A 57,671-nucleotide genomic window follows, 5' to 3' on the forward strand; every position below is an offset into this window, starting at 1 on the left:
TTGGGTGTTGTGTATGTTGCAGAAAAAGCTTTCGAAGTTTGCAACATGAGCATGAAAGGCGCTTCCATCGCGATCCAGGGCTTCGGTAACGTGGGCTCCTTCGCGGCGAAATTCGCACATGAGCGCGGTGCCCGTATCGTGGCAGTGAGCGACGTTTCCGGTGGTATCTTCAACGGCGACGGTCTGGACATCAACGAAGTGAACGAGTACGTGAAAGCGCACAAGTTCCTGAAGGGTTATCCAAAAGCTCAGCCGATCAGCAATGAAGAGCTGCTTGAAGTGAAATGTGATGCCTTGTTCCCGTGCGCTCTGGAAAACCAGATCGACACGCACAATGCTGAAAAAATCCAGGCAAAAATCATCGTGGAAGGCGCCAACGGTCCAATCACCAATGCTGCGACAAAAATCCTTCATAAACGCGGTGTCTTCATCGCTCCGGACGTTATCGCCAACGGCGGTGGTGTGATCGTTTCCTACTTCGAGTGGGTTCAAGACACCATGTCTTACTTCTGGGACGAGGAAGAAGTGAATGGTCGCCTGAAAGGCATCATCACGAAAGCCTTCGACAAAGGTTACGGTTTGGCCAAAGAAAAGAACATTGATATGAGATCTGCTGCAATGGCGGTTTCTGTTCAACGTCTTGAGCGCGCGATGCTGCTCAGAGGCTTGTACCCAAGATAATGCGTCCTTGGTTGCTTTTACCACCCCAGTGGGCTCACGATCTGAGCTCCCTGGGGCTTCCTTTCTACTCTCTGATTCACGGACGAAAAACTCCGCACTGGAAGAGTTTTACCTGGCGAGGCCTTGAATTCGCCAACCCCATGGGTATTGCCGGTGGTGTTGATAAAAATGCGGAACATCTGAAAGAATGGTGGGCACTGGGCTGCGGCTTTGTTGAAGTCGGCACCGTCACTCCCCGCGCGCAAACTCCGAATCCTGGAAAAATCATGGACCGCGACCTGGAACTTCAGGCCATGTGGAACAAGATGGGTTTTCCGTCTGATGGCGGCGATGAAGTTTTTCACAATCTGGCGTCCTATGCGCCGAACTACCGCACGCCGATTTTTGTGAACATCGGAAAAAACCGTCACACTCCGAACAACGGAGCTGTGGCTGATTACCTGACCTTGGTGGACCAGTTCCGCCCGTTTGCAGATGCCTTTGTTGTGAATATCTCAAGCCCCAATACGGCGGGCCTTCGAGATCTTCAGAAAAAAGACAATCTGCGTGCCCTGATCGGTCCGATCGTGGACCGCGTTTCCCACTTTGAACCCACTCCGGTGCTGGTGAAACTTTCCCCCGACATGGGGGAAGAAGGACTGGCTGAAGCCGTGTCCAACTGCCAGGAATTGGGTGTCGATGGTTTTGTTCTGACAAACACCACACTGTCCCGTCCCGCAGGATGCCATTTCCCAGCAGAAGGAGGCCTTTCGGGGGCTCCGCTAAAACAACTTTCGCAGCGCGCCCTTCAAGTTGCTGTTCAAACTTTGGGCAAAAAACGCGAGGGCCTGCTTTTAGTCAGTGTTGGGGGCATTATGAGCCCAGAAGATGTCTTTGAAAGATTGCAAATGGGCGCCGATCTTGTTCAAATTTATTCTGCACTTGTATTTCATGGACCTGGTTTCTTCCATGACGTTGCTAGAAGGTATAATGACGGACGATAGCGCAGTTGAATCAAAGCCAAAAAAATCTAAAATCCGCAAGGGTCATTGGATCCCGGTGGTGGCTGGTTTTCTGCGCAAAGACGGCAAGATTCTTGTCGGTCAGCGCCCTGAAAACAACTCTTTGGCCGGCCAGTGGGAATTCCCCGGCGGCAAGATTGAAAACGGCGAAACCCCGGAAGAAGCTTTGGCCCGCGAACTGAACGAAGAGCTCGGTATTGAGGCTGAAGTCGGTGAATTGAAGCTGGCCTGCACTCATTCCTACGGAGATGTAGGGATTCTCATATTGTTTTATGAAATCCTGTACTGGAAGGGCGAGCCTCGGGCCAAGCACCACATGATGCTGGAATGGATCCATCCGGAAGAGCTAAAACACCGTAATATCCCCGAAGCCAACCGCAAAATCCTTCACAAGATCTATAAAGCGTTGGGACTGGAATGGCGAAAATAATCCTGGTTAGCAAACATGTGAACGCGACTTCGTGGCAGCTGGCGCAAGCTTTAAAGGCCCAGCAGCACGAGGTGGTTCTGCTGACCAGTTATGGCGAAACTCCCCGCGACACCAGCGGCATCGAGTTCATGGGCTATTTCAAAAAATGGAGTTTCCTGGAAGGCGTTCGCATCATCCCAGGACTTTTCGGCCTGCAACCCCAGATTCTGCATGTGCTTTTGGATGATGATAAAATGAATGCCGCGCAAATGGTGCTTTCCACCTTTGCAAAATCCCATCCGACTTGTGTTCTGACGACTTCTTTATTGAATATCAAAAACGGTCTGTCGCGCCGAAACCCGGTTCGTTATCTGGTTGAGGAAAGTGACATCATCACCTGCCCGACGGTGGAAACCCTGGGACAACTTCGTGGGTTGGATGTCCGATCCAATCGCCAGGGCCGTGGCATTTTGCCGCCGGTGCTGGATTTGAAAACAGACCAAACCGACGAGGCCATCGACAGCAGTGAACTGCCGCTAATCGCGAACTTAAAAAAATCCCCTTACGTGGTGCTGCCGTTCAATGAAACCCGCTTTAATCCGGACTCGGATTATTTCCTGCGACTGCGGGCGGTGGCGCAAAAATACAAAGTGGCTTTGTGGGGAACTTACGCCCACTGGACCCTGCGTGATCGCAAGCGCTTCGCCGCATGGATGGCTGAATTCCAGTGTGCGGATCGTTGGGTTCTGACTGGACCTCTGTCTGCCCCGGTGACTCAGCAACTTCTTAGTGGCAGCACGGCTTTGATGCTGGCCGGACAAAACTTCACACCGGTTGAAATGACTGAATATTATCTGCGTGCGATTCAATCCCACGCGGTGCTGATTCTGGACACGCGCCAGACCAGTGTTCACTCCGATCTTTGGAAAAACACCATCAACTGCTGGGTGCTGAATCATTCTCAACTGCAAAAAGATCTGATCAAACTGCTGGCCAAAAGCCATCTGCGCCTGCCGGAATCCCTTTCGGAAAAACTGGCCGAAGACCGCCATCTGATCGACTCTTCGATGAATGAACTCAATCGTCTGTACAACAAGGCCTTGAATCATCTAAGATAGTTTCATGGCCAAAAAGTCCCGACTGCCGGAAACACTCAATATCTGTCTGACGTCCCAACGTTTTCCGATTCTCAGTCGTGCCACCGATCATGGGTTCTTGTGGCCGATCGCCCGTGGTCTGGCCCGCGAAGGTCACAAAGTCACAGTTCTTGCCGCCAGCTCTGCCTTAAAAAAACCGGAAGTCACCCGCGATGGCGTGAAGGTGTTTTATCTTCACGAAGGTGCAAAAAATCTTTCTCATCTGAACTTCCAAATGGCTGTTCGTCAGAAGTTTGCACAACTGCACAAGGAAGATCCGTTTCACATCGTTCACAGCATCGATAAATCCGGCTATCGCATCGCCACCCGCAAAGATGATTTCAAAGTGGCCGTGGCCTATGACGTTGAGGCAACTCAGATGTCCCAGCTTTTTGCCATTTTGGCGATGAAACAAGACACACTGGGAAGTATGCTGACCACGGCGGTCGCAACCGCCTACAAATTTTTGACCACTTACTATGGTGGGGATCGCCAGTTGCTTTCCACCGCCGACGGCATCTTTGTCACCAACCCGCAACAGCGCATTATTCTGGAAAGATATTATCTTTATCCGGACTTCCACACCTACACCGTGCCTTATGGGATTGAACTTGGAGATCTGACGCCGAAGGAAAAGTCCCTGGAATTGCGTAAGAAACTGGGAATCCCGGAAAATGCCCACGTCGCCGTTTCCATCACCGACATGACCGATGTGCAGGAAGTGATTCCTTTGCTGCGGGCCTTTGAAAAAGTCGCCATCAAAAAACCAGGCAGTTACCTGTTGTTGGTCGGCAACGGCCCGAAATTCAAAGACATTGAGTTCCAGGTTTTGAACCTGGCCCTGGGGAACCGCGTGATTCTGACCGGGGCGATCCCGGCCGGAGAACTGGAAGATTACATCGTTTTAGGCGATGCCTTTGTGAATATGGGCTCCCGAACCACGGGTTTTGAGCCCTCCACCCTAGAGGCCATGGCCCAAAAGAAGGTCGTTTTGGGCTCAGAAGTGTCCCCAATTGCCAATATCATCGAAGATGGTCGGGATGGATTCCTGCTTCGCCCGGCGGATGTCGACTCTATGTCGAACCTATTGGTTGAGATCTTCTCTGGCACCATGCCGGCGGATGAAATCGGCGATCGGGCCCGCCAGAAGGTCGTTGACCTGTTTGATACGGCCAAAATGGTCCAGTCCGTGCTTGATGCCTATCGTAAAATCCTGCTCAACACGGGTCTGTATAAGAAGCATTGAGTTAAATCATTGAAAAGTGGTAGTCAGCCCCCTTCTCTTCTGTATAATCGAGAGTGTTATCAATACTTTAAGTAGGTCCGAATGACAAAAGCAGATTTGATAAATTTGATTTCTGAAAAAGCGGGTATCACCCGTGTAAAAGCAGAAACTGTAGTAAACACTATTTTTGATTCTATGGTGGAAGCTTTGATGCGCGATGACCGTATTGAAATCCGTGGTTTTGGTTCATTTGTGAACCGTCAGTACGGTGCTTACAAAGGACGTAACCCACGCACTGGTGAGATCATCAATGTTGATGAAAAGAAACTTCCGTTCTTCAAAGTTGGTAAAGAGTTGAAAGAAGACATCAACGGCGGCCCGGAAGAAAAGGGCTAAATTCAAAAGACCTTTCGGGGTCTTTAAGAATGAAAAAAGGGGCTTTTCAGCCCCTTTTTTATTTTCCAAATATGCAGCGGAACCACTATTTGCAACGCAGATTTTTAACGTCGTAGAAGTGTTCAGTCTTTTTGAAAGTAGTCACGCAAGTGTAAACTGCGCGAGTGTAGTAAACACGAACAGTCGTTTGGACTGCCAGATCTTCACCTTCAACAGTCACGAATTTGTAGTCATCAATCTGAACTTGAGAATCATCGAAACCGAAGTTTTCAAGAATGCTATCCGTCGTCATGATATAGATTTCTTTCATTTTTCCAGCAAATGCAGGTGCGGAAACAAACATCAAAGCGGCGATCAACAAAGCCTTCATAAGAACCTCCGGTGGTTTATTTAATGCGGAAGTTCTAACGGATGAAGCCCCCTAAAGACAGTCAAGATTGCCTTTTCTGTCATTTTTTCCGGTTATTCATATCGAAGCGCTTCAATTGGGTGCAGTTTTGACGCCTTGCTGGCTGGATAACTGCCGAAAACGATCCCAATCAGGGCAGAAAATCCAAAAGAAAGTATCACGGAGCCCGCAGAAACCACCGTCGACCACCCCAGAACCTTGGAAATCAACAGCGAAAATCCAACCCCCAGGGCGATACCCAAAAGTCCACCGCACACACTGACAACGATGGATTCAGCCAGGAACTGCAAAAGAATATCCCGCCGGCGCGCGCCGATGGCTTTGCGCAAACCGATTTCTTTGGTTCGTTCCGTCACGGACACCAGCATGATGTTCATGATCCCGATACCGCCCACCACCAAAGAAATTGCCGCAATCGACGCCAGCAGCATCGACAAGGTCTGACTGGTGGAATTCAGCGCCTGCTGAATATCGGCCATATTGAAAACATTAAATGCGTCACCTTGTGATGACACCGGCACCCGATGGCGTTTGTTCATCAGCTCTTGCAGTGAATCCTGCACATCCGGAATATCCGCGGCATCGCGAACTTCGATATCCACCGAATCCACATAATTTTTTCCGAATAGACGATACATCGCCGTCACCACCGGAACCAGGATTCGGTCATCCTGATCCTGCGGGCCCGCCGCGCCCTTTTCCGGCAGAACTCCGATCACTCGAAAGTTCACTTTGTTGATTTTAATCATCTCGCCAATCGGGGATTTATCTCCGAAAAGTTCACGGGCCACCGTGGTGCCAATGACTGCCACAAGCATGCGGCGCTGATTTTCTTCCTCGGAAAAGAAACGGCCAAAGATCGGCGTGCTTGCACGCATTTGTTCGTACGCGGGCGCCACCCCCATGACCTGCGTGTTCCAGTTTTTATTCAGGTAAGTGATCTGCCCTCGCCCCGACGAGGATGGCGATACGTCTTTAATCCCGCTGATTTGATTTTTAATAGTGTTAACGTCATCCAAAGAAATCCGAATGCGCACTCCGGATTCCTGCATCACCCCGCCCACCCGCACATTGCCTGCGCGCAAAACCAGAAGATTCGAACCCAAAGAGGACAACTGCTTTTCGATGCTTTGCCGAGCGCCCGTCCCCAGCGCCAGCATTCCCACAACCGCAGCGACACCAATCAAGATCCCCAGCATGGAAAGACCCGAGCGGACTTTATTGGCCGCCAGGGTTTGGAATCCCTGATGAAGATGCTCAATCATTTCACGCACCGGCCATTTTGCCGGCTTTTCCCGTCGTTTTTCCTGCGCGATAGTGGGTGCTGCGGGCAAAGCCTGAAGGCGCTCATCAGATTGAATCACTCCGTCCCGCAGGCGGATCAAACGCTTAGCCTGCTGACCGATTTCTTCTTCGTGGGTGACGACGATGATCGTGATCCCCTGATCATTCAGCTTGTGCAGGATCTGCATGATTTCTTTTTCGCTTTTTGAATCCAGATTTCCCGTGGGTTCATCGGCAAAAATAATGCGGGGATTATTAATCAAAGACCTAGCAATGGCGATACGCTGTTGCTGTCCCCCGGACAGTTCATTGGATTTGTGATGGATTCTTTCAGCCAGACCGACCTTGTCCAAAAGCGTGTGAGCTTTGTCATAGCTAAACCCATCCTCGCTGTAAATCAGCGGCAGGGACACGTTTTGCCAGGCTTCCATGCGCGGAAGCAGATTGAACTGTTGAAAAATAAAACCGATTTCTTCCCGGCGAACAATGGCCAGCTCGTCTTCACTGAGATCCGCCACTTCACGGCCATTGAGGTTGTAACTGCCCTCGCTGGGAACATCCAATAACCCCAGAATGTGCATCAGGGTTGATTTGCCGGAACCTGAAGGCCCCATGATGGCCACGAAATCCCCGCGCTCAATCTTCAGACTGATGCCTTTAAGGACGTCCACTTTCGTGTCGCCCATCTGATAGGATTTGCGTATGCCCTTGATATCAATCATTGGCGACCCCGGCGCGGAGCTGACGGAGGACCAAATGGATTGGATCCTCCCGAGGATTTTTCTCCCAGCTTAAACTGCGTGACCAGAACTACGTCACCTTCACTTAAGCCTTCCACCACTTCGGTGTTGCGGCCATCGGTGATGCCCGTGCGCACTTCGCGCGGAGCGGGCTTGGAACCGGGCACCTTTACCAGAACTTCAGTGCGCCCCTGACTGACACGCAAGGCTTCACTTGGCACCAGCAGGACACCTTTTTTGGATGCGATCGTGAAGGTCACATTCGCCGTCATCCCGCTTCGCATGAAATCCGGAGTGTTATCAGGAATCACATCCACCAGATACGTGGTGACGTTATTGACCGTGGTCGCATCAAAGGCGATCTGATCCACCGTCGCTGGCAATGGGCTTTGCGGATAAGCATCCAATACGATGGTGGCTTTTTCTTTCAGTTTGATTTGGGCAATATCGGTTTCATCCACCTGGGCCTTCACAGTCAGGCGATCGGACATCACAAAAATCGCGTCGGTGTTCGTGAAGGTCTGTCCCGGTTCAACATTCTTCAGAATCAGAGTACCTGCAATCGGCGCAATCACCGGGGTTGCCAGATAAAGTTCAGACCATTTTTTGTATTCTTCAGCCCCTTGTGCGCGGGCGGCGTCCAACATCGCCGCTCTTTCAGTGGAACTCATCCAGGCCAGAATCTGACCTTTGCGGATCTGCTGGCCTTCTTTCGCCAGAATCTGTTCAATGCGGCCCGCCACCGGGGCTTTGATTTCAAGACGGTTTTTCGGCTGCACGGTGCCCGTTGAAAGAATCGTCACGTCCAAATCACCTGCGATGACAGGGATTTCACGAAAGACCGGAGCATTTCCGTCTTCCTTTTTCCAAAGGTAAAAGCCCGCTGCGACAACGACGACAAGGCACCCCAGGATCCAGCTTAGTTTCTTTGATGATTTCATGGCAGCACTCCTACACCTTGTGTTTTTTCCCAGTTGGCTTCCGCCACCACCCTATCACGACGTTTCAGGGTCTGATCCTTTTGATAGGAAATCAGATCATTTTCAATCTTGTCCCAATCATCAAAGGTCGTAAGCCCGTTGTTGTATTTACTGCGCCCGATTTCGGCACGCACGCTGCCCGCTTCGACGAAGGCATCACTGACTTTGACCTGCTCTACCGCTTCCGTGAATTCCGCAAAGGCCTGACGAAGCTTCACGATGATTTCAAGTTCTGAGTTTTTCCAGGTGTTTTCGGCAACCAGCTTTTGCGCGAAGGCGCTCTTATTGGTGAAATAGTCTTTGCCACCCGAAAACAGAGACCAGGACAAGGTGGCTCCAACACTCCAGCGATCACGCTCCGGATACCAGCTTTCCCCCGTGTTACCCACAGAGCCGCTTAAATCCAATGATGGTAAAAATTCAGACCTGGAATTGCTTAATCCCGCCTCGGCACTTTGAATCTGCCCTTGGGCCTGTTGGTGTTCCGGAGTTTGTTCTGCAAGCTTTGTAAAGGATGGAGTCACAGATGAAGGATTGCTTTCCGGGGCTTTGCCTTGAACTTCAAATTCTGCGTCAGGGCTTAAACCCGTCACACGAATCAGAGAGCTGCGAGAAGTGTTAAAGAAGTTTTCGGCTTTCAGCACATCCAACTGGGCTTGTTTCAGGTAGGCTTTGGACAGCAGCACTGAACCTTTGTTCTCGCGCCCGCTTTGAAAGCGCAGTTCGACCATGTTCAGGTTGTCTGCCCGTCGTTTTTGAATACTTCGGGTCAGCTTTAAAGACTCCTGGGCATAAATGACATTGGCGAAGGCGGATTTTAAATCGTAGCTGATCTTGGCCTTCACGGTGCGCAGACTGGCCTCCGCCACCTTCAGCTTGCCCTCGTTTTCAGAGACCTTCGCCATATCGGAAAATCCGTTAAAAACATTTTGAGTGGCATTCAAAGTTGCCGAATAACCTTCGCTTTCCACTTGATCCGTTTCACCCTTTTGGTATCCCAGGTTCGCCGAGATTTGGGGCAGATAGTTGCTGTAAGAAGCATTCAGATTGTACCGGGCTGATTCCAGACTTTGTTCGGCGGCGATGAGCTCGGCGTTGTTCTTTTTCACCAGTTCCAGACAGTCTGCAAACGTGTAAACATTTGCGGCCAAGGCGGGTGTGCAGGTCAGAGTCAGAAGTAAAATTAGAGCCTGTGGTTTTATCATTCTAAATCTCATCAGCTTTATTGCATCGTTCACTCACAAGCGAGTCAACACCGTAAGGATAAGGAAAGACTGATGGGAGATTGTGGAATGCCAGACTCTCAATTTAAGACTTAGGTTCAGGGCTTATAGGATTGATTTGGAAAAATATACAAGTCCTACGCCGTCCCAACTATTTCATGTGATGTCCAAGCAAGACTCGAATATGACATGACACATGTTCCGGTTTCATCCTTATTTCACCATTCTATTTTTAAGCCTGGCTCTGGTTTCTTGCCAGCCGGTGCAGCAATCATGGACGCTCGCGACGGACGGCGAAAATGCCATCATTGGCGGTGAGTTTGCGTCGGCGGGTGAATTCCCGTTTATGGTCAATATCTGGTTTAATGATCCCAAGGAAAACTATGTTTCACATCACTGTGGTGGCAGCTTGATTGCCCCCCGCTGGGTGCTGACGGCCGCACACTGTGTGCTGGAAGAAGAATCAGAAACCCGCCAGCGGGTGGTCGCTCCCGCCAAATTGATGCTGTTTATTGGTGGCATCACCCAATCCGGCCAGGATGCTCGTTCGTTGAAGATTCGCTCTATCAAAGTTCATCCTGATTTTAACTGGCCAAAATCTGATATCGCGCTGATTGAACTTTCTGAAACGGTCACCGATATCCGGCCCGTTGACTTGAATACTGTGGACTTGGGTGATTCAACCCAAAAAGTTGTGATCACGGGATGGGGTCTAACAGATAACGAGGGACTGAAAGAGAGCGCCCAGCTTAAAAAACTGGAAGCCCCGTTGCTTCCCCGGGCTCAGTGCGCCCTGGATGATTTCCCCAAAAAACGCAGCTATGAGCTGGGACCGGAAACACTTTGCATTGACACCTTCAAGCATCAACAGTCGTCCTGTCCCGGCGACAGCGGGGGCCCCGTGTTCCTGCAGCAGAACGGCCGGGCCATTCAAGTCGGCGTCGTCAGTTGGGGTTCAGCCTGTTCAGGATTCCGCGCCAAAGGGTCTTCGGTCGGTGGATACGCTGCCGTTTCCCACGCCCTTCCGTGGATTCAGAAAGTTCTGGGCGGCAGCAAGTAGCAAACTTACTTTGAGCAGAAATCCAGGGAAGCGTCCTTGGAACAAAGTGCTTTCTTCATCACGTCGACTTGATTCACGCGCGACTTAAGCGCTTTATTTTCTTCTTTCAGCGCATTGATTTCCTGCTCCTGCTGATTCACTTTTGCGTGCAACGCCTGAGAGTCCGTCTGCCACTGAGAATAGAACTCTTTGATCGCCTGAATGATCGGAGACACCAGATTCTGATAGGCCACGGATTTCATGCCTTTTGAATCTGTCTTGACGACTTCGGGGAAGACTTTTTCGACCTCTTGGGCAATCAGACCGATATCTCGTTTGTCTCCCCTGGACGGATCAATCCAGTTATAAGTCACCCCGTTGATTTGCAGGATGGAATCCAAAGCATGATCGATGTTTGCGATATCACGTTTCAGCCGACGGTCAGACCCTTGAGTCAACGTCCCCGCCAAAGTCGCGGTCCCATCGGTTCTCAAGGTGAACAGACAAGTTCCAATACCGAAACACATGGCATTGGCACCCAGTGGAGCCCCCGTGGAAGAAGAGTACCATCGCCAAGCCTGCCCTCCAGCCGCGGTGCTTTGATTGGTGATGATCGAGTAGGGATCGCCGGAATTCACATGCAGGTGAGTCGATGGAACCGAAGTTCCCACCCCGACACGCCCTGTTTGATCGACCGTCATGCGAACCAGACCTTGAGTGGTCCCGTTGGCCACAGTCGTAAAGTTAATCTTATTTCCACGCGCAGTTGCTGACCAGTCTTCCGTTGCCAGCACCGTCATCGAGTCCGTTGAACCATTGCTGTTCACCCAGTTCGTGCCATCATAGGCCGCTGGAACCAAAGCCAGCAGGCCCATACCATTGGTCACCGCAGTTGGGGCCGCCTTTGTTCCTTTGGCTTTATAGGCGATAAACATCGGAACTTCCGTCGGACCGTAATGGCGGGCCGCAAACCTTGCGCCGACATCAGCACCTTCAGCCTCAGCAATAATCCCGGCACGCTGGGGATGCAAGGCCCCGCTGTTACCTCCACTATAAACGTGAAGATCCGTCTCTGGCGCAGATGTTCCGATACCCACATACCCCGTGCTTCCCAGGAACATATGGAAGGCGTTCCCTGCTCTGAAGGACATCTGATCATTCGTGTGCGAATAAGAAATCCCCCCCGGATCACGACTGTCAGGATCAGAGAAATACAAAGCTGAAGCCGCCGTGTTCGGAGCCGTCACTTGCAACACGGTGTTCGAGTTCCCGATCACCGCCAGCTTGTCCACCGACACATAAGGTGCCGCCGTTCCACCGTCGGTCACAACCAGATCCGCCGTAGGACTTGTGGTCCCGATCCCGACGTTGCCCGGTTCAGTGATATGGAAGTTCGGAGAATAACCTTTATGCCCCAGACTTAAGCGTCTTTGCGCTGAATCACTCGAGTTGTAGTTGTACTCGATGCTTCCCGCCTGATAGTTGCTGTGCGCTTTACCGACAATGATATTTGTTTTACTGTAGGTGTCGCCAATGTTCGGAGCCAGCGCCGCAAAAGTGGTCAGACCCGAAATCGTGGAATTGGTGTTTTCAAAAACGGCCAACGGATTTGTTCCATCCGGCAGACTGCGGCTGATGTGCAGCAGTGTTGAAGGAGCTGCCGTACCAACACCCACATTTCCGGTTGTCAGCAACGTCATGCGAGCTGCACCCCCCGTTTCAAACTGGAGGTTTTGCGCATCGTTGGTACCCAGCACGGCTGTCGCCCCAAAAGAGTTCCCATTCTGAATAAAGGCATCCGTAATTCCGTAGCCGGCGGCCGTCGTGGGACTTGTCGCGGCCGTCACTCGTCCATAGATATCAACAGTCACTGAAGAATAAGTTCCGGCAGAAACTCCGCTGGTTGGCAAATCAGCAGCGGCCAGGGTTCTGAAGCTCGGAGCACCCGCTGCACCTGTTGGTGCCGCCCAGAATGTTTTTGCTGCCGGTGTGCCGAAATTCAATTTCGCAGAAGCAATTGTGCCCGAGATTCCGCTTTCGGTGATCGAAATGCTTTGGCAAGTGAAGGTGTCGGTCAGAACAGACCAGTTCAAAGTTTTATCTGCACCACACCCCGCTGCCGGGAAAATAGTGTTGGCCGGAGTCACGGTTGAACGGATGTCGGCAAGGCTCAGGAAATTAGGCACATAGTTGGTTCCATCATAGCGCAACAACTGTCCGGCCGCAGTTGGAGCCGTTGCCGAAATGGATTTACCTCGCAGTTTTACCACATCCGGATTCGGATAAGTCCCGCCTAAGTCTCCACCGGCTGTCCCTGCTGGGGTGACTCCAGAAACCGTGACTTCGGTCACCGAGGTCAGGCGGCCTTGAGCATCCACCACCACTTGCGGAACTTTGGTCGCAGTCCCATAAGTTCCGGCAGCTACGGTTGTGTTCGCCAGATTCAAAGTCACATTGCCCGAACTGCCGCCACCACTTAAGCCGGTCCCGGCAGTGACGCCCGTGATAGTGCCGCCAGTACCGGTGGCGCTGATCGTGATCCCACCAGCCCCGTTAGTGATACTGACACCGGATCCCGCCTGAATATTGGCAGCTTGCGGAGCATCTCCCGTTTTTCCAATCAGAATCTGTCCATCGGTCAAAGCGGCGGCTTCAACAATTTTGCCCGCTGACGAAACCATCAGACGGTTGTTGTTCAAGGTCACACCACTTCCGGTGCCGCCTTCACTGACCGGCAGCACGCCGTTAATGCCTGCGGCTTTACCGGAAATATTCCCAGAGATCTTCGCTCCTGAAATAGAACCCGTGATCTGGGATTCCGTGATCGAAATACTGTAACAATCAAATTTGTTCGCCGGGGTCACAAACACCAGGGACTGTCCCGCCGTACAGGATGTCGGGAACATCGTCGCATCAATTTTGTTATTCAAAGATGTCGTCAATCCGGAAATATCAGCAGAGGTCAAGGTCGCCGGCACCCAGGTGCTGGAACCATTCATCTTCAAAACCTGGCCGGAGGTTGCAAGAGTCGCACTGACATCCTGTCCCCGGATCTTTTCTGCGTTCAGAAAGCGCGCATCGTTCCCGGCAGCCAAAGTGCCTGCACCTGTTCCGACGTTGACAGAAATCACCGGGATGCTGGCGGTTCCGGACTTCGCCAAATACGGCGCGGTGACGTTTACATCCGACACCATGCCAGCTCCACCGGCATCGTTTTGACAGACAAAATCAGCGCCATCATAGGTCAGATACTGGCCGCTTGCACAAGTTGAAATGGAATTCTTAAGAACAAAATCCGTTGGCAGTTTGTCACCCAAAAGAGTCGCCGAGTGAGCATAGTTGGCAAAAGGAACAGAGCGAATGATATTGTTGGGAGTGATCGCCTTCCAACCGCTGCCGTCATGAAACTGCACTCGTAAGACTCTGAGCGCATCCACAGCGGGAGTGTAAGTGGCACCACCATCACAGGTATGAGTGATGGAATTGTTAAATACATCCTGCAGGGAATAGCCGATGGTGGAAGGGTAAAGTTTTGTGCCTTCTCCAATAGGAATATCGAACACCCCTTTGGATCCCTGCATATTGATGGTGTTTCTTTGTTCTCGGTAAAGTACGCATGTGCCCGTTTCGTTGGTGAACTCAAAAGCAAAACTGACGTTGTTGTACTCTAATGCAGTTCCATCACTGCGCAGGATTCGACCTTGATAGTTCAGGGTTTTAGGCGACGCAAAAAGGCTTTGAGATAACAAGATGACCCAAAGAAATATTCCGAGACGTGCCGTATTTTCCATACTTTCTTATCGGCAGTTATGTCTCGGAACGAAAGCCCCAACACTTGGGAATTACTCATATTTCGAACGTTTTGCGGTTGTTTTCCCAGATGTAAGTCTCAGAATAAGACCCTCGGCCCTATTTACAGATCGGAGCCTGAGGATCCTTCGCACACAGATAGGATTTGATTTCCTGATTTTCGTTTTTCAGGTTCTGATTTTCCTTCTCAAGCTGATCCATACGGTCGCTGACGCCAACGAGTTTCAGATAAAGTTCCTGCAAGGCCTTCACCACCGGAGCCAGCAACTCTGAATAGTTCACTCCATAATAGTCAGACTCCAACTCATGATGGATCAGACCCACCGGAGCATCACTCGCTGTGGATCGTTTCACTTCAGATTCCAGCTCCTGCGCCATGAAACCCCAATGAGTCTTGGCTTTCGCTTTGTCGCGGTCTGATTTCCATTTGTAGGACTTCGGCTGCAAAGACAGGATGAAATCCAGGCCCTGCGAAAGGTCCTGCACTTCGGTCTTCAAACGCTGATCTGAAGTCTGGATGGTTCCGTTCACCGCATAAACGGCCTTCCAGCGATACGTGGTGGTACCCAGATCAAAGGCGTTGTCCGTGCGAGGTCGCAGCAGACTACCCACCTGAACGCCCCCGGTAAAATCACCCTGATAGTTCAGATGCAAAGTCGCCCCCGTGTCTTTCACCAGCGCGCGAGAGCTGCCGGTGTTTCCACGATCCACCTGATTGTTGGTTCCCAGAACAAAATCAAATCCGCCATTGATCACTGTGGTGCCGCGCAGGGAACCCGCCACATCCAACGGGTAAGCCGGAGATATCGTTGCGATCCCGACATTCCCGGAGCTGGTGATGCGCATTTTTTCGGACATCGCCAAACCGGAACCTTTGTAGGCAAACCGCAAACTGTCCTGGATGTCGTCACCAAAATAAATCGTGGCATCCCCGTCGTTGATGGTCCCACTGTCCTCGTCGCGGTCCCAAATCGTGATCCCGGCAATGTCATTGGCCGCGCCCAGAACAGAAATTCCCAGACCCGTATTGTCCGTGCCCCCCAGATAAGCGTCCGCGACCGAGAATTTGGAAATTGGAGAGGTCGATCCAACCCCGACACTTCCAGTGGCAGTGACAGTCATACGGGGTATATCACTGGTCACCAAGTGCAACGGATGCGCACTGCCCGTCCCGACACCGAAGTTTGCCGCGGGATTGGTCGTGTAAGTACGAAGCATCACAGAATCCGCTTTGGGAATAGTGCCGCCCCCCCAGTTCCCAGTCACTCCCGTACCATAACTGATCAGCTGCGCTCCGTTGCCGTCAGACTCCAGATCCACAGCGGCCATGGCCAGATCCGCGGTGCTTGTATTTTTAATTAACAAGGCTGTGTCAGCGCCTTGATCCTTTTGCAGGTGCAATATTTTTGTTGGGGTCGCGACACCAATTCCCACATTCCCGTCAGAATTCACACGCATGTGTGGAGTCGTGCTTCCGTTGGCAGCAAAGTCAATAGGTGCCACGGTGTTGGTAGTCAAAAGCAAACCATTGGTAGCGGAACTGTTTGAAGCTAAAACCAAACGGTCCTGATATTGCGCCGAAGTGTGATCATTCGGATATACGGACAGCTGCCCGCTAACACCCGTTCCGACCAATTGCACGGTTGCCTGCGCCGAGGTGTTCCCGGCAGCCATGTTGTTTTCCACACGCAATTCGGTCGTGGCGTTCTGAGCTTTCAGAACATGCACCGTGCTTGCAGGACTGACAGTCCCTATCCCCACCGAAGAGTCGGACTTGAAAATAAACTGACCCGAACCACTCGTGGAAAAGTCTGCAAAGACCAAAGAACCAGCGCCCCCAGCACTGCCTGACCCCGTCGAAACCAAATTCCAGGTCTTGCCTCCAGCACTTGACGACGCCAATGCCAGACGCGAACCGCCGGTATCACTGGAGGTGAAGCGCCCCATGTTGATGGTGGAACCGCTCACATCCAAAACATGGACGGGAGTCATGCCGATCCCCACGTTTCCGGCAGAGCTCACCGTCATGCGAGTTGTACCATTGGTTTCAAATCCCAGGCTATTGGCGTCGTTGGTACCCAAAACAGCCGTTGCTCCAAAGCTGTTGCCACCTTGTTTGAAATAGGAACTGTCGTATGCCCCCGCCGGAAGATCCGTGGAAGCCAAAGCTCTGAATACAGGAGCCCCGGTCGCCCCTGCCGGTGCCGCAAAGAAAGTACCGGCCGACTGGGAACCAAAGTCCACTTTTGCTGCCGCAATCGTTCCGGAGATATTTGATTCCGTGATCGAAATCGACTGACAGGTGAAAGAATCCGTCAGCGAAGACCAAGTCAAAGTTTGCGCGGCCGTACAAGCGGTGGAAGGAAAGATGGTATTGGCCGGAGTCACCGTCGAACGAATGTCCGCCAGACTTAGGAAATTGGGAACATACCCGGTGCCATCATAGCGCAGCACTTGCCCAGCCGCAGTCGGCGCTGTCGCGGAAATAGTTTTGCCACGTAGTTTTACAACATCCGGGTTGGGATAAGTTCCCCCCAGATCGCCCCCCGCAGTACCCGCCGGAGCCACACCGGAAATAGTCACTTCTGACACCGAGGTCAGACGCCCTTGAGCATCCACTGCCAACTGCGGAACTTTCGTCGCCGTTCCATAGGTGCCCGCGCCCACGCCGGTGTTGGCCAGATTCAAAGTCACTCCACCTGAGTTGCCACCGCCAGAAAGTCCGGTGCCCGCCGTGACACTTGTGATTGTGCCCCCAGCACCCGTCGCACTGATTGTGATCCCGCCAGGATTATTGGCGATCGTCACACCCGAACCCGCCACCAGATTGGCCACTTGAGGGGCATCTCCGGTCTTACCGATTAACAGTTGACCGTCAGTCATCACTGGAGCTTCCACAATTTTACCCGCACTTGAAATCATGATGCGGTTGTCGTTCAATGCCGTGCTGCTGTTGGTTCCCCCTTGCGCCACCGGCAGAGTCGCGGTCAGACCGCTGGCCTTGCCACTGATATCGCCGGAAATCTTTGAACCGGCAATCGTGCCCGTGATCTGGGCCTCGGTGATGGAAATGCTATAACAATCAAACTTGTTTGCCGGAGTTACAAACACCAGTGATTGTCCCGCCGTACAGGACGCCGGGAACATTGTCGCATCGATTTTATTGTTCAAAGCAGCACTCAAGCCGGAAACATCACCTGTGCCCAACGTCGAAGGCACCCAGGTGTTGGCCCCATCCAACTTCAAAACCTGCCCCGTCGTCGGCGCCGTTGCACTGACATCCAGCCCGCGGATCTTTTCAGCATTCAAAAAACGGGCATCATTGCCAGCCGCGACAGTGCCCGCCGCCGTGCCCACGTTCAAGGAAATCACCGGGATGCTGGCTGTACCGCCCTTGACCAGTGGCGCGCTGACATTCACGTCAGAAACCATCCCGGCCCCACCCGCATCGTTCTGACAGACAAAGGCGGTCCCGTTGAAAGTCAGATACTGACCGGCAGCACAGGTGCTGACGGAGGACTTCAAGACAAAGTCAGTTTCACTTTTGTCGCCCAGTTTGGCGGCGGAATATGCGTAGTTGGCAAAAGGAACAGAGCGAATGGTGTTATTCGGTGTGATGGCCTTCCAACCCACACCATCATGGAATTGCACGCGCAAAATACGCACTTCATCCAGAGAAGGAGTGTACTTGGCGCCGCCGTCACAATCATGTTCGATGGAGTTATTAAATACGTCGCGCAAACTGTAACCGGGAGTGCTTGGATACAACTTGGTGCCTTCACCGATCGGAATATCAAAGACCCCTTTGGATCCCTGCATGTTGACGGCATTTCGTTGCTCACGATAGAAAATGCAGGAACCGCTGACGTTAGTGACTTCAAAGGCGAAACTGACATTATTGAACTCCAGCGGAGTTCCATCTGTTTTTAGAATACGTCCCTGATAATTCAGGGTGGTTGGAGATGCGACGGCCTGCAGCCCAAATAAGAACAACCACAAAAACATCCCACTACGTACCCTCTTGCGTGTTTTCATAGGATACTTTTCGGCATTATTTTTACGAGGCCTTAACAGAGTTACGTGACGGTAATTCTAGTTTTCAAAGAGATGTTCCGCGAACCCTCTGAAAATGCGCACGAGTGTTTCAATCCAAGACACTTCTAGACTTATGTAGGGAATAAAAAAAGCCCCCGGCATTTCTGCGGGGGCTTATCAGGAATTCTCCTATTGATCTTGCAATCTACTGTTTTACCAGCTTCAGGGTCATGCTGCGTTCTTCATCAGCATTTTTAGAGAAGTGCTCGTTAGTCGCACACTCTGCCGGATTTGAAAGATCCGCAACAAAGTTGTTCTCAACTGTCACGGACGCTGTTGTCGCACTGATTTGGGTCATCGTCATCTTGTCGATGTAAGTACCACCACAAGTGATTGTGCCGGTGCGGTCCGCATTCGGGAAGGTCGAGTTGAAGTGATGATTTTCCATCACAGTGCCCACGTTGCCGATGATGAACAATTCACCCAGCATGAATTGATCCTGGGCTTTTTCCATCTGGAACAGAACCTTGCCGGAACCCGTGTCACGGCATCCGTCGAAGGACGTATCAGAACAAGTGCCTGTAGAGAAAACACCGGCCTGATTGCCGTTGCCATTGTTGTAGTCTTTATCAGAAGACAGTTCGTTGTTGTTTTCCCAGAAGACTCTGTAGCGTTTTTTGCAAGTTGCAGCACCCCAGTCGAAGTCTGGATTGTCGCCGCCGTTGCTCAATGCGCCCATCACACAATAAAGTTTGCAGGCGTCTTCGCTCATGCCCCAGCCACCGCCAGAGAAGTCAACTTCGCTGCAAAGTGTGGTACCGGAAACGATCGCACCGCCGCCCGTTTTTGTGGTTTTACCGCAAACAGCAGTCATGGTGTTGGTATGATCAGGATGCATTCGGGCCTTGGCCTTCGTCGTCAGTGTGCCAAGTTTCGTGGTGTCACTGATATCCATGGACACACCGCCGGTCATTGCACCAGCCCAGCCGCCTGTCGCTGTCCAGCCGCCATCAAGAGTGATGCCCTCTTTATCACCGCACGCCGTGCGAGCCGCGGCATCTTTCCAAACAGAAAGGCCCGTTTTAGTGGCACCTGCTTTGGTCGCCTGCAACTGCTTCAGATAAACCGATGTTGGAATGTCTTCGGCGCTCTGGGCCCCGTTACAGCTTGTCACCGGAATACCGTTTTGATTCAAAGATGTTTCACAAGCACCGGTGATGCTCCAGGTCCCCGTAGGATCGGCCCAAACAACGGACGGAGCCACAGAAGAGTTCTGCGTGATATTTGCCACCGGCACAGACACCTTGGCATCTGAGATGGACAAATCCGTCGGAAGTTGAATGGTCGTCGCACCTTGATTGACGGCAAGGCCGGAACCACCGGTCGCACCCGTCATCCCGGCTTCTTCCGCAGTGAACTCGAAGTCAGCAACACGCTTGCCTGATTTAACAATCATACAGCCAATCGGCTGACCCGCACCGCCCGTGATGGACAAAGAGAAAGTTCCATCATCAGAAAGAGCACTGTGCCCCGCCGTAAAAGGTTCCACCATCATCGCGCAGATCACGGTGTAATCCGAAGCCGCAAAGGTCGTCAGATCACCGGCTTTTGCCATCGGCTTTTGCATAGACTGCAAGCTGACGCCTGAAAAACCACCGCTGATCACCAATGCAGAGTCTTCCGAAGGACTGCTAGATCCCCCGCCACTGCAAGCTGAAATTAAAAGTGCTGTCCCTGTCACTGCCGTCACCATTCCGGCGACCATTTTCACTCGAGAATTTTTGGAAAACATTCTCTGTCCTTTCCTTCGTATTGAGTTTTCTGTTGGAAGTTAATCCACATTAATCGCTCTGAAAGACTGACAAAGAACAGTAAAGATGGGCAGTCCTTTGGGGTCCGAACTAGACTGAGCTTAATTAGAAATAATAAAACTGAACTTAATTCTGTTGAGGAAACAAACGAAGGTCCGAGATATTTTGCAGCCCCAGCAAGGCCATAAACAAACGTTCGACGCCCAGGGCGATGCCACCACTAGGTGGAAGTCCAGCCTCCAGGCACTGGAAGAACTCATCATCCAGACTGACGGGCTCCTTGTGCATTTCAGATTTCTTCTGCAGGTCTTCCTGGGAGCGCAGACGCTGCACCGTCGGGTCGTTCAGCTCATGGAAGGCATTGCAAAGCTCCATGCCTTTCCAATAAGCCTCAAAGCGGTCGCCCCAGCCATCCGATGTCAAACGCGCCAGAGCGGCTTGATACGGAGGATACTTTTCGACAAACACCAGCTCATCGGCAGGCAGTTGGCTTTCAATTTTATCCATGAAGATCAGAAAGAAATAGTCATCAATGCTTTCAGCGCTGCGAACATCGACACCGATTTTTTCCGCCAGCGTTTTCAGCTCCTCTTTGGACGTGTCCGGCTTCAATTCAAAACCACAGTGAACTTTGAAAAGCTCGGCCACGGAATATGAAGTCACCTTCACTGGGCCTGCGACTTTCATCGCTTGCGCCAGATGGCTGACCAGTTTGACGGTGTCTTCTTTAATCAACTTTAAAGAGGCATACGCACGATACCACTCCAGCATCAAAAATTCAGGCTGATGTCTTTCAGTAACTTCGCCGTTACGGAAACACGGAGCCAGCTCAAAGATTTTTTCTGCCCCCAATGCCAAAGCCTTTTTCAAATGCAGTTCAGGGCTTGTGGGTAAAAACAATTTCTGCTGGCGCGAACCGATCTTCAAGTTCGTGGAAAAAACATCCAGACTGGGTTCCGTCCCCGGACAGACCACCAGCGACGGCGTCTTCAATTCCACAAAGCCTTTAGAAACAAAGAATTCACGTAAAGATTGCAGGTAGGCGCCCCAATTTTCAGTCAATTCCTTGTTATAGGAACGATTCGGCAGGGATTGCTTTTGCGGCGCCAGCAGCACCACTTCAGAGGCCGAGACAACGGCAACGATGTCACCCTCAATCAAAAATTCAGAGTGCTTCGGGGCTTTTTCAAAATGGATTTTGTGAGTTTCGGAATCGCGGTGCAGGACCAGCTTTAAAGCGTCGCCTTCGCGTTCGATCTGATAAATGCGCCCTGCCGCCTGAGCATTTTCAGGCATTGCGGGATAGGGCTTCCAAATCTGGGTTAAAAAGTCATTTCGGCTCAAAGCCCTGCCACTTTAATGGCAAAGGCCCTGATCACGCAAGGAATCAAGCTGGGACAGGATGGAATCCATGTCATTCGCACCGTAAACAACATCTTCGTTCACCACGATACGGTGCTTCACCCAAGAGCCCTCGAAGATACCTTCGGAAGTCATCTTGCAGCTTGGAGTCGCCAAAGTCGAAGCATTCGCCGGACCCAAGTAAGTCACCATCACCATGAAACCTGTTGCTAGAAGTGCCAGAAGAACTCTCATATCCATCCCCTTGTATGTGCTGGTTCCTTATGACACCAGCAACCTCCCTGAGAACGTATAAAGCAAAGCCCTTGCCAACCCATTCTGGCCCCCCCCCTTCAGGCACCCTCGCCCCGCCGGGTATCGGTCGATAAGACTTTTCACAAACGGCCCTTCGAGGTTGTCTTTTGGGGCATGATTGGTTATTGGAAGTGCTTAATTCTACTCGGAAAAGAGGTCTTTAATGGATTTGCAAAGAACCCTCCACACGCTCAAAGGATCCGCTGACTGGGTCAGTTTGCGTCACGTGACTGAAAAAACCACCTACCGCATGGTTCGCGATGAAAAGCCGGACCGTAACGTGATCAGTTTCGATCAAGGGGTCATGGTCGAGGTTTTGGTCGAGGGCCATTTTGGCTTTTCCGGCACCAGTGACCTGAGCAGCTCCGGGATCAAGCGCGCTTTGGATAAAGCCATCCTGATGGCCAAAGCGGCCAGCTCGCACAAAGTTCACAACTTCTCTGTGGACCAGCGCCCGATTGCCAAAGGAACTTACAAGTCCCCGGTGGTAAAACCTCTGGACTCCTTCTCGGCCAAAGAGATCTCGGACATTTTCGTGGACGCAACCCGCGCCATGAAAGTTTCCGATAAAATCGTCAGCCGGTCCGCAACGGCGATGATCGTGGAAACCCACTTCCACACGGTGACATCTTCGGGTTCCGACTTTGAACAAAGCTTCTCGATCGTGAACACGGACTTCTCGGCAACAGCCGCTGCCGGTGGCGAAACCCAGTCCCGTTCCGACAGCGGTGGTTTGGCCCGCTGTCTTCAGGTGGGGGCTGAGGTCTTTGACCGTGCTTCTATCCTGGAGCGTTCCAAAAAACTGGCGGAAGAAGCCGTGGAACTGCTTTCTGCCGACAACTGCCCGGACACGTCCATGGATCTGTTGCTGGCTCCAGACCAGATGACTTTGCAGGTGCATGAATCCATCGGTCACCCGCTGGAATATGACCGTATTTTGGGTGATGAAAGAAACTATGCCGGCTGGAGCTTCGTAAAACCTGAAGACTTCGGACACCTGCAGTACGGTTCCAAACTGATGAACGTGACTTTCGATCCGACCATCGAAGATGCCTTGGCCTCTTACGCGTTTGATGATTCCGGTCATCCAGCCACCAAAGAATTCCTGATTCACAACGGCTTGTTGGTGCGCGGTCTTGGCGGACTTGAGTCCCAAAGCCGTCTGAATCTGCCGGGTGTGGCGAACTCAAGATCATCCTCCTGGAATCGGGCGCCGATTGACCGCATGGCAAACATCAACCTTGAGCCGGGCACTTCCAAACTGGAAGACATGATCGCCTCTGTCGAGCGCGGTGTGTTCATGCTCGCGAACAAGTCCTGGTCAATTGACGACTATCGCAACAAATTCCAGTTCGGCTGCGAATACGCAAAGCTGATTGAAAACGGCAAACTGACCAAAACCGTGAAAAATCCAAACTATCGCGGCACCACCGTGAAGTTCTGGAACAATCTGAAAGCGGTCAGTGAAACTCGCGAGACCTTTGGCTCCCCTTACTGCGGTAAAGGCGAACCAAATCAGGTGATCCGCGTGGGTCACACAACACCTTACTGCCTGTTTGCTGATGTGGAGGTTTTCGGTGCTTAATTTTACAGAAAAAACCAAACAGTCCTTCAACATCGTGGCCGATCACCTTTTGGCACTTCTGAAAAAAGATGAGGCTGCCAACGTGAATCTGCACGCGGAAGAATCCCTGTTCGTGCGTTTCAACGCCAACAAGGTCCGTCAGAACACGCACGTCGAACAGCGTTCTCTGACTTTGACTCTGCAAAAAGACGGCAAGACCGCGAACATCAATTTCTCGATCACGGGCGAAGTCGATGAAGACAAAAAACGTGTCGAGTTCTGGCTGGATCAAGCCCGTCAGGAATGCGCCCTGCTGCCGGAAGATCCGTACCAGGTGGCCATCGTCAATAACGGCACCAGCGACAGCACGTTTAAAGGCTCTTTGCTGAAAGACGAAGAGGTGATCAAGGCCATCACCACTCCGGCAACGGGTGCTGACTTTGCCGGTCTTTACTGTGCGGGTCCGATCATTTCTGCGAACAAAAATTCGGCCGGCCAAAGCCACTGGTTTGCGACGGAAAACTTCTTCGTGGATTATTCCCTGTACATGGGTGAAAAAGCCGTGAAGTCGATCTATGCCGGGACTCACTGGGACCAAAAAGAGTTTGAGGCGAATATTGCCCAAAGTAAAAATCAACTGAGTTTGATGGATCGCCCTAAGAAAGTCCTGCAGCCAGGTGCTTACCGCACGTATCTGGCGCCGGGCGCGGTGGCGGAACTGGCTTCGATGTTCTCTTGGGGGGCGTTGAGCTTTAATGCTTACAAACAAGGTGGCAGCGCTTTGATGAAACTGGCGGACAAGGAAAAGTCCCTGTCCCCGCTTTTCAGTGTGCGTGAAAACTATGCCATGGGTCTGACCCATCGTTATAACTCGTTGGGGGAACTGGCTCCGGAAACGCTGAAGCTGATCTCCAACGGCCAGTTGGACAGCTATGTGATCAGCAGCCGTTCAGCCAAGGAATACGGCGTGGAAGGCAACGCCGGGGATTCTTATGAAGGTCCTCGCGCGATGGAGATCCTGCCGGGGTCCTTGAAAAAAGACGACATTTTGAAAGAACTAGGCACGGGACTCTATTTGTCGAATCTGCATTACCTGAACTGGTCCGACCGTCTGAATGCGCGCATCACCGGCATGACCCGTTATGCGTGTTTCTGGGTGGAAAACGGCGAAATCGTGGCGCCGATCGCGGATCTGCGTTTTGATGAAAGCCTGTTTGACTGCCTGGGTGAAAACCTGCTGGCCGTGACGGACTTCCAAGAGGTGGACCCGATGGTTTCCACTTATGAAAGCCGTGCTTTAGGTGGCAAAAAAGTGCCGGGCATGCTAATCAAGGACTTTAAATTCACTCTTTAAGGAGCGTCATGGTTACCTATATCGTTCAACTGGCAGTTCGTTGGGAGACATACCCTGAGTACGTCGAATGGCTTAAAAACGAACACATCGCTGAAGTACTTGCTCTACCGGGCTTTATCAAAGCGGAGCTTTGCTTGCGTAAAGGCGGCGCCATGGAGGCGTCCAGCAAAGACGTGAAGATCATTTACACCCTCAAGGATGAAGACGCGATCAAGACCTATATGTCTGAATACGCGATGCAAATGCGCGAAAAGGGGCTGGAAAAATTCTCTGGTCAGTTCTCTGCCCAGCGCGAAGTGTGGCTTGAAACTATTAATTTTACGTCAAAATAACCCTAAGGGGCTATGAATTCCCCTCTTGCGGGTGTATGTTGGGAATGTAAACAAAGGAGACCTTGTGGCAACTGCAGCTTTCCAAAAAATTCTAGAGAATCTTTCTGGCAACAAAAACGTTCAAAACCTTCTTGAAAGCTTCCAAAAGCTGAGCGACGAGATCAAAAAGAAAGAGTCTGAGCTTAAAGGCCGTTTTGATCAGGAAAAAGAAGACAAGATCGAACCTGCTAAACCAGCTGCAACAACAAAGAAAAAAGCGACAGTAAAAAAAGCTGCCGCAAAAAAAACGACCAAGAAAGTTTCCAAGAAGAAGTAATTCCTCTCGAAACAACCTAAGTCACAAAAAAAGGAAGGCCCCAAGCCTTCCTTTTTTTATTCCCAACCCCCAAAAGGTACCTGCTTACTTTTGCAGAAGCAGCGCTCCCAACGCGATGTTTATGCAAAAGTAAGCAGGTACCTTTTTTCCCGGTCCTTGATCTTGTGGCTCTGGGACCTTTTGTCTTGTTCCGCGATAAACTGTGGACACTTTGTGTTTGCCGCTGACAGCATGAATAGACATCCATGGAGGGACTACTATGAAACACCTGCTTCTTTCACTCACAGTTTTGTTGTCTGGCGCTGCGGCTCAGGCACAGGATCTTTTCTGCAAAATTTCTGTGAACAATGAAGTGATGGTCGACACGAAAGTGTCCACTGTTGTCGGTAAAAATGCTGCCATCGGCACTTATGACAACTATCAGATCAGCGTGCGCAACCAGAGCGCTGGCAAATTCTATATTGAAGTTTACGAAACCAACGTGTCCCGTTCATACGCTGACGGCGTTTTGCGCACGGAAGAGGACGAAATGAAATGGACCCTTTGGAGTCGTGAAATTCTGATGGAAGCTTCCTGCCGTCTGGCGATCTAGTTTTCATCCGTTCGAACCAAAAACTGAAACGGACCGAACCACCTTCGGTCCGTTTTTTTATTCCCTAAAAGGCCCCCCGGTGACGGTTTTGGGCCCTCAAACCCCGGCCTATGGGTTCCATATCAAATATAAGCTTTCCTCCGAATGGCGGGGGAATTGCTGTATTTCAGGGAATGGTTAAGAAGTTATTATTCTTTAGCTTATTCGTTCTTCAGATCCTGGTCGCCCCGGCCCTGGCCGACAGCTATGACTATGCCCGGATCTTTGATGTGGCTTTCAAAACCATGACCCAAAAGGACCTCTATAAGGCCCTGAACGAATCCATCATTCAGCAGAAAAATCCCCTGACTCAAAGTCAGTTGGTGTTCTTGCTGAAGAAAAATCCTGAATACATCGCGATCCTTGAAGACACGACGGCAAAGTTGGCCAAAACCCAAAGTGAATCACCCGAGGCCTACGCCGCCTATTTAAAAGAAGTTAAAGCCCAACTGAAGACCGTGGTGCAAACCCCGCGCTTTGCCGAACAACTGGCCAAATACGAAAGCCCGTCCCAGCCCCTGACAATGGATCTGCCGGGTGGGTCTCCGGGATTCCGTGGCATGCGTTTATTCATCAATCACCCGCATCTAAAAACCATCAACGGCAAAACCCGCACCTTACCGGGCGATGACCTGCGCAAAGTCGTCGTGGACTTCATCACTGGGGCCGAGCAGGAAATCTGGTACAATGTTTTTGATTTCGATCTGAAAGTGATCGCCGATGCCCTAAAAAACCAGCACATGAAAAAAGGTGTAAAGGTCACTGGCGGCATTGATGCCGGTACGATCAACACCCGTCCTGAAGTGAAAGCCATCTTTGATGATCTTGCCACTTTGGAAGGTGAAAACTTTAAAACGGTCGCTGTAAAATCCGTGGGCCTGAATCACCAGAAGATCATTCTGCGGGACCCGTTTGGCCCAAAGGCCGCCGTGCTGTTCCTGTCCGGCAACTTCACCCAAAGCTGCATCGGTCCTGAAGGGGATCTAGTGAATCTGCCACCGGAAAAACGCAACGAGTTTTCCATCCCGAACGCCAATCATGCTTTGATGATCCTGGGAACTTTGCCAGCACAAGCCACCAAGGCCGAGCTTAAGAAAACTCTGGAATACAAAATCCGTGGTCAAAGCCAGTACCCGATCAGTGGCAGTTACAAAATCATGGGCGAAAAGAAAAGCCCGCATGAAGAAGCCTCCTACATCGTCCTGTCATTCTCGCCCAACGGCGGTGAAGGTGATGTGAACAAAAGCATTTTCGTGCCGCTGATTCAAAACTCCAAAGGTCCGATTGAGGCTGTGCACTTTGCGTTTTCTTCCAAGCAAATTCAAAGCGCGCTGATTGAACGTGCCGCCCGTGATATGAAGGAAAAAGGCCAGTTTGAATTCCGCTCGGTCGGAGACACCCCATTTGCCATGCGTGAATGGAGTGCGTTCCTGCTGCTATCCGGACTTAAAAAAGATCTGACCTCGGGCAAGTATCTGACAGATGCGGAAGCTCCGATTCTGCAGGCCCTGGGTGCCGCAGGTGTGACGGACCTTCAGGACAAGATCCGCACAGCGCCCTCGATTTACGGTGAACGCCACTTCCGGCTGGAAGATGGGACGGCCGTGAAGACCACGTCCAAAATTCATCACAAGGTGTTTATCTTCCCTGAAGAATCGACGGCTGTTTTGGGAACATCCTTTAATCCAAGTGAAAACGCTGAAAACAACAACGAGCAGATCGTGATCGTCAAAGATGCCGCCATCGTGGAACAAGCCCGAGGTCTGTTCGGATATCTGTACCAACAGTCAGCCCGGTCCGTAACCCAGGAAGCAAATAAACGCAATTTCAAGGCGCTGCCTTCCCCGGACGAGACTGTGGGCGATGAATCCATGGAAAGAGATCAATAAGGCTGACAGATTCCACGGCTTCTGTTAGCTTTCTGTTCATGAAGTTTCTGCGCAGCACATTGAAGTATCTGATGTTTTTCACGTTGGGGATCGTGACCTGCGCCTTTGTCGGAATGGCTGTCATCACCTACTACACGGTCGACTATCTGATTCAGGATCCCGCGACCACCACCGCTGTTCAAAAGAAACCTTACCCCGTAGCCAAAGCCACTTTGACTCCGGATTTGAAAGCCGCTGATCCGGCCTCGGAACAAGAGCTGATTCCCGCGTCCTCCAAAGAAAACTTCCGCAAAGCCTTCGACACTTCAAGGTCGTTTGTGATGATGAGTGCCGAGATCGGCGATCTGGTGCGCAAGTTGGAAAAAGCCAATATGCCGCCGCTGTGCCCGTCGCTGTGTGATGCCAGTCACATGGACCGCGAACAACTGAGAGAAAACAAAGTCGCCTATCTGGAAAAGTACTATCAGCAACAAGGCACCCGCGCCCTGCAGGACCCTGATTTCCGTCTGATCACCGATGATATCAGCCGCATTCACCGCCTGATGGTTCCAGCCCACAAGATCATGACCAAGATTGATCGCCTGAAAGAACGCCAGCAAAACCCTGAAGGTGTCAGCACCACAGATAAGCTGGTTATCACTGCAGAAATTCAAGGCGCGGTGTTAACTGATTTCTATGGCTTTGTTCACGACGTCGAAGCGCTGAAATCCGAAGACAGGAAAATGAAGCTGATTCGCGATCTGCGTAAATCCTGCCACAAAGGCAAATCTGCCAAACAGCTGATATCAGAGTGCGACTCAATAATGTCGCAACAATAAATCACTTTCGTATCTATTGATTGAATATCACACTCAAATGAATTACCTATAGGACCCTATGGGAAAAGGCCTCTCTCGCACACAAGTTTTCTTCATGACCCTGACCTGCATTCTGGTGGTGGGCAATATGTACTACAACCAACCGCTGCTGGGGATTCTCGCGCGTGAATTTGGTGTGACAGAAAGCAAAGTATCTTTGGTTCCGGCCTTCACCCTGATCGGTTATGCCTTGGGTATTTTGTTCCTGGTCCCGATGGGCGACATGATTGAACGCCGTAAACTGATCCAAGGCTCCATGACCATGGCGGGCCTGCTGGCCATCGCACTTCCATTCAGTCCAACCCTGGGTGTGTTCTGTGCGATCAGTTGTGTGATGGGCTTCTTCAACGTGTCCCAGTCTGTGTTGATTCCCTTTGCGGCAAACCTGGCCAAACCTGAAGAGCGCGGCAAAGTCGTCGGCATCGTTCTGTCCGGAATTCTGATTGGCTCTTTGATGGCAAGAACCCTTGCAGGTTTCATTGCGCAGTACTTCGGCTGGAAGACGGTGTTCATTTTTGCCGGTTCGGTCAGCTTGATTCTTTCCATCGTATCGCAGTTCGTGCTGCCGATGTCCGAACCTAACTTCAAGGGCACCTACAAACAGCTTCTGCTTTCCACCGCCAAACTTTTCCGTGAACTTCCCACCATGCGCGAAGCGGCTTTGATGGGCGCGATCTTGTTTGGAACGTTCTCGGCTTTCTGGACGACGCTGACCTTCCTGCTGGAGGCCGCTCCGTTCAACTATGATCCAAAAACCATCGGCCTGTTTGGCGCCCTGGGCATGATCGGTGCTTTGGCGGCTCCTTTGGCTGGGCGTTATGCCGACAAAAAAGGCGCTGCGGCGACCATCCGTATGGGTCTTTACTGCTCCATGGGGGCCTTTGCCCTGCTTGCACTTTCCTCCACCTTCGTAGCAGGAATCATCCTGGGTGTTTTGGTGCTGGATCTGGGCATTCAGGTGGCCCATATCTCCAATCAGTCCCGCGTGTTTAGCCATCCACCCGAGTACCACTCCCGCCTGAACACGATTTACATCTTTGCCTACTTTACCGGAGGAAGTCTCGGGTCTTACGTGGGCTCAACGCTATGGAGCTGGGGCCAATGGCCTGCTGTCAGCCTGGGTGGGCTCGGCTTTTGCCTGATCGCGACCCTCATTTTCCGCCGGGGGCAGAAAATCCGAGCGGCCGCCGCCAAAATAGCCTAAGATATACCCATTTCGCCTCGCATTAGCTCAAGCGCTCTCGTTGCAGAACTTTCATCCTTGAGGGTGGTTATGTTAGTCTCGGGGCGTTTATAGAGGTGTGAATGAAAATCGCTGATCTTTCTCCTAAGAATGAGTTTATCCCCCGTCACATTGGTCCTACAGATTCTGACATCCACGAGATGTTGAAAACTCTGGGTTTCAATTCCCTGGATCAAATGGCTGACAAAGTGATCCCGGCACAAATCCGCACAACCCACACTTACGCAGATGTGGGCTCGGGTATTTCTGAGCACGGTCTTTTGAATCATCTGAAACAGATGGTTTCCAAAAACAAAGTTTACAAAAACTATATCGGCATGGGTTACCACGACACCATCACTCCAACTGTGATTCAAAGAAACATCTTTGAAAATCCAGTGTGGTACACAGCCTACACTCCTTACCAGCCAGAGATTTCTCAAGGCCGCTTGGAAGCTCTGTTGAACTTCCAAACGATGATCGCTGATCTGAACGGCATGGAAATCGCCAACGCCTCTTTGCTTGATGAGGGCACGGCGGCGGCTGAAGCCATGTTCATGGCGCACTCTCTTTGCAAAAACAAAGCAAACGCCTTTGTCGTATCCCCGGACATGCACCCGCATGTGATCGAGGTTATCGGCACTCGTGCAGAGCCGCTGGGCTTTGAGATGATCGTGATGGATCCGGCGAAGTATGATTTCGCAAAACCTGTGTTCGGTGTGTTCTTCCAGTATCCAAACACCAACGGCACGGTTGAGGACTATGCTGCCATCGCAAAAAAATACAAAGACCACGGTGCGCTGGTGACAGCTTCCACGGATCTGCTGGCGATGACATTGCTGACTCCTCCGGGTGAATGGGGTGCTGACATGGTGGTGGGTAATTCCCAGCGCTTTGGTGTGCCACTGGGCTTCGGTGGTCCTCACGCCGGTTTCCTGGCAACGAAAGACGCTTTCAAGCGTTTGATGCCGGGCCGTCTGGTGGGTGTCAGCGTGGATTCTCAAGGCAAGTCCGCTTTGCGCCTGGCTTTGCAAACTCGTGAACAGCACATCCGTCGTGAAAAAGCGACTTCCAACATCTGTACGGCTCAGGTGCTTCTGGCGAACATGGCTTCCATGTACGCGGTTTACCACGGCCCTGCAGGCTTGAAGAAAATCGCTCTGCGCATTCAGCGTCTGACGGCGATCCTTTCTGCGGGTCTTAAAAAATTGAATCTTGAAGTTGCTGCAGGTCACGTGTTTGACACTGTGACGGTGAAAACCGACAAAGCGGCAGAGATCATCGCTCAGGCTGAAAAAATGCAAATGAACTTCCGCAACTACGGCGGCGGCAAGCTGGGTGTTTCCCTGAACGAAGCAACGACTTTGGAAGACGTTGAGCAAATCTGGGCTGCCTTCAACCTTGGCAAAGCGGCGGGCTTCACAGCCTTGTCTGTGGATGAGTCCTTGGCAGATGTGACCTTGCCAGCGAACTTGACTCGTTCCTCGGCTTACATGACTCATCAGGTGTTTAACTCTCACCACAGCGAAACAGAAATGCTTCGCTACATTCACCATTTGCAAAACAAGGATCTGACGCTGACTCATTCCATGATTCCGCTGGGTTCTTGCACGATGAAACTGAATGCGACGACTGAACTTGTGCCGGTTTCATGGCCTGAAATCAGCAAGCTGCACCCGTTTGCGCCAACCGCGCAAGCCGTGGGCCTGATCGAAATGATCCATGATCTTGAGAAAAAACTTTGCGACATCACTGGTTTTGCAGCAGTCAGCTTGCAACCGAATGCGGGTTCTCAGGGTGAATACGCGGGTCTTTTGGTGATCCGCAAGTATCACCAGTCCCGTGGCCAGGGTCATCGCAACATCTGCTTGATCCCATCTTCCGCGCACGGAACCAATCCTGCTTCTGCAGCGTTGGTGAACATGCAGGTTGTGGTTGTGGCGTGTGACGATCAGGGTAACGTTGATGTGACGGACCTGAAAGCCAAAGCCGAACAGCACAAAGACAATCTGGCAGCATTGATGATCACTTACCCTTCCACACACGGTGTGTTCGAGGAAGGCATCGTGGAAATCTGCAAGATCATCCACGACAACGGCGGTCAGGTTTACATGGACGGCGCGAACATGAATGCTTTGGTTGGCATGTGCCGCCCAGGTGTGTTCGGTCCGGACGTTTCCCACATGAATCTGCACAAGACCTTCTCGATCCCTCACGGTGGTGGCGGTCCGGGTGTAGGTCCTATCGGTGTGGGCGCGCACTTGGCAGAATTCCTGCCGAAGCACTCTTTGGTGCCTGAAGCGGGTCCTGCCAACGGGATCTCTGCAACGACGTCGGCTCCTTGGGGCAGCGCGAGCATCCTGCCAATCTCCTGGGCTTACATCACCATGATGGGCGCTCAAGGTCTGCGCAAAGCCACTTTGGTCAGCATCCTGAGTGCAAACTACATCGCGAAGAAGCTGGAAGCTCATTACCCTGTTCTTTACAAAGGTAAAAACGGTCTGGTGGCGCACGAGTGTATCGTGGATGTTCGCGAGATCAAAAAGACCTCTGGCATTGACGTGACTGACGTTGCAAAACGTCTGATGGACTTCGGTTTCCATGCTCCGACCATGAGCTTCCCGGTGGCAGGCACTTTGATGATCGAGCCAACTGAATCTGAATCCAAAAAAGAACTGGATCGCTTCATTGAATCCATGGTGACCATCCGCAAAGAAATCAATGCGGTTGAAGCCGGCAAGATGGACAAAGAAAACAATGCGCTTAAAAACGCTCCTCACACAGCGCAGATGCTGATGAAACCTGAATGGAATCATCCGTACAGCCGTGAAGAGGCCGTTTATCCGGTTGAATGGTTGCGTGGTAACAAGTTCTGGCCGGTTGTTGGCCGTGTCGACAACGCTTACGGTGACAGAAACCTGATTTGCTCCTGCCCTTCGATTGAAGACTATCAGGCGTAATGAAGCGCATCCTTCTTATCCGCTTAGATAAAATCGGTGACCTGATCTGCAGCATGCCTGTAGATCAGGTTTCTTTTTTAGAGGGTTGGGATAAGCACTGGGTGATCGCCAAAGGTTTGGGATTCGTCCCTGAAAACGCCGACCCTCAAAGAAAATTTCTGGAACTGAAAAAAGACGACGCCAAGGAATCTCTGCCAAAACTAAGAGCCTTCTTGCGTGAATACCGCCCTGATGTCGCCGTCAGCCTGCAGGCACCGTGGTGGGTCAGCTATGCACTTTGGACAGAAGGCGTGCCCGTTCGCGCGGGTGTGCGTTCGCAGTGGCACAGCTTTTTGTTTTTGAATAAAGGCCTGCGCCAGCGTCGCAGTCTCGCGGTTCAACACGAGGCTGATTACAATCTGGATGTCCTGAAGCACGCCCTTGGCATCAGCGAGAATGTAAAAACCCCGGTTTTGAAACTGACGGCCCCGGAAAACCCGGCGCTGCTTTCCAAATACCACCTGACCGCGCAAAACTATGTCGTGGTTCATCCCGGCATGGCAGGCTCCGCCCTGAACTGGCCGATTGGCAATTACATCGAACTGATCAGAACGGTGTCTGAAACCACGCAAGTGGTTCTGACCGGCACCCCGGCCGATGAAAAATGGCTGACCGAGATCAAAGCGACCTTCAAAGACCACAAAAACGTCCTAAGCCTGCAAAGTCTGCTGTCTGCCACCGAACTGTTCACGGTGCTTAAGAACGCCAAAGCGGTGGTGGTGCCAAGCACGGGTGTTGCGCATATGGCGGCTTCTTTAGGCACTCCGGTTCTGGGTATTTACCCGCACGTGCGCGTGCAAAAGCCCCTGCGCTGGGCGGCCCGTGGACCTAAAGTGCATATTTTCGAAGCCCCGACCCAAAATGCCGATGGCAGTGTCTGCGACGGCACCCACTGTGAAGAATTTCACTGTATGGCAAAAATTAAGGTCGAGGATTTGCTTCAGGCCCTGTCCTCCCTTTAGAATACCTTCATGCAAAGAGAATTCACCTGTCCCGCTTCTTTTGAAGAATCCATCAATCGTGCCCTGGCGACTTACAAGTTGTCGTTGACGGATTCCAAGGCCCTGGCCAAATGTGTGCTGGCTTTGTCGGACTTCTTTATCGCCAAACCTGACAGCCCCACCCCTTGGAACGAATCCTGGGCGCAGGTGGCGTATCTTTGTTATTACCTGCCGCTGAATTCCACCCGCCTGACCGGACTGATTGAAGAGGCCGACAAGCGCGGATTCTTTAGTGGCCTTTCCCACGTGATCGATTTCGGTGCAGGCCTGGCGACGGCATCAATGACCTTGAATGAAAAACACAAGTTCAGCTATCAGTTAATCGAGCGCGCGGCCGAGCCCCAAAATCTGATTGAAAAGCACTTTCCGCAGTTCCCGCCTCAGGAATGGCTGCGCACCTTTAGCGGGGCCCGCCTGAAAGACGGGGCAAAAACCCTGGCACTATTTTCTTATTCTTTGACCGAGCTGACAGACCTTCCGGACTGGGCTTATCAGTGCGAAGCACTTATGCTGGTCGAACCATCCACCCAGCAAGATGGCAGAAAGCTTTTACAGTTGCGTCAGAAGCTTTTGGAAAAAGGCTATCACGTATGGGCCCCGTGCACGCATGAACAGGCTTGTCCTCTGCTAAGCCAGTCTAAAACGGACTGGTGCCACGACCGCGTTCACTTCAAAGCGCCGGCGTGGTTCACGGCCCTGGAAGCTGAGCTTCCGATGAAAAATCGCACACTGACCATGAGCTATGTGCTGATGAGAAAAACCAAACCGCAAGCCATCAAAGCGGCCCGTGTGGTGGGCGACCGCCTGAAAGAAAAAGGCAAGGACCGTCAGATGATCTGCCGTGGTTCCGAGCGCGAGTTTTTGGCGTGGCTTCACAAGACCAAGATCGAACAGGACATCCCACGCGGGGTTCTGGTTGATATTCCGGACGACATTCAAAAAGTTTCAAATGAACTGCGGGTCAGCCGCGAGATCACAGTTCTTTAGGGATAGTTCCGCCCGCAAATACTTCTTCCACTCTCCGGATCGCCGCAAGCGCTGGATTTCACCCTCCAGCCATTTGTGCAGATCTTTTTGGGACTGTGGCGAAACCAGAATTTTTCGATCAAAGCGCTCAATGGTTTTATCTGAGATGTAAATCTGATCTTCCAGCCCCAGATCGCGAATCAAATAGACGGCCACAATCCGGCCCATAACCATAAAGTCAATCCGCCCCCGGGCCAGCATGCGCAGACTGTTATTAAAGGACTGTGTGGATTCGGCTTTTACCATTCCGGCTTTTTCCAACTGTTGCACCGGCTCGACAGCATGACCCAGAACAATCGAAGTTCTTTTACCCTGCAGTGAAGCCGGACTTTCGTATTCCAGAGCGCGTTTACGAGGCGAAAGCACCAGATTTTCATCTTCCATCAGAGCCGATGTCCAAAGGTACTTCTTTTCATCGCCATCCCCGAACCACTTCGGCGAAACCAAAGGAACCACATATACACCGCTGCGCTGAAGAATCTTCTGCAAGCGAACCCGGGGGACAACCACCACCTTGAACTGATATTTTCCCTGGGAACGCACCGTTAGAAGTGATGCCAGATCATAGACAAGACCCTGCTCTTTTTTCTGATCAACCACAAATGGTGGAGTGTCGTAAGGCGAAACCATCTCGATCACTTGCGCAGCGGAAGTGATGACGGAATAGCAAAGCAGTGCCGATACGATCCAGAGCGGACGCATAGTATTCCCCTTGGTCTGTACTGTTATTCTACCACAGACCAGTGTTCAACAGAGCTTCTCAATTTAAGACGAGACAATTACTCAACTGTCATTCTGCAAATACCCATTAATCTTGGGAACAAACATTCCGATATGTAGTCCATAAGGAACGCACAAGTGAACATACGGCACGTTACAGAACCATTCATTGTTCTTCTTTTGGTCTCTATTTTGGGACTGACGGGATGTATTCGTGCCAGCGTTCATAATGGAACGCTGACGGCGGATCTGGCCTCCGAAAGTGACTCCTCTTACTTCACCAATAAGAACCCGATCGAAGTCCTGGTTATTTTCAATCGCGCACCCGATCAGTTTTACCCGGAAAACTTCACGCTTGAAAATGCCACAATGGGTTCCATCGTCCAGGTGGACAAAGTCACTTACCGCGTGCAACTGATCCCCACCAACCAGGGCGAAGTGCGCATGAACCTGCCAAAAGGCACAGCCGTCGGCAATCGTGGAGAAACCAACGCTGAATCCGGAATCTTTGAAGTTTACTATGACAGCATTCTGCCAACGATTGGGACCGCCACCATTTTGCCAGCGGCGGTCAGCCCCAATCCCGTTCCGTCCGTCCAGGGAACGACCGAACCCAAAGCCATCGTCACTCTATATAATTCACTTGCCTGCACCGGAGACAAACTGGCGGACTCCACCGCCGATGCGGTGACCGGTAATTTTGAATTCCCGCTGGGCAACGCTCTGACCGCCGAGGGGGCCTATGCCTGGAGCGTTCAGGCCCGCGATGCCGCTGGTAATATTCATTGTTACCCCTTCCCCCTGGCTTACACTCTGGATCAGACCGAGCCCTCGCTGCCTTCGATCTCGGTGGCACATGGCCCGGTTCAGGACAACCCGGCGGCTGTGGATGTCACCTCTTGCGATGACGACAACCAAACGCCGGACTCTTTCCATCAGGTGATTTTCGTGCAAGACAGCTCCGCCCCGCCGGATTTGGACAATCCGAACTGGATTGCTTGTTCAGCGGGCATTAACAATGTCACCCTGACCGGCGCCGACGGCGATCACACACTTGTGATGTGGGCTCGTGATGAAGCCGGAAATATTTCTTCCAGCAACCAGATTACCATCACCCTGGATACCACAACACCAAGCCTGTCTGTGCCGACCACCGCAAGCCTTGATCGTAACAGCGCAAGCACGGTGATTCTGGCTGATGCCGTCGTGGATTCCGACGAAGAGGGTCTTGGCACTTATTCCCTGCTGACAGCGGATGCTCCAGCCTGTGCTGATCATGGCACTGTATCAATCAACGCCAGCAATGGTGCGGTGACATTTGCTCCCGCAGCCCACTATTTCAACCGTTACAGCGGAGCCGATCATCACGGAGGCCCCTGCAATATCAAAGTGCAATTCGCCGACCGGGTTTCCCCAACCGCTCACACCGTGACTGCTGACACCGCAGTGACCGTAAACTTTGTGAATGAGCCCGTGCAGATCACGGCTTGGCCGGGAACCAATGGCACGGCTTTGGAAAAGTGCGGCAACAAATGTTTTGCCAATTCCATCTTTGATCTGAGCTTTACTGTTTCCCCAGGTGGCAACGCCACTTATCCCGACCCACAAAGCATTTCATGTTCTGCCACTACGGCCGATGGATACTATGTCGACATCGCCAGTTGTGCAGTGACTGGCACCGCGGGAACTTTGTCCGTGCAGATGGGAACGGCACACGCCTCTGCCACCGATGGCACCGTGGTGTCCTTGACTGTTAATGATGGTGTGGGCACTGATTCAGAATCTTTCAGCCTGCATGTGGATAACTATGTGATGAGCATGTATCCCGCATTAGCCGTTCGCACCCAACTGTCCTGCATTTTGTGTCACGCCAACATTCAAGCCGATATCGTGACTGATTTTGGGGTTTCACAAGCCAATTACAGCAACGCAAGCAGCATTCTGGGCGTGGCGAATCTGGCGGGTTCATACATTTATCACAACGACAATTCGGCCATTGATTTCCTGGTGACAGGTTCGATCTATATGCCGAATATCACTGTCACTGACAAAAACTTTATCAAACAAACTTCGGGCAATCCGAACTCTGGTCCCATCAATCTAAGAAGCTTCCTGCAAAACAGTTGGAACCAATATCCGCCGATCACCGACAGTCAGGGAACGATCTTGTTGGATGGTGACGGTTTTATGCAGGTGGATCCGACGCCAGTGGCGAAAGCACCGCAACTGGTTGCACCGAAAGTGCAGGGTGGATTGCAACTGAAGTCCGCAATCACCATTCGTGCGCCATCAGATGCCGAAGTACTGGCGCTGGACAGTTCTTTGACGGCAGGTACGGCGGCATTCGTTTACAAAGGGCCGAATTCGAAACCGGCTTTAAGCGGTCTGCAACTGCATGATTTTGGTTACGGTCAATTCATTCGTAACAACGGCACGATTGTTTGCCATGGCAGTATCATCATCAGCGGAACGTTGTATCTAAATAACCCCGACATTCAAACCGATGACGTCGGTTGTTCGATCTATGTAGCAGGCAACGTGTTCATCGAAACCAATCGCGGCACAGCCATTCAATATGTCGGCGGTGCAAGCTCACCGACTTTGCAGATCACCAGTTCCCGCAACATCCATATGGGTATCGGCCTTTATGATATTCGCTTTATCCGTCGCAGTCTGAATAACTATGAAGACGCTCAGAAGATTGTGAATGCCGCAAACCCTGGCGGTCTGCGCGACGCTGCGGAAGGTGCTTTGACCATCAAGTCCAATGCCAATGCCGGAGCCTGGGAATGGATGCGCTGTCCATTGCGCCCCGAACACGCCCGCTATCTGGACACTCATTACATTTCAAACGGCAACTACACGGCTTGTGATTCATCCACCGACCCATGGAAATGTTCGATGGCGCGCGAGATGTTCAACAACTGGACCGGCGTCGTCACCGGCTATGACCACATCACCGATGAAAAAGTCGTCAATCGTTCCGGCACACTGGTGAATCCAGTGGTGGCATACGAAACCATGTGCCGCGTGAACGGCGCATATCAAATGGGAAGCTATAGCAGTTATGCCTGGGACTGGTCCGGCTATTGGGGCGAGCAGCCCGATCGTGTCGGCGCTGCCAGTGTGAATGCCACGCGCGTTTCCACCGTCTTTGATCACGTTCGCATCAACGCCCAGAACGTGCACAGCCGTTACTATGGCGAATTCCGCGGCTCCGTCATCGCCCCATGGGCCCTGTTCGCTGTCGGAAACTTGGTCTTTAAGTACGACACCCGACTGAACGCCGTCGTGCCTTACCCGCGGCTGATGGTGCCCAACCCGATCTTCGATGTGCAATAGCGGCTCGGCCGAGCAAAGCTGGAGCGCCGCCAGGCGCGCAAGCTGAAGCAATAAAAAAACCGAGGGGGCTTCCCTCGGTTTTGGTGTCGAGTTGATTTTTTAAACGCGCAATTATTCAGCGGCGTAGCTGGCAACAGGAATCAAAGAAACAGAAATCTGGTAAGTCTTGCCCTGAATCACGCCATTATCAAGGAACTGAGCCAGTTCACGACGGAAGCCTTTGATTTTCTCTTTGGCTTCGTCCAAACGAGCTTCATCCACATTGATGGTGATCGTGGAATGTTCGCGCTCTTCACTAGGCATCTTCTCCAATAGACGCTCCAGTTTGCGCTTCATTTTTTTCTCACGGCTGATTTCACCAAAACGCTGAAGTTCATCCGAGTTGAGGTTCAAACGCTCCCCGAACATACGAATTGTTCTCATCGTAACGGTACGTTTGCCGTTCAGGATTTTGGACAAGAAAGACGAGTCCACTTCCAAGTGACGGGCGAACGCACGCAAAGAGTAACGGGGATAGTTTTGGCTACGACGAGCCAATTCATCTTCAAGAAATTGTCTAAAATCTGAGTTTTTATTTACATCCTGCATGAGGACACAATTATGTGCAGGGCCCCTGATAATCAATATTTTGTTCACAGTCTTACAGACATTTAATATAGCCATTCGGAGCGCGTCAAAAACTCGCCGAACATTACAGAATTTTATCGAATATCAACAACTTACGGTTTCGGCCTCTTTCATCGATCGCAATGATTTCACCATCACTTTTGTACGAAAAATTCGGCAGATTTTGTAGCCACACAAACAGTTTTTCTTCATCACGTTGTGGACCCAGTATCAATCGGTCCGCACTCAAAACGCCGTTTTCAGTCAAGGAACGAACAATTTCCAGAATCGTGTGCGCGCCGACACCGGCGATCACCACGCTGCCCTGAATGGCCTGCCCAAGCTGCTCTCCCGGCCGCGGGTGGAAAAATGCCTGGCTGGCTGAATCCTCGCGGAAGTATTCATTCTGAAAGCGCTGCTCCAGACGCTCGATGATGTGCGGAACCTGATCGACAAAGTGCACTTCGGTGAAAAGACCGCTTTCATACGCGTTTAAACCCATATAGCCGTGGTCGCAGCAGAAGTCCCAGACAGGCTTTCCGGGTAAAAGATGATCGTAAATAAGCTGCATGCGGCGCGAGAGTTTGAACATAGGGCGCAAGATAGAATCCTCATTGACTGAATGTCACGGGGAAAGGATTATGCAACCGCATGAAAAAGACACCTTTAGCAGACACACATGAAAAGCTGGGCGCCCGCATGGTCGACTTTGCCGGTTGGTATATGCCCGTTCAATACATCGGTCTTCGTGAAGAGCACAACAACGTGCGCACGAACGTAGGCCTGTTCGACGTCTCCCACATGGGAGAAGTTCGCGTGAAGGGCCCCAAAGCCCTGGAAACTTTGGAGTGGTTGACCACCAATGACGTTTCCAAGCTGAACGACGGCGAAGCTCAGTATTCTCTGCTGCCGAATGATCAAGGCGGCCTGGTCGACGATATCATCGTTTACTGCCTGTCTAAGGATTCTGACTATCTGGTGTGTGTGAACGCCTCTAACAAAGACAAAGACTTTGCCTGGATGACCAAACACAACAAGGGCGCCGACATCACCGACGAATCCGACCTTTGGGGTCAGATCGCCATCCAAGGCCCGAAAGCGCTGGAGCTGTGTGACCGCGTCTTTGACATCAAAGTCAGCGAAATGAAGTCCTTCACCATCAAATCCGGCACTTTCAAGGGCCATAAAATCATGATCGCCACCACCGGCTACACTGGCGAAAAAGGCTGCGAAGTCTTTGTCGAGGCGGCGGGCACGGCGGATCTGTGGATGACTTTGCTGGAAAAAGGCAAAGACCTGGGCTGCATGGGCATCGGATTGGGCGCTCGTGACACCCTAAGAACCGAAATGAAGTATTCCCTGTATGGCCACGAAATCGATGACACGACGAATCCATACGAAGCGGGCCTTGGCTGGGTGATTAAACCGGCAAAAAAGGACTTCATGAACAAAGCCCAAATCGTGGGCAAAAAAGAAGCCGGCCTGACCAGAAATCTTGTGGGATTTAAGATGCTTGAGAAGGGCATCCCCCGTCAGGGATACAGCCTGTTTTCTTTTGACAACAAAGAAATCGGCAAGGTAACTAGTGGTACACACTCACCGACCCTGGACGAGCCTATCGGTATTGCATTTATCGATGTGGCTTACGCGAAAGAAGGAACTGAATTCCTTCTGGATATCCGCGGCCGTAAGGTGAAAGCCGTGGTTTGCAAAACACCGTTTGTAACGAAATAAGGAGCCAGACATGGGATTTCATATTCCTGAAGATTACTACTACACAAAAGAACACGAATGGGCTCAAGTTGACGAGAACATCGTAACCGTAGGCATCACTGAGTTCGCTCAAGACCAATTGGGTGAAGTGGTTTACGTGGAACTTCCAGAAGAAGGTCAAAAAATCACTCAAGGCCAAACTTTCGGTGTTATTGAGTCCGTTAAAGCTGTGAGCGACCTTTACGCTCCTGTTTCCGGCACTGTAATCGAAGTAAACGCGTCCCTGGGCGACGATCCGTCTGTTTTGAACGACGATCCAGTAAATGAAGGCTGGTTGGTTCGTATCGAAATGGATACTGAAAAAGAGCTCGCAAACCTGATGAGAGCTCCAGATTACAAAAAATTGATCAGCGAGAAGTAATTTTCTTGCATTAGCCTAGGCAACTAGGCTATCAATGTTCTTCGAATTTAAGGTGTGCCCCGCTGGTGAAATTGGCAGACACGCTAGACTTAGGATCTAGTGCGCAAGCGTGGGGGTTCAAGTCCCTCGCGGGGCACCAAGTTTCTTCCAAATAGGAAGAAATCCGCAAAAGAAGCTGACTGAATAAGTCGGCTTTTTTTATGTCCGAAATCCATTCCAAGGGAATGATTCTTTCAACTCTTCCGCTTTATCCCGCTTTTCTATTTACAGGTTCGCCCAGCAGGATTCCGTTGAAGCGGTCTTTGAGCTTTACGAGCTGAGTTTCCTTTTTGGGGTATCTGCCATAGTTTGCGCGGATTCGGTCGTACCACCGATGATAGCGATCGTGATCGTTTCGCGACATAACACACAAGTTTGCAGGTCTGTTGTCACTGCGACGGCCGTTGATGTGGTGGACGACCTCCCACGGCTTCAATCGTCGCCCCAGGACTCTTTCGGCGACCACGCGATGCTCGTACCGAGGTCTTCCATAGGTTGATTTTCTAAGAACATAACCATCTCGTTTTTTTGAAGACAGAAGCCACGATAACGGCAGAAAGATCAATTTGACCGGAAGGCTTGCAACAAACCAGACAAAGCGAATGAGACTAAGGCGTCGTCTTCGAGATCTCATGACGGACTTATCGGCGAAACCAGCTGGACCATTAGCCAGGTCGCGAATGACTCAGAATGGGAATCAGTTTCTACAGCATCATATCCACGAAGGACTTATAGAAACCCGCACCACACTTGGCGGTGTCTTCATAGAACTTCACCGCCTGCTTTGTTCGGTGGTTCATCGGCTGCTCAGTTCGCACGGCGGCGTCTTTTGACGTATCGACTGTCGCAGGCTTCGAGGACTCTGTCCTTGCGCTAGAAACCTTGGCTTCAGTGGCCGCCTTTGGAGCTTCCGTGGCAGAGGACTTTGATTCTTGCTTTGGGGACTCGGAAGTTTTGGCATTGGCTTTCGCTGCGGCGTCGGCTTTCGCTTTTTCAGCCTTTGCAGCAGCTTCGGCTTTTGCCGTGGCTTCAGCCTTGGCTTTGGCTTCAGCCTCGAAATCCGGCCCCGTCCATTTTTTGGCTTCTGGCTTTGACTGCGCGGATTCTGGTTTGGCCGAAGCCTGCGCTGTCGTCGGCTTGGCCGTTGATTTTGGTGCTGACTTCACCGTGGTGTCGTATCTTTGCCGAGCCACCGGATCCATCAGCGTGTCGCGGGACACGTTCAGCTTTTTCATCACCTCGGTCGCGGCCCGCAACTTTTGCGGGTCGTTCTGATAGCGATCCGGATGATAGGTTTTCATCAGACGGCGATAGGCCGTGCGAATTTCTTCCGTAGAGGCATTTTTACTGACATTCAAAATGTCGTAATGGCTGCTTTGCGAATTCATAATGCGGCGAACTTCATCCGCAGTTTGAGCCCGTGTCACAACCGGCAAAATCAAAGGCAGCAAAAGCATCAAAGTCACATTCTTCATTTGCACACCCCGGATTTGGAGGATTCACGAATGGCATCAGCGGCCTTCTCTGGCTTTTTCTTTAACAGCGCCAGAACTTCTTTGCGTTCCGCCTGAGGCAAGTCCGAAAGATACCCCAGGAACATTCCCATTTCTTCTGAATCAACTTTTTTCTGGCTGTTTTCCAGAACCTTCAGCACGTCTTTGTCTGAGGAAATTTCCTTCAATGACGTGGCGATGGATTTCACCGATGCGGCTTCAACCTTGGCGCCTTCGTTGGCGACTTTCGCGTAAGACCCCAGCTTGGAAGCCTGCGCGGCATTCTTCATCACTTTCAAGCCCGCACCAAACGGAATGATGGAGGCGGCTGAAAAGCCCGCTTCCGCCAATTCGGAATAAGCCTGGTCCGTAGCAGCGTCGGCCTTGCCAAAAGCAGCTTGAGAAGAACCTTCTGCAAATGCCGACGCCCGCAGGTCACGAGCCTCGATGAAAGATTCATGAGCTTTGGAAGAAGCATACACCGCCTCACCACCCCCGGCGATAGTTCCGGCCAAAGCCGCCCCGGCGGCCACGGTGGTCAGAGTGCCTGCGGCTGCAGTCCCGGAAAGAACCATTGCGCCGACCCCGGCCCCGATGCCAGTCGCCAACAAAACTCCGCCGACCACAAGTCCACCCCAGAAGATGGCTTTATCCAAGGTTTCATTACGCTGGGCTTTTTGATCATAGCCCTGCAGGACTTTACAAATCATGTCCAAGGCTCCCGGATTTTCCATCAGGTACTGAGCACTGGCCGCGGGATTGGTCACCAAAAGCTTTTGCAGGGACTCATCGATATCGCCCTGGGCTGCCTCTGCCAGATAGTCTGCGTGATTCTTGAGTTCGGTTTGAACCTCGGCAAAAGCTTTTTTCACGTCGGCCTGAACTATGACGTTTTTATTCTTTCTTTCGCGGATGGCTTTTGTATACAGAAGCAGCTCTGTCCCGGCCTGAGGAGGTTTTACTTTCATCTCGCGCTCGCGGTCTGTCAGCTCAACGGCAATATCCAGGGTGTCCTGATTGGAAGCTTCTTTCCAATAGGTCTGAGTGCTGGTTAACTGCTTTTGCGCGGAACCAAGAATCTTTGCACGGGCTTCTTCCTTCAGGTTCTTTTCCATGTCTTTGCCGAACACCTGAAGCTTTTTTTCCTGTTCGACGAACTCGGCACAGATACCGCCACTCAGCGCCTGCGAATCCAGTGCCTTTGCCAAAGCTTCCGAAACACCCTTGGCGGCGGCATGGGTTAGCAGACACTGCTGCAGACGCTCTTTAAGCTGGATAACGGCCAGCAGGCTATTTCCCTGCAGCAGAATCTTTCTGCCCTCGGCGGTTTGCAACTGCTGCATTTTAGACTTGTCGGCGACAAGCTTTTGGAAGGATGAACGAAATGATGCAACGACCTTGGGGTCTTCCAGGTTCGCGGCTGTCCAGGCGATTTGTTTCGTGTACAGCAACTCCAAATTGGAATCCGCTGTCGCCAGATTCGGCGAACACAGGGCAAGCAGCAATAGCATCAAAAACGCAGGGACGTGCATTCCGAACTTATCGGAAATTTCAGACCGTAAACTGACCGGACTTTTGTGAAGATTCGTGTCTCAGGTTGAGACTGGGCCTCTGAAAACAAAAAACCCACACCTGTTCAGTGTGGGTTTTTCGATCCTCAACCTGTTCAATTCAGATTAGAACTCGCAAGTCGTCGCCAGATCGTACTTTTCAAAACCATCCATCAAGCAGCGGAAGGTTTCACGGATAGTCACTTGGTTGCCATCAAGAACCAGTACTTTTTTGTAGCCGATAGCACCACCAAAATCACCACAAGCATCACCACCCGGGCGCTTGGAACTTGTGCTTACAACCGCCGTGTTGGCATCTTTAAGCTTGGTTTCTTTATCAAGACTTGCACTTGGTGTGAAGTACATGCCCGTGTCCTGCAGGTAAACTGCGATAGCCTGACTGCCATCGATGCTTTCATAATTTTGAAGCTCAAGACGGCATTTACCGGTGTTGCTTTCGTCATAAGAAGCAACGATTTTACCTTCACGACCGTCAAGGGCCTTCAGACGTTTCAAGAAGTCATTGCCGCCAGCGGAAGCAGAAATGGAAGACAATAGAATTGCAGAAGTCAGAATTTTACCAAACGTATTTTTCATAGTGTTTCCTTTGTTACGCCACCGATATTCCAAATCCTGTGCCACCCTAAATACGCGTCCTCCCCTATTCTATTGAATCTGGCCCAGCAACCCTGAAAAAACTGCTGGCAAGTGACCTGCATATGGACATGGCGACCTCCCAGAGCCACACCAGACAGACAGGCGTAGGAAGCCAAAGAATAACTCACCAATTCAGGTAATTTCGTTGTTTATGTCAAACGTCGACTGTTGACTATTTGCGGAAACAGCCGTGGAATATTTGGACTCAACTGAGTATTAACAGCTTAAGGAGCTACAAATGTTTTCTAAGGTAATCGCAGCGGCCATCGTATTGGCTTCCGTCTCTGCAAACGCAGCCGACAATGAATTCTTCTTCCAGTCCAAAGCGGGTCAGTCTGATGTGACTGCACGTTTGGGTCTTGTTTCCACTGCTACAGAAGCAAAAGGTGCTTCTGAAGAGACTAAATACACTGGTTTTGTTACTGGCGTTGCTTACGAATACGGTATCAACGATCAGTTCGCTGTTGAAGGGGCCTTGGCATTCACGTCCATCGAAGATGATTCCACTCCAAAAAACAAAACAACCGGCCTTCAGGATCCAACAGTCACTTTGAAAGGTAACTCCGCAATGGGAGCTTCCACTCTTCGTTACGGTTTGGGCATTGGTTTGGCTTTGCAAAAAGCTACAACTGATGGCGACGAATCTTCTGCAGCTTCCGGTGGTTTCTCTTTCAATCCATATGTAGGTATGGACACTGAAGCAGCTGGCGGTGTTATCGGTGGTCGTTTGAACTACACATACAAAATGGAGCGCACAACTGACGTTGAAGGCTTCGGCGACGTTAAAACCAAAGGTGGCAACGTAATGGGTCTGTCTGCATTCTACGAGACAAAGGTTACTGACATCACTTTCGGTGGTGCTTTGAACTACGTAAGCACAGCTGAGACTGAAAACGAAAATGGCGGCACAGCTATTGACTCTTATAACACTTTGGGTCTGTCTGCATACTCTGTAATGCCAATGGGCACCTTCGCGTTGATCCCTCGTTTGGACTACGATTTCTCTAACAGCGAAGCTGATAAATACAATGTTATCCTTGTGTCTGTAGCAGGTCGTTTCAACTTCTAATTTTTAGTTGTTGATACATTGAAAATAGAAAAAGCCGACTGCAAAGTCGGCTTTTTTATTGTTCAAATTCTGCGGTAACCTTATTCCCGAAACCTGCCTCCTCTAAGTCAGAATCTCTGAAATCGGCTGATAGAATCTGCCCTTCAAAACATGGCTCGTGGGGAATTCCCCATAATAACCAAAGCCCTGCCCATTTGGCGTCGCAAAGGCGTATTCAGACGGAGGCACACCCATCAACTGCAACAACGTGATCAGGAAACAGTTATACGGCAACCCCGATGACGGCATCGTCACATAGCGACCCGAGCGCAAAGCCCCGCCCATATTTCCGATCAACAACTGCTGGGAATCATAGCCCTGATGTCCGTTGTCATCACCAAGATCCCCCATGCCACCAGCACACAACATCCCGGTCACCATGTTTTCAAGATATGTACGCCCCGTAACACCCTCTTCAACATTCAAAGGCGCCAGGAAACGGTCGGCAATCATATTGGCAAAGTATTTCCACCAAACCTCAAATGCCGTTCTTTGAATAGCGCTGCCACGGCTGCCATGCATGGCATCGTGAACGTTCGTGCCCAATCCACTCAAGCCCGGAATCCACTGAGGATCCTGGGCCTCCAAAGCCATAACGCCCACTTTGGTCAGACCGCACTTAAAGGCCACAGCCAGCAGGTCCATATAGATTCGGTTGCACAGAGCAGGATCTGAAACCGAGCCCGGATCCGCCGGCTTTGAGCACGTTGGCGTCGGAGCCACCTGCACCAAAGATTTCTGCAGATCAGAAATGTAACCCATGTGCTGTTCAAGACGGGCCTTGTCTTCGGCGGAAATTTTACGGCTGTTTTTAAACCCAGTGTAAGCCCCGAAAACCCGATTCAAAATATTGGATTTCAGCTCATTGGTGTTATCAGCCGGAGCCGTTGTACCCGCCGTCAGACTGCCAAAGACTTCGTTATAAAAGTTTCGAATCGTCCAGTCTTCGTAGTGAGGAAGGACCTGAACTCCGCTCCCCACCTTTTGATAAAACAACCCCGCCCCCAAAAGCCCCACTCGAATGGCCTTTCGAACATAGGCCGGGGTAGAATCGGGATAAAGCGTCTTGGATGATTCCAATACAGACTCAAGCGAAGGGAATCCCCCCTCGGAATTTCGATCCTGGGCCGAGGCCACCACGAAGTTCCCGTGGGCCGAGCCCCAACGAACTGAGGCATCCAGACCGCGAACAATTGTCATCTGGTCATTGTTTTTCAAAGTTTCATACAGAGGATTGTTCAGCACAGGGCTGATCGTACTGGCCGTACCCAGGTTTCGCAGCAGCACTTCACGCATTCCGCTGGAGCCGACCGCTGTCGTTGCCGCACTTTTTGCGGGCCAAAGGACATTCAGATTACCGTGGTCAAACCAGAACATCATCATTCGCTTTGGTGGCGTCGCCGCCTGCGCAAAAGCTTCCACGGGCATCAGACTTGGCAATAAAGGCAGGGCCAGAAGTGTTTTTCCGGAGCCCACCAAAAACTGACGACGGGTTTTCTTGCAATAGTACATCGACATAACGTCCCCTTAGTATTTCCAGCGTCTGAATTCAGGTGAAAGAACCAGGCTCTTAATGGCACCCTTGATAGAACCCTGTGTGCCGTCCTTACCGTACAATGTGGTCAAGCTGCGGTTCATCTGGCAGTTCGCGTTGGCATCTGCCGGCACGCGGGCCTCAAAGCGCTTCAGATGTTTTGTAAAGCACATCATCGCGCGATCACTCACCCCCAGTTGTTCCGACATCTGGCGGGCTCCACTTCCGGAAACGGAGCTTCCGGTGATTTCTTTGGTCGTATAAGACGTGTCCACCGGAAGTGAGCCAATGGCCTGATTGTTCTTATAAATGGCTTCTGAGGTGCGCGAACGGCCAAAGCTGTCAAAGCCCTCGAAAGCGTATCCCAAAGTGTTGAATCGGGAATGGCACCCCACGCAGGTAGTCCCTGACGCTTCTGTGGAATGAGCCGTGCGATAGCGCGTGGTGATCATGTCTTCGGTCAGAACCGGCAACGAAGTCGGCGCACTTGGTGGCGGCAGACCGATGTCCTGACAAAGCACGTGTTCAATAATGCTCAATCCCCGCTTGATCGGAGACGCCGTGAAACCTGAACGTTTCGTCAGCATCGCCGCACGACTCAGGAATCCAGAGCGGTCTTCAGCCAGGGTGTTGGTAACAGCATTCACATTGTAAATCACACCCATGCGCCCGTCAGTGGCATTGGTATATCGGGAAGTCATGATATCCAGGAACGAACCTGAACGATTCAAAACGATCTCTTCAAAAAAACCATCCAGTTCTGAGGTCATCACCTCTGCCAGGCCCGAGGTGTTAACACCCCCAATAAACCCAGAGTCGTACTGCAGTCGATCAAAGACGTCGTATCCATAGGATTCACGGAACAGGCGGCGGATCATGTCTTTGGCGCCGTCCGTCCCCAGCAGTCGGTCGGCCTGCTGTGCAAGAACGGTGTCATCCAGAATCTGACCATTGTCAGCCAAAGCTTTCAGCGTGCTGTCCGGGGGTGCCCCGGTCAGGAAGAACGCCATCTTGGTTGCCAGTTCGTGGGCGGACAGGCTTAGCACCGTCGTACTGCCAACAACTGCAGATCCCTTGTCATAAACCTTATAGATAAAGTCCGGCATTGTTGTCACACCCGTGAAGGTCACCTTCAACAGATCGGCCTTGGCCATAGAGGAATCCCAGAATCGGGCCGCCACTTCATTGGCCTCTGTTACCGCCAATGGACGGCGGAAGGCACGGCTTCCCAGTTCCCGCACAAACTGCTGGTGACAGCTTTGCGTGATGGTTGCTGCATTCAGGCACTGACTGGTGTTGGGATAATTTCTTAATCCCGTTGTTGCACCCACAATAAGTTCAGAAGCCCGGAAGGAGGCTTCAAACAACCCATTTGAAATCGGCGCGGTCATCAACAGCGATTGTTCTTTTAACGTGTCACGATTTTCTGTGGCAACATCCGTGGGAATCGCATCCAGTTTTGCCAGCAAGGTCGCATCAGTTTTCAAGCTGGTGGCAAAATCATCCAGCAAAGACATCAGCGCCGTTCTATACTCGCGCTTGGTTAGCCTCACCATCGGGGTGTTTTGCAGTTGTCCCGGCGTGCAGGCAAATTCCTGGCGGTTGTCTTCATTAACCACCGGTGGAGGATTGTAGGATTCGGGTGACAGGGCCTTGGCAATCAGCTCAATCTCGCCTTGGCTTAAACTGATCATTTTCATCTGCGATTCGGTTCTGATAGCGATAGAAATCTGTTCTGCCGTGCGCGCCCGCTTGGCGGTCGACTTGACTGAACCATGGCAACTGGCGCAATTTTCAGCGTACAGCTTTTGCCCCTGCTGCACTTCTTCAGTGACGACGGGGGCCCCCGTTCTTAACTGAACCGCCCCCATATCCAAGGCGCTACAGTTCTGAAAAGCCACCATCATCGGCAGCGTGACGACCAAAAAGGCTCCAAGTCTGTAAGCAGCTTTAACGTCCATAGTTAGAGTTTACCTCGTGATATCTGCTTTTCGGCAGATAACTGAGGGAATAGACCCTAAACTACGAGTTATTCATGGCATTTACACTTTCTTCGTCTTTTGTCCGGAGCAAAGTGAATAAGCACTAGGCATTACCAATTTTACGTGGGAAAAATGCCGTCTGTTTCAGTCTCATTCCGCAGCAGTTCCTGCACAAAAAAAACAGTCCTATCGCCTGATCGGGCAAGGCCTTCCAACGCTTTATTATACTTTCAAAGCATATATTCTTTCTTTCTATGCAATTTACTTCATTCACTGTCAGGCCTAAAACAGGCGCATCACACAAACTGGAGTCCCCATGAAAATCCTATTGGCACTGATGCTTTCTGTTTTCTCTGTAAACGCTCTTGCTTCTTCCAAAGCGGAACAAGCCTTTCTTAAAAAACTCTATGCTGTGATCGAATCCGGCACAGAGACTTTGGAAGAAATCGAATTCGGCAATCTGAGTTCTCAGGACCAAGCAGCCCTTATGAAAGCGGCCGAAAATGAATCCAACATCTGGTACGACACCATCCTTGAAGGCGACTATCAACTGAAAGGCGACGCCAGCGTGGGTTATGGTTACCTGGCCAAGGTTTACTCTGCAAAAGGCGAATTCATCGCCTACAAGGGCATCATCCAGCATGACGCTTACGATACTGGCAGTTGTGACGTTCCCTATGAAGAAGAAGAAAAGGTGATTGAGGAATACCTGAAAGAAAACTGCATCGCCGGCGACATCTTCAGTGGCATCTATGTCAGCCCGGATTTCAAATTCCATCTGCGTGATGAAAATGAGATCGAGAACTTCCAGGAATGGTAAAGATGTACTCTGAAAGCCACCTCCGGGTGGCTCTTTATTCCCGGAAAAGACCGGAACACTTCCCGGCATCTTAACGGGATCCAAACACTCAAAAGATCGCTTTTAGGTTACAAGGTCCGTGCAAACACACTTTAACCAAAGAGGATTTTCATGAAACACCTGATCGCCCTTTCTGCTCTTTTGATCGCTGGCCCGGCATTCGCTGACGCTGTTAAATGCGAAGGCACTTTGAACTCTGGCACTTACGCTGAATTTGAAATGCCGGCAGCAGGCACGGCAACTTTGGCTTTTGATTATCGCGAATTCGTGATCGACATGAATTGCCAGGGTTATGCTGCTGACATTCCGGTTTATGAGTGTGTGGAAATCATCCCTGGCGGCAACAAGTTTGTTGTTCAGTTCGCGTTGGGCGCAGGTCAAGCTTACGTGTCCCAGGAAAGCAACACTCCGGGCTTCAACACGGAAAAAGGCACTTTGACCTGCAAATAGGTCTTGGAATCAGATCCAGTAAAAAGGCCGCGAATCCCGCGGCCTTTTTTGTTTTTACGGCAACGTTGGGTAAGTGCAGATCAAAGAATCAGCCTGCCCCACGCTCAAAACATCATTGGCCTGTTTTGCGATGATGCGGGTTACGTGATCGAACTCAATATCAAAGACATGACCTTCAAAACGGGTCGTTCCTTCGATCAGCCCGCCGCGGTCCTGCGCCTTCACCTGCCCGGCAACCATCACCACCACATCCACATCAGACGTGATTTCATCGGCCACCCCCATCACGGTCAACGCAGAGTCCACGGTCGGAAGACTTTCACAGTGGAACACCACCTGACCGTCAGAAGCCTGAGCCACAGAAGCCGCCAATACCATCGCGCCTGCCAAAATCATTGTTTTCATTATAAATCCTTTCGTTAGTTGGTTGATTCCTGCCCTCGCTTTTAAAAAGGTCCCGAAGAAAAGCCAAGTTACTTTGACACAAAGTGTGTCAAACACTGACACGCCCCGGATTCATTACATGTGTCAAAAGCTGACACGGATTGTGTCAATAAGTCTGGCTTTTCCCTTGGTATCAATGCTAAGACCGTGCTCGCCATGGAACTGACCCGACTTAAAAGCAAAAGAATCCAAGCCCGCAACTTCAAGCAGCTTCTGCAAGATGAGCTGGTTGCCCGTTGTCGGACCAATCCCAATTATTCGCTTCGATCTTTTGCGCGATCCTTGCAAGTGGAGCCTTCCGCCCTTTCCCAAATGATCAACGGCAAGCGCCCCATCACCGAAAAAATGAAAATGCGTCTGGGAATGGCTCTGGGACTTTCCACTGATCAACTTCGCCATTTGCCAACGACACCCGAGACGGCACCGGAAAACACCCACGCCAAAGCCCGCTTTCAGCAATTGACTTTGGACACCTTCGCCGTCATTTCGGACTGGTACCACTATGCGATTCTGGAGCTGACCTATGTGGAGGATTTCAAATCTGACAGCACCTGGATCAGCCAGCGCCTGGGAATTACCAAGTCTGAGGTGAATATTGCGATTGAGCGGTTGTTGCGCCTGGGTCTTTTAAAGAAAAACAGCAAAGGAAAATGGATTGATGCCTCTGAAAACGGCGAATTGACTCACCTGAGTCCCGCTGAAACATCCGATGCCGCCAGAAAATATCAAATCCAACTGCTGGAGCTCTCGCAAAAAGCCGTGCAGGAAGTTCCTTTGGCCCAACGCAATCACACCTCCGCGACGTTGTGTTTTGATCCCGAGGATCTGGCCCCGGCAATAGAGCGCATTGCCGAGTTTCGCCGTTCCTTTGCGCGGGAATTCCAGCCCCGCAAGGCCAAAGAAGTTTATCAACTGCAAGTCAGTTTTTTCCCAATGACCAAACAAAAGGACGTTCTATGAAATCATTTTTCAGCGTTTGTTTTCTGTTTCTTATGGGCCTTTCCTCTGTCGCGTCCGCCCGTGGAGTGAAAGAGGGTGGCGGCGATACTGGTATCTTTGAAATGTGCGTGAACGAGCACCTTACAATGATACAATCTGAATTGATGCGCGATGATCTGATTTTAGAGTTATCCTCGGATGAAAAGATCCTGTACGTCGTCACAGTTACTGGAGAAGTCCTAGGCCGTGTGGACATATCGGTATGTCATCGATAGCATTTCGTTGATTTCTATCCGCCCGTGACAGAGACGATGAAATAATTTTGACAAGAGATGCCCGGACTCACTATCTAGTGATCATGGATTCGTGTCGCTTTGTCCTGATTCTTGTTTTTCTTGTTGTTTGTCAGGGTCACTACGCTAAGGCCGGTGGCGGCATTAAGTTTGGCTTTAACGCCAGCAATGCGCCTCCGTTGCTTTTTCAATTTGAAAATCAAAACAATCCCATCCCCACCGGGGGGCTGATTTACGAAGTTTCCGTCGCCATCGGTGAAGAGCTGGGCGGCGAATATTCCATCGCCCGCCTTCCGCGAAAGCGCATAGCCACCAATATCATTAACAACAAGATCGATCTGGTATGTCACAACAGTCTTAGCTGGCGGCATCCGTTCGCGGACGGGGCTTTATGGAGCAAGCCTCTTTTCACCCACACGAATGTACTGGTCGGACTGACGACGATTCCCTTTTCATCCGCTGATCAAATCAAGGGCCTTATCGGCACCGTGGAAAACTACGTCTATGCAGATCTTGAGGAAAAATTCAAAACTTTGGAGCTGCTTCGCAATGACAGTCCGAATATTGAAGTCAGTGTGAAGAAACTGCTGACGGGTCGGGTCCCCTACATTCTTTTAAGCGACATTGAATACATCTACTACAAAAGCCAGTACCCGCGACTGCAGCGAAGCACTTTTGCCATGGACAAGACCGACATTCAGTGCTCGCTGTCCAAGAAGTCCACCCTGACCATGACCAGACTCAATCGGGCCATTGATCGCCTGCATGAAAAACAAGTGCTGGCTAAAATTATCAAACGCTATTCAGATCCAGAGACCACTCCCAAACCGGTGAGCTATGGTCTGAACAGCAATGATTCTCCTCCCTTCATCCACTTCGACAAGACCTCGTCCAGCGAGGGCATCGTGCGCGGCGGAGTCTTTTTCGATATCGCCCTGGCCATCGGAAAAAAAATCCAGCGCCCGATCAATTTTGTCCTGCTGCCCCGTGGTCGCCTGGATGCGCGCCTGGCTTCCGGACAAATTGAGCTGGTCTGTTATGACACTGAAGCCTGGGCTGGCGAGTACGCCAAACAATATCACTGGAGCACCCCGATCTTCCGACAAAGTGACTATATCGTTGGGCACAAAGCTGACGCGGAAGTGGCCAAAATCCGCACGCTGGAAGACCTTAAAGGCAAGCGCATTGGTGCCGTCCTGAACTTTGTTTATCCCGCGCTGACACCCCTCTTTGAAGACAAAAGCCTGCAACGCGAGGATGCGGGGTCCGGAGCCGCTAACGTGGAAAAGCTCAGTGTGAAACGCGTGCCGCTGATTCTTTTGAACAGTCTTGAATACAGCTACTATAAAAGCAAAGATTCCAGGCTGCAAAAGGCCCCGTTGGAAATTGACCCCGTCGATGTGAAGTGCGCCCTGTCCAAAAAATCCAGTTTGAAAATAGAGGAAATCAATTCTGCCATCCACGATCTCGAAAAATCCGGCCGGATGCAGAAGGTCTTTGCCCCTTCCTATCTGCTTTGACAGGAGGATTTATGATCAAGGCTTTGATGCTGTTTCTCGCTCTGGCGGCTCTGCTTCCTGCGACCTCTCAAGCCCAGGAACCGGACAAGTCCCGCAACTATCAGTGGTTGCAATTCAATCTTTACAAGGGCTTTGACAACAAAAATCCTTTTGATCAGCAGGATGACACTTACCTGGAAATGGAGTTCGGGGGAAAATCGGGTTTTTTGGACTTTTACGGGTTCTTTGACGTCTTTGATATCATCGATTCCCAAGACAGTGACTTCCACAATACAGACAATTTTTTTCTAAAAACCTTCCCGCGCTTTTCACTCAATCACATGACCCAGAAAGACCTTTCCTGGGGGCCGATTCAGGAATGGTATGTGGCTACCCTGTTGATCGTTGGCGACCGGGCGTTGTTTGAGGAATGCATCGGCCTGGGAGTCGACTTCAAAGTGCCCTGGAATGGAAAGCTCGGAGCCAATCTGATGGCCCGCTATGTGCGGGAAAACTATGGCGCCATCAACGAACACACCTGGGACGGTTACTTTCTGGCAGTGAACTGGTTTGCTCCGTTTTATCGCTTCGCCAATGAAAGCTTCCTGTCTTATCAAGGGTATCTGGATTTTATTTTTTCTGCCGATGAAATTGGTCAGGAACCCGGCCGAACCACCAGCTCCATCGCATGGTACAACGGCTTTTACTGGCACCAGACTGACTATTCACTGGGTTATGGGCTGAAGTATTACAAAGACTATGGTCAGTTTGTCGATGGTGGCATCGCCGGAGAAACCTCCGGCTTCGGTCACTATGTGGTTCTGGGATACAAATTCTGAATCAGACTCCGGCGGCTTTCGACTGGCCCTGATCGGCGGTGATCCAGGATTGCAGGTATTCCGGCATTGCCGGCGCCGTCAGATTTTCACCCACGGCCTTCATCAATTCTGCCGGAGAAACTGTCCCGCCTTTTTTACTTAAAAAACGGGCGCGGATCATGCCAATGGCAATAAGCTCTCCGCGGCTCATAAACTTATGCTCAAGATAAAGGTACTTGTCATCCCAAGTGATCAGTCGCGTGTGCAATGTGAATTTCTGAAAGACCTTCAAAGACCGGCGAAAGCGGATGGTTTCTGATGCGACCACCGGATACCAGCCTTGCGCCGAAATTGCTCCGGCAGCCTGAGCGCGGATCATATAATCCGTGCGCGCCAGATCCTGCAATGACAGATAAACCCCGTTGTTCATATGACGAAGAACATCCAGATCCGTGGGCCACACACGAAAAGGTGTCGCGCACTCATCCATGATTCCCACGCGGGAACGAAAACGGGAAAAAATCAAAACATGCAAAAGACGGAAAAACAGATTCATAAAAACCTCGAAAGCCCCTGGGCCCTTACAAGCCTAACAAGCGGGGCTTTGCGAAGTCAAAATGGAGTTAGTTCTGGGCTTTTAAAGATCCCTCCGCGTCCGGCTTTAAGAACCGGAACATCGGCGTTGTTTTGAATTTCCCGCTGATGTTTCCGATCAAATCATAGCTTTTCGCCAGAGTGATTTTCTTCACCGCGGCCCCTTTCTTGAAATCCAGCTTGGGCATTTCCACCCAAACCAGATAGGGGCTCAAAGTACTTTCATAAAAATAAAGTCCACGGGTCAGATCCGCAACCGTGCGCCAGCGGGTGGTGGAAATATACGGCCGTGCCGGATCCGGCGTCCCGAATGGCTGAGAAACATTTCGCAAAACACTCAACACCCCGGCCACAGCCTCGCGATAGTCCTTGGGTTCTGGCAGGCGTTCGGTATAGAAAGCCGCACGCACAAAGCGGTCCGCCGCCTCGGTTGTGCCGGGAAGCTTTTTACTGCCACCAAAGCCCTGATACTGCTTCATCGATTTCAGTTGCTGATCAAAGGGAGGCGAATTCGTCATAAAGCGATACTCTTTGCCGTGATAGATTTTGATTTTGCCATCAATGTATTCCATCACCACGGAATCACCCGTCTTGTCTGACAAAGCCAAATGCACCGTGCCCTGGCGCACACCCTGAGCCGTGGGCACGCTGGCCCTCAGGACCTGAATCGGAGACTTTTCCAATGAGGCCATGGCCTCGGCGACGGTAGCGAAGTTATCCAGGAAATACTGCGCCCACATACTGACTGACAAACCCGGAACAGCCTGATCCCGGGAACCGAAGTGACTTTCAGACAAGTAAAGCAAATTGGCCGTCAATCCTTTTTCATTCAGTCCGTCGGCCGTTCCCACATCGTACATCGACAGAATCACGCTGCCATACTTGGAGGTCCACTTGGCTGAATTGCTCGCGGCCATTCCCTCACGCTCCATGCCTCTGGGAAGTAGCCACAAATTGGATCCGGTGTCCTCGGCCCAGTCCATATTGCGCCCGACAATCACATCCTGATTCTTTCCATCCCAAAGAATGCGCGTACAGGGATAAGCCGGAACCGCCAATAACAGACTTAAAAGCACAGACAGTGTCTTCATGGGTAATAACTCCTTGTTTATATCCTTTACACCTTAAAGTCTGTCCACAAGCCAGCTGTATGAAAGCAAAAGGCCTCTGACTTTCGTCAAAGGCCCGCGGTCGGTACACTTTTTCTGGATCAACTTAGAATCCGTCGGTCGTTCCGACTTTGGCACGCGGATCTTCATCCGTATCAAACGGAATCACTGCCGCTGCTGGCGGAGGCGCAGTCTTTTTCGGCGGAGGCGTGAACTTCATAACCTTGGCAGACTTCGCTTCTGGTTTTTTCGCAGCTTTGGCAGGGGACACACGGGACGATACAGGCGCTTCAACCGGAGCCTCCACGGCGGTGGTTCCCGTAACAAAACTGTTTAACTCACGCACCATGATTTGCATTTGCTCGGACTGGGAGGAAATCTCTTCGGACGTCGCCGCGATCTCTTCAGAGGAAGCCGCATTGGACTGAGAGCTCTGATCCAGTTGATTCATTGCCTTGTTGATCTGCTGAATACC

At 51.3% G+C, this 57,671-nt stretch carries 50 protein-coding genes and 1 tRNA gene (2 of these 51 only partly in view); 29 read left to right on the top strand and 22 right to left on the bottom strand.

What is annotated here, in order from left to right:
- From B9G79_RS14870 to B9G79_RS14895, 6 genes are all read left to right on the top strand, one after another.
- Positions 1 to 681, top strand: the 3' portion of a protein-coding gene (locus B9G79_RS14870; protein WP_088566195.1) for a Glu/Leu/Phe/Val family dehydrogenase. It extends 594 nt beyond the left edge of the window; only the last 681 of its 1,275 coding nucleotides appear in the window; the start codon falls outside the window, past its left edge; it ends in the stop codon at positions 679 to 681.
- Positions 681 to 1,664, top strand: coding sequence for a quinone-dependent dihydroorotate dehydrogenase (locus tag B9G79_RS14875; RefSeq protein ID WP_088566196.1), 984 nt, complete (start codon positions 681 to 683; stop codon positions 1,662 to 1,664). Before B9G79_RS14870 ends, B9G79_RS14875 begins: the two co-directional genes overlap by 1 nt.
- On the top strand, positions 1,651 to 2,112 hold the full coding sequence (gene mutT / locus B9G79_RS14880; protein ID WP_088566197.1) for an 8-oxo-dGTP diphosphatase MutT: 462 nt from the start codon (positions 1,651 to 1,653) through the stop codon (positions 2,110 to 2,112). The genes B9G79_RS14875 and mutT overlap by 14 nt, the downstream gene beginning before the upstream one ends.
- Positions 2,100 to 3,209, top strand: a complete 1,110-nt coding sequence (locus B9G79_RS14885; RefSeq protein ID WP_088566198.1) for a hypothetical protein — start codon at positions 2,100 to 2,102, stop codon at positions 3,207 to 3,209. Before mutT ends, B9G79_RS14885 begins: the two co-directional genes overlap by 13 nt.
- A 4-nt stretch (positions 3,210 to 3,213) precedes the next feature.
- Positions 3,214 to 4,473: a glycosyltransferase family 4 protein gene (locus B9G79_RS14890; RefSeq protein WP_011163273.1), complete on the top strand. Its 1,260-nt coding sequence runs from the start codon at positions 3,214 to 3,216 to the stop codon at positions 4,471 to 4,473.
- 81 nt (positions 4,474 to 4,554) lie between these two features.
- A complete protein-coding gene (locus B9G79_RS14895; protein ID WP_011163272.1) occupies positions 4,555 to 4,848 on the top strand; it encodes an HU family DNA-binding protein in 294 nt (97 codons plus the stop codon).
- An 85-nt stretch (positions 4,849 to 4,933) separates the two neighbouring features.
- Here the strand turns inward: B9G79_RS14895 and B9G79_RS14900 are convergent, their stop codons facing one another.
- The 4 genes from B9G79_RS14900 to B9G79_RS14915 form a co-directional block, all read right to left on the bottom strand.
- Positions 4,934 to 5,218 (bottom strand): hypothetical protein, encoded by a 285-nt coding sequence (locus B9G79_RS14900; RefSeq protein WP_011163271.1) that lies wholly within the window; start codon positions 5,216 to 5,218, stop codon positions 4,934 to 4,936.
- A gap of 92 nt (positions 5,219 to 5,310) precedes the next feature.
- The gene (locus B9G79_RS14905) at positions 5,311 to 7,263 is read right to left on the bottom strand and encodes an ABC transporter permease (protein WP_088566199.1); all 1,953 of its coding nucleotides are present in this window, start codon (positions 7,261 to 7,263) and stop codon (positions 5,311 to 5,313) included.
- Positions 7,260 to 8,222 (bottom strand): efflux RND transporter periplasmic adaptor subunit, encoded by a 963-nt coding sequence (locus tag B9G79_RS14910; protein WP_088566200.1) that lies wholly within the window; start codon positions 8,220 to 8,222, stop codon positions 7,260 to 7,262. Before B9G79_RS14910 ends, B9G79_RS14905 begins: the two co-directional genes overlap by 4 nt.
- Positions 8,219 to 9,466, bottom strand: coding sequence for a TolC family protein (locus B9G79_RS14915; RefSeq protein ID WP_088566201.1), 1,248 nt, complete (start codon positions 9,464 to 9,466; stop codon positions 8,219 to 8,221). The genes B9G79_RS14910 and B9G79_RS14915 overlap by 4 nt, the downstream gene beginning before the upstream one ends.
- 214 nt (positions 9,467 to 9,680) lie before the next feature.
- Between B9G79_RS14915 and B9G79_RS14920 the strand changes: the two genes are divergently transcribed.
- Positions 9,681 to 10,544, top strand: coding sequence for a S1 family peptidase (locus tag B9G79_RS14920; RefSeq protein ID WP_088566202.1), 864 nt, complete (start codon positions 9,681 to 9,683; stop codon positions 10,542 to 10,544).
- Between the two features lie 5 nt (positions 10,545 to 10,549).
- Here the strand turns inward: B9G79_RS14920 and B9G79_RS14925 are convergent, their stop codons facing one another.
- The 5 genes from B9G79_RS14925 to B9G79_RS14945 form a co-directional block, all read right to left on the bottom strand.
- On the bottom strand, positions 10,550 to 14,272 hold the full coding sequence (locus tag B9G79_RS14925) for a tail fiber domain-containing protein (RefSeq protein WP_232468739.1): 3,723 nt from the start codon (positions 14,270 to 14,272) through the stop codon (positions 10,550 to 10,552).
- A 160-nt stretch (positions 14,273 to 14,432) separates the two neighbouring features.
- Positions 14,433 to 18,338 (bottom strand): tail fiber domain-containing protein, encoded by a 3,906-nt coding sequence (locus tag B9G79_RS14930; protein ID WP_088566204.1) that lies wholly within the window; start codon positions 18,336 to 18,338, stop codon positions 14,433 to 14,435.
- Between the two features lie 235 nt (positions 18,339 to 18,573).
- Positions 18,574 to 20,160 carry a hypothetical protein gene (locus B9G79_RS14935; protein ID WP_088566205.1) on the bottom strand — a complete coding sequence of 529 codons (1,587 nt, stop codon included), beginning with the start codon at positions 20,158 to 20,160 and terminating at the stop codon, positions 18,574 to 18,576.
- Between the two features lie 145 nt (positions 20,161 to 20,305).
- Complete coding sequence (gene epmA / locus B9G79_RS14940) at positions 20,306 to 21,475, bottom strand: EF-P lysine aminoacylase EpmA (RefSeq protein WP_088566206.1); 1,170 nt, start codon at positions 21,473 to 21,475, stop codon at positions 20,306 to 20,308.
- Positions 21,476 to 21,535: 60 nt separating this feature from the next.
- Entirely contained in the window at positions 21,536 to 21,775 is a 240-nt protein-coding gene (locus B9G79_RS14945; RefSeq protein ID WP_041583456.1) for a hypothetical protein, read from the bottom strand.
- A 223-nt stretch (positions 21,776 to 21,998) separates the two neighbouring features.
- Between B9G79_RS14945 and B9G79_RS14950 the strand changes: the two genes are divergently transcribed.
- From B9G79_RS14950 to B9G79_RS15000, 11 genes are all read left to right on the top strand, one after another.
- A complete protein-coding gene (locus B9G79_RS14950; RefSeq protein WP_088566207.1) occupies positions 21,999 to 23,420 on the top strand; it encodes a TldD/PmbA family protein in 1,422 nt (473 codons plus the stop codon).
- A complete protein-coding gene (locus B9G79_RS14955) occupies positions 23,413 to 24,753 on the top strand; it encodes a TldD/PmbA family protein (protein ID WP_232468741.1) in 1,341 nt (446 codons plus the stop codon). Before B9G79_RS14950 ends, B9G79_RS14955 begins: the two co-directional genes overlap by 8 nt.
- Positions 24,754 to 24,761: 8 nt before the next feature.
- On the top strand, positions 24,762 to 25,085 hold the full coding sequence (locus B9G79_RS14960; protein ID WP_011163259.1) for a DUF4286 family protein: 324 nt from the start codon (positions 24,762 to 24,764) through the stop codon (positions 25,083 to 25,085).
- A gap of 64 nt (positions 25,086 to 25,149) precedes the next feature.
- Entirely contained in the window at positions 25,150 to 25,401 is a 252-nt protein-coding gene (locus B9G79_RS14965; protein WP_232468743.1) for a hypothetical protein, read from the top strand.
- Between the two features lie 259 nt (positions 25,402 to 25,660).
- Positions 25,661 to 25,993 (top strand): hypothetical protein, encoded by a 333-nt coding sequence (locus tag B9G79_RS14970; protein WP_011163257.1) that lies wholly within the window; start codon positions 25,661 to 25,663, stop codon positions 25,991 to 25,993.
- A 173-nt stretch (positions 25,994 to 26,166) separates the two neighbouring features.
- A complete protein-coding gene (locus B9G79_RS14975) occupies positions 26,167 to 27,921 on the top strand; it encodes a hypothetical protein (RefSeq protein ID WP_232468745.1) in 1,755 nt (584 codons plus the stop codon).
- 38 nt (positions 27,922 to 27,959) lie between these two features.
- The gene (locus B9G79_RS14980; protein WP_088566210.1) at positions 27,960 to 28,739 is read left to right on the top strand and encodes a hypothetical protein; all 780 of its coding nucleotides are present in this window, start codon (positions 27,960 to 27,962) and stop codon (positions 28,737 to 28,739) included.
- A gap of 58 nt (positions 28,740 to 28,797) precedes the next feature.
- Complete coding sequence (locus B9G79_RS14985; protein WP_088566211.1) at positions 28,798 to 29,982, top strand: MFS transporter; 1,185 nt, start codon at positions 28,798 to 28,800, stop codon at positions 29,980 to 29,982.
- Positions 29,983 to 30,083: 101 nt separating this feature from the next.
- Entirely contained in the window at positions 30,084 to 32,960 is a 2,877-nt protein-coding gene (gene gcvP, locus B9G79_RS14990) for an aminomethyl-transferring glycine dehydrogenase (protein WP_088566212.1), read from the top strand.
- Positions 32,960 to 33,961 (top strand): glycosyltransferase family 9 protein, encoded by a 1,002-nt coding sequence (locus tag B9G79_RS14995; protein WP_088566213.1) that lies wholly within the window; start codon positions 32,960 to 32,962, stop codon positions 33,959 to 33,961. The genes gcvP and B9G79_RS14995 overlap by 1 nt, the downstream gene beginning before the upstream one ends.
- 9 nt (positions 33,962 to 33,970) lie before the next feature.
- A complete protein-coding gene (locus B9G79_RS15000) occupies positions 33,971 to 34,987 on the top strand; it encodes a small ribosomal subunit Rsm22 family protein (protein ID WP_088566214.1) in 1,017 nt (338 codons plus the stop codon).
- Here B9G79_RS15000 and B9G79_RS15005 read toward each other — a convergent pair.
- On the bottom strand, positions 34,946 to 35,728 hold the full coding sequence (locus B9G79_RS15005) for a substrate-binding periplasmic protein (protein WP_088566215.1): 783 nt from the start codon (positions 35,726 to 35,728) through the stop codon (positions 34,946 to 34,948). The genes B9G79_RS15000 and B9G79_RS15005 overlap by 42 nt on opposite strands.
- Before the next feature lie 156 nt (positions 35,729 to 35,884).
- Between B9G79_RS15005 and B9G79_RS15010 the strand changes: the two genes are divergently transcribed.
- Positions 35,885 to 39,088, top strand: coding sequence for an Ig-like domain-containing protein (locus B9G79_RS15010; protein WP_088566216.1), 3,204 nt, complete (start codon positions 35,885 to 35,887; stop codon positions 39,086 to 39,088).
- A 111-nt stretch (positions 39,089 to 39,199) separates the two neighbouring features.
- Here B9G79_RS15010 and B9G79_RS15015 read toward each other — a convergent pair whose 3' ends face one another.
- Both B9G79_RS15015 and B9G79_RS15020 read right to left on the bottom strand, forming a co-directional pair.
- Positions 39,200 to 39,625: a DUF4423 domain-containing protein gene (locus B9G79_RS15015; RefSeq protein ID WP_232468747.1), complete on the bottom strand. Its 426-nt coding sequence runs from the start codon at positions 39,623 to 39,625 to the stop codon at positions 39,200 to 39,202.
- Positions 39,626 to 39,779: 154 nt separating this feature from the next.
- Positions 39,780 to 40,286, bottom strand: a complete 507-nt coding sequence (locus tag B9G79_RS15020) for an SAM-dependent methyltransferase (RefSeq protein WP_232468749.1) — start codon at positions 40,284 to 40,286, stop codon at positions 39,780 to 39,782.
- Positions 40,287 to 40,345: 59 nt separating this feature from the next.
- Here B9G79_RS15020 and gcvT point away from each other — a divergent pair, with 59 nt between their 5' ends.
- The 3 genes from gcvT (at position 40,346) to B9G79_RS15035 (ending at position 41,967) form a co-directional block, all read left to right on the top strand.
- Positions 40,346 to 41,428 carry a glycine cleavage system aminomethyltransferase GcvT gene (gene gcvT / locus B9G79_RS15025; protein ID WP_088566218.1) on the top strand — a complete coding sequence of 361 codons (1,083 nt, stop codon included), beginning with the start codon at positions 40,346 to 40,348 and terminating at the stop codon, positions 41,426 to 41,428.
- Between the two features lie 10 nt (positions 41,429 to 41,438).
- Complete coding sequence (gcvH, locus tag B9G79_RS15030) at positions 41,439 to 41,828, top strand: glycine cleavage system protein GcvH (RefSeq protein WP_011163245.1); 390 nt, start codon at positions 41,439 to 41,441, stop codon at positions 41,826 to 41,828.
- A gap of 56 nt (positions 41,829 to 41,884) precedes the next feature.
- Positions 41,885 to 41,967, top strand: a tRNA-Leu gene (locus B9G79_RS15035).
- Between the two features lie 108 nt (positions 41,968 to 42,075).
- Here B9G79_RS15035 and B9G79_RS18425 read toward each other — a convergent pair.
- The 4 genes from B9G79_RS18425 to B9G79_RS15055 all read right to left on the bottom strand — a co-directional run bounded on the left by B9G79_RS18425 (position 42,076) and on the right by B9G79_RS15055 (position 45,507).
- Positions 42,076 to 42,303, bottom strand: a complete 228-nt coding sequence (locus B9G79_RS18425; protein ID WP_232468751.1) for an HNH endonuclease — start codon at positions 42,301 to 42,303, stop codon at positions 42,076 to 42,078.
- A 268-nt stretch (positions 42,304 to 42,571) separates the two neighbouring features.
- A complete protein-coding gene (locus B9G79_RS15045; RefSeq protein ID WP_088566220.1) occupies positions 42,572 to 43,342 on the bottom strand; it encodes a J domain-containing protein in 771 nt (256 codons plus the stop codon).
- Complete coding sequence (locus tag B9G79_RS15050; RefSeq protein WP_232468753.1) at positions 43,339 to 44,871, bottom strand: tolA protein; 1,533 nt, start codon at positions 44,869 to 44,871, stop codon at positions 43,339 to 43,341. The genes B9G79_RS15045 and B9G79_RS15050 overlap by 4 nt, the downstream gene beginning before the upstream one ends.
- A 165-nt stretch (positions 44,872 to 45,036) precedes the next feature.
- Complete coding sequence (locus B9G79_RS15055; protein ID WP_088566222.1) at positions 45,037 to 45,507, bottom strand: hypothetical protein; 471 nt, start codon at positions 45,505 to 45,507, stop codon at positions 45,037 to 45,039.
- A gap of 298 nt (positions 45,508 to 45,805) precedes the next feature.
- Here B9G79_RS15055 and B9G79_RS15060 point away from each other — a divergent pair, with 298 nt between their 5' ends.
- Positions 45,806 to 46,636, top strand: coding sequence for an outer membrane beta-barrel protein (locus B9G79_RS15060; protein ID WP_088566223.1), 831 nt, complete (start codon positions 45,806 to 45,808; stop codon positions 46,634 to 46,636).
- A 102-nt stretch (positions 46,637 to 46,738) separates the two neighbouring features.
- Here B9G79_RS15060 and B9G79_RS15065 read toward each other — a convergent pair whose 3' ends face one another.
- Both B9G79_RS15065 and B9G79_RS15070 read right to left on the bottom strand, forming a co-directional pair.
- Positions 46,739 to 48,193 carry a DUF1552 domain-containing protein gene (locus B9G79_RS15065; RefSeq protein WP_198298020.1) on the bottom strand — a complete coding sequence of 485 codons (1,455 nt, stop codon included), beginning with the start codon at positions 48,191 to 48,193 and terminating at the stop codon, positions 46,739 to 46,741.
- Positions 48,194 to 48,202: 9 nt separating this feature from the next.
- Positions 48,203 to 50,170, bottom strand: a complete 1,968-nt coding sequence (locus B9G79_RS15070; protein WP_088566224.1) for a DUF1588 domain-containing protein — start codon at positions 50,168 to 50,170, stop codon at positions 48,203 to 48,205.
- Positions 50,171 to 50,507: 337 nt separating this feature from the next.
- Here B9G79_RS15070 and B9G79_RS15075 point away from each other — a divergent pair, with 337 nt between their 5' ends.
- Entirely contained in the window at positions 50,508 to 51,011 is a 504-nt protein-coding gene (locus tag B9G79_RS15075) for a hypothetical protein (protein WP_232468754.1), read from the top strand.
- 150 nt (positions 51,012 to 51,161) lie between these two features.
- Positions 51,162 to 51,500 (top strand): hypothetical protein, encoded by a 339-nt coding sequence (locus tag B9G79_RS15080; protein WP_088566225.1) that lies wholly within the window; start codon positions 51,162 to 51,164, stop codon positions 51,498 to 51,500.
- Positions 51,501 to 51,554: 54 nt separating this feature from the next.
- Here B9G79_RS15080 and B9G79_RS15085 read toward each other — a convergent pair whose 3' ends face one another.
- A complete protein-coding gene (locus B9G79_RS15085; RefSeq protein WP_088566226.1) occupies positions 51,555 to 51,905 on the bottom strand; it encodes a hypothetical protein in 351 nt (116 codons plus the stop codon).
- 195 nt (positions 51,906 to 52,100) lie between these two features.
- On the opposite strand from B9G79_RS15085, the gene B9G79_RS15090 reads away from it, so the two are divergent.
- From B9G79_RS15090 to B9G79_RS15105, 4 genes are read left to right on the top strand one after another with little or no spacing between them, the layout of a single operon-like run.
- Complete coding sequence (locus tag B9G79_RS15090) at positions 52,101 to 52,904, top strand: TIGR02147 family protein (protein WP_157678795.1); 804 nt, start codon at positions 52,101 to 52,103, stop codon at positions 52,902 to 52,904.
- Positions 52,901 to 53,158 carry a hypothetical protein gene (locus tag B9G79_RS15095; RefSeq protein WP_088566228.1) on the top strand — a complete coding sequence of 86 codons (258 nt, stop codon included), beginning with the start codon at positions 52,901 to 52,903 and terminating at the stop codon, positions 53,156 to 53,158. The genes B9G79_RS15090 and B9G79_RS15095 overlap by 4 nt, the downstream gene beginning before the upstream one ends.
- A 47-nt stretch (positions 53,159 to 53,205) precedes the next feature.
- Positions 53,206 to 54,696, top strand: a complete 1,491-nt coding sequence (locus tag B9G79_RS15100; protein WP_232468756.1) for a substrate-binding periplasmic protein — start codon at positions 53,206 to 53,208, stop codon at positions 54,694 to 54,696.
- Between the two features lie 11 nt (positions 54,697 to 54,707).
- Positions 54,708 to 55,514, top strand: coding sequence for a nucleoside-specific channel-forming Tsx family protein (locus tag B9G79_RS15105; RefSeq protein WP_088566230.1), 807 nt, complete (start codon positions 54,708 to 54,710; stop codon positions 55,512 to 55,514).
- 1 nt (position 55,515) lies between these two features.
- On the opposite strand, the gene B9G79_RS15110 is transcribed toward B9G79_RS15105, so the two are convergent.
- From B9G79_RS15110 to B9G79_RS15120, 3 genes are all read right to left on the bottom strand, one after another.
- Entirely contained in the window at positions 55,516 to 56,049 is a 534-nt protein-coding gene (locus B9G79_RS15110) for an acyl-CoA thioesterase (RefSeq protein WP_088566231.1), read from the bottom strand.
- A gap of 67 nt (positions 56,050 to 56,116) precedes the next feature.
- A complete protein-coding gene (locus tag B9G79_RS15115; protein WP_088566232.1) occupies positions 56,117 to 57,178 on the bottom strand; it encodes a linear amide C-N hydrolase in 1,062 nt (353 codons plus the stop codon).
- Positions 57,179 to 57,302: 124 nt separating this feature from the next.
- On the bottom strand, positions 57,303 to 57,671 hold the 3' portion of the coding sequence (locus tag B9G79_RS15120; RefSeq protein ID WP_088566918.1) for a methyl-accepting chemotaxis protein. It continues 1,287 nt past the right edge of the window; 369 of the gene's 1,656 nt are visible here — the last part of the coding sequence; its start codon lies beyond the right edge, outside the window — the gene reads right to left on this strand; its stop codon occupies positions 57,303 to 57,305.

Origin of the sequence: Bdellovibrio bacteriovorus (assembly GCF_002208115.1) — a bacterium.
Taxonomy (GTDB): Bacteria; Bdellovibrionota; Bdellovibrionia; order Bdellovibrionales; family Bdellovibrionaceae; genus Bdellovibrio; species Bdellovibrio bacteriovorus_C.

Excerpts from the sequence above, each read along its gene's own strand:
- B9G79_RS14875 (WP_088566196.1), top strand. The coding sequence starts at position 681 with ATGCGTCCTTGGTTGCTTTTACCACCCCAGTGGGCTCACGATCTGAGC.
- mutT (WP_088566197.1), top strand. The coding sequence starts at position 1,651 with ATGACGGACGATAGCGCAGTTGAATCAAAGCCAAAAAAATCTAAAATC.
- B9G79_RS14885 (WP_088566198.1), top strand. The coding sequence starts at position 2,100 with ATGGCGAAAATAATCCTGGTTAGCAAACATGTGAACGCGACTTCGTGG.
- B9G79_RS14890 (WP_011163273.1), top strand. The coding sequence starts at position 3,214 with ATGGCCAAAAAGTCCCGACTGCCGGAAACACTCAATATCTGTCTGACG.
- B9G79_RS14895 (WP_011163272.1), top strand. The coding sequence starts at position 4,555 with ATGACAAAAGCAGATTTGATAAATTTGATTTCTGAAAAAGCGGGTATC.
- B9G79_RS14900 (WP_011163271.1), bottom strand. The coding sequence starts at position 5,218 with ATGAAGGCTTTGTTGATCGCCGCTTTGATGTTTGTTTCCGCACCTGCA.
- B9G79_RS14905 (WP_088566199.1), bottom strand. The coding sequence starts at position 7,263 with ATGATTGATATCAAGGGCATACGCAAATCCTATCAGATGGGCGACACG.
- B9G79_RS14910 (WP_088566200.1), bottom strand. The coding sequence starts at position 8,222 with ATGAAATCATCAAAGAAACTAAGCTGGATCCTGGGGTGCCTTGTCGTC.
- B9G79_RS14915 (WP_088566201.1), bottom strand. The coding sequence starts at position 9,466 with ATGATAAAACCACAGGCTCTAATTTTACTTCTGACTCTGACCTGCACA.
- B9G79_RS14920 (WP_088566202.1), top strand. The coding sequence starts at position 9,681 with ATGTTCCGGTTTCATCCTTATTTCACCATTCTATTTTTAAGCCTGGCT.
- B9G79_RS14930 (WP_088566204.1), bottom strand. The coding sequence starts at position 18,338 with ATGTTTTTGTGGTTGTTCTTATTTGGGCTGCAGGCCGTCGCATCTCCA.
- B9G79_RS14935 (WP_088566205.1), bottom strand. The coding sequence starts at position 20,160 with ATGTTTTCCAAAAATTCTCGAGTGAAAATGGTCGCCGGAATGGTGACG.
- epmA (WP_088566206.1), bottom strand. The coding sequence starts at position 21,475 with ATGCCTGAAAATGCTCAGGCGGCAGGGCGCATTTATCAGATCGAACGC.
- B9G79_RS14945 (WP_041583456.1), bottom strand. The coding sequence starts at position 21,775 with ATGAGAGTTCTTCTGGCACTTCTAGCAACAGGTTTCATGGTGATGGTG.
- B9G79_RS14950 (WP_088566207.1), top strand. The coding sequence starts at position 21,999 with ATGGATTTGCAAAGAACCCTCCACACGCTCAAAGGATCCGCTGACTGG.
- B9G79_RS14960 (WP_011163259.1), top strand. The coding sequence starts at position 24,762 with ATGGTTACCTATATCGTTCAACTGGCAGTTCGTTGGGAGACATACCCT.
- B9G79_RS14970 (WP_011163257.1), top strand. The coding sequence starts at position 25,661 with ATGAAACACCTGCTTCTTTCACTCACAGTTTTGTTGTCTGGCGCTGCG.
- B9G79_RS14975 (WP_232468745.1), top strand. The coding sequence starts at position 26,167 with ATGGTTAAGAAGTTATTATTCTTTAGCTTATTCGTTCTTCAGATCCTG.
- B9G79_RS14980 (WP_088566210.1), top strand. The coding sequence starts at position 27,960 with ATGAAGTTTCTGCGCAGCACATTGAAGTATCTGATGTTTTTCACGTTG.
- B9G79_RS14985 (WP_088566211.1), top strand. The coding sequence starts at position 28,798 with ATGGGAAAAGGCCTCTCTCGCACACAAGTTTTCTTCATGACCCTGACC.
- gcvP (WP_088566212.1), top strand. The coding sequence starts at position 30,084 with ATGAAAATCGCTGATCTTTCTCCTAAGAATGAGTTTATCCCCCGTCAC.
- B9G79_RS14995 (WP_088566213.1), top strand. The coding sequence starts at position 32,960 with ATGAAGCGCATCCTTCTTATCCGCTTAGATAAAATCGGTGACCTGATC.
- B9G79_RS15000 (WP_088566214.1), top strand. The coding sequence starts at position 33,971 with ATGCAAAGAGAATTCACCTGTCCCGCTTCTTTTGAAGAATCCATCAAT.
- B9G79_RS15005 (WP_088566215.1), bottom strand. The coding sequence starts at position 35,728 with ATGCGTCCGCTCTGGATCGTATCGGCACTGCTTTGCTATTCCGTCATC.
- B9G79_RS15020 (WP_232468749.1), bottom strand. The coding sequence starts at position 40,286 with ATGTTCAAACTCTCGCGCCGCATGCAGCTTATTTACGATCATCTTTTA.
- gcvT (WP_088566218.1), top strand. The coding sequence starts at position 40,346 with ATGAAAAAGACACCTTTAGCAGACACACATGAAAAGCTGGGCGCCCGC.
- gcvH (WP_011163245.1), top strand. The coding sequence starts at position 41,439 with ATGGGATTTCATATTCCTGAAGATTACTACTACACAAAAGAACACGAA.
- B9G79_RS15045 (WP_088566220.1), bottom strand. The coding sequence starts at position 43,342 with ATGAAGAATGTGACTTTGATGCTTTTGCTGCCTTTGATTTTGCCGGTT.
- B9G79_RS15050 (WP_232468753.1), bottom strand. The coding sequence starts at position 44,871 with ATGCTATTGCTGCTTGCCCTGTGTTCGCCGAATCTGGCGACAGCGGAT.
- B9G79_RS15055 (WP_088566222.1), bottom strand. The coding sequence starts at position 45,507 with ATGAAAAATACGTTTGGTAAAATTCTGACTTCTGCAATTCTATTGTCT.
- B9G79_RS15060 (WP_088566223.1), top strand. The coding sequence starts at position 45,806 with ATGTTTTCTAAGGTAATCGCAGCGGCCATCGTATTGGCTTCCGTCTCT.
- B9G79_RS15065 (WP_198298020.1), bottom strand. The coding sequence starts at position 48,193 with ATGTCGATGTACTATTGCAAGAAAACCCGTCGTCAGTTTTTGGTGGGC.
- B9G79_RS15070 (WP_088566224.1), bottom strand. The coding sequence starts at position 50,170 with ATGGACGTTAAAGCTGCTTACAGACTTGGAGCCTTTTTGGTCGTCACG.
- B9G79_RS15075 (WP_232468754.1), top strand. The coding sequence starts at position 50,508 with ATGAAAATCCTATTGGCACTGATGCTTTCTGTTTTCTCTGTAAACGCT.
- B9G79_RS15080 (WP_088566225.1), top strand. The coding sequence starts at position 51,162 with ATGAAACACCTGATCGCCCTTTCTGCTCTTTTGATCGCTGGCCCGGCA.
- B9G79_RS15085 (WP_088566226.1), bottom strand. The coding sequence starts at position 51,905 with ATGAAAACAATGATTTTGGCAGGCGCGATGGTATTGGCGGCTTCTGTG.
- B9G79_RS15090 (WP_157678795.1), top strand. The coding sequence starts at position 52,101 with ATGGAACTGACCCGACTTAAAAGCAAAAGAATCCAAGCCCGCAACTTC.
- B9G79_RS15095 (WP_088566228.1), top strand. The coding sequence starts at position 52,901 with ATGAAATCATTTTTCAGCGTTTGTTTTCTGTTTCTTATGGGCCTTTCC.
- B9G79_RS15105 (WP_088566230.1), top strand. The coding sequence starts at position 54,708 with ATGATCAAGGCTTTGATGCTGTTTCTCGCTCTGGCGGCTCTGCTTCCT.
- B9G79_RS15110 (WP_088566231.1), bottom strand. The coding sequence starts at position 56,049 with ATGAATCTGTTTTTCCGTCTTTTGCATGTTTTGATTTTTTCCCGTTTT.
- B9G79_RS15115 (WP_088566232.1), bottom strand. The coding sequence starts at position 57,178 with ATGAAGACACTGTCTGTGCTTTTAAGTCTGTTATTGGCGGTTCCGGCT.